Annotated in this window: 51 protein-coding genes, 2 tRNA genes, 1 pseudogene and 1 riboswitch (1 of these 55 running past the window's edge); of the genes and pseudogenes, 23 read left to right on the top strand and 31 right to left on the bottom strand. The window is 72.9% G+C overall.

From position 1 onward, the window contains the following. Positions 1-1,382 carry the 3' portion of a sigma-70 family RNA polymerase sigma factor gene (locus ABT127_RS16670; protein ID WP_351449847.1) on the top strand. 526 nt of this gene lie to the left of the window's left edge, so the window shows 1,382 of its 1,908 coding nt (coding positions 527-1,908); its start codon lies off the left edge, out of view; it ends in the stop codon at positions 1,380-1,382. Between the two features lie 21 nt (positions 1,383-1,403). Here the strand turns inward: ABT127_RS16670 and ABT127_RS16665 are convergent, their stop codons facing one another. Beyond that, positions 1,404-4,694: an ATP-binding protein gene (locus ABT127_RS16665; RefSeq protein ID WP_351449844.1), complete on the bottom strand. Its 3,291-nt coding sequence runs from the start codon at positions 4,692-4,694 to the stop codon at positions 1,404-1,406. Between the two features lie 120 nt (positions 4,695-4,814). Next, positions 4,815-6,911, bottom strand: a complete 2,097-nt coding sequence (locus ABT127_RS16660) for an asparagine synthase-related protein (RefSeq protein WP_351449842.1) — start codon at positions 6,909-6,911, stop codon at positions 4,815-4,817. Between the two features lie 652 nt (positions 6,912-7,563). Between ABT127_RS16660 and ABT127_RS16655 the strand changes: the two genes are divergently transcribed. From ABT127_RS16655 to ABT127_RS16640, 4 genes are all read left to right on the top strand, one after another. Next, on the top strand, positions 7,564-9,006 hold the full coding sequence (locus ABT127_RS16655; protein WP_351449839.1) for an NsdA family TPR-like regulatory protein: 1,443 nt from the start codon (positions 7,564-7,566) through the stop codon (positions 9,004-9,006). Positions 9,007-9,086: 80 nt separating this feature from the next. Then, positions 9,087-10,295 carry an L-2-hydroxyglutarate dehydrogenase gene (lhgD, locus tag ABT127_RS16650; RefSeq protein ID WP_502971716.1) on the top strand — a complete coding sequence of 403 codons (1,209 nt, stop codon included), beginning with the start codon at positions 9,087-9,089 and terminating at the stop codon, positions 10,293-10,295. Between the two features lie 58 nt (positions 10,296-10,353). Beyond that, positions 10,354-11,148 (top strand): tRNA (guanosine(46)-N7)-methyltransferase TrmB, encoded by a 795-nt coding sequence (gene trmB, locus ABT127_RS16645; protein ID WP_351449909.1) that lies wholly within the window; start codon positions 10,354-10,356, stop codon positions 11,146-11,148. A 75-nt stretch (positions 11,149-11,223) separates the two neighbouring features. Beyond that, complete coding sequence (locus ABT127_RS16640) at positions 11,224-12,537, top strand: PrsW family intramembrane metalloprotease (RefSeq protein ID WP_351449837.1); 1,314 nt, start codon at positions 11,224-11,226, stop codon at positions 12,535-12,537. Positions 12,538-12,565: 28 nt separating this feature from the next. On the opposite strand, the gene ABT127_RS16635 is transcribed toward ABT127_RS16640, so the two are convergent. From ABT127_RS16635 to ABT127_RS16610, 6 genes are all read right to left on the bottom strand, one after another. Continuing rightward, positions 12,566-13,519 carry an aldo/keto reductase gene (locus ABT127_RS16635; protein ID WP_351449834.1) on the bottom strand — a complete coding sequence of 318 codons (954 nt, stop codon included), beginning with the start codon at positions 13,517-13,519 and terminating at the stop codon, positions 12,566-12,568. Between the two features lie 144 nt (positions 13,520-13,663). Continuing rightward, the gene (locus ABT127_RS16630; RefSeq protein WP_502971715.1) at positions 13,664-14,704 is read right to left on the bottom strand and encodes a M23 family metallopeptidase; all 1,041 of its coding nucleotides are present in this window, start codon (positions 14,702-14,704) and stop codon (positions 13,664-13,666) included. 11 nt (positions 14,705-14,715) lie between these two features. Beyond that, positions 14,716-14,852, bottom strand: a riboswitch (cyclic di-AMP (ydaO/yuaA leader). A 215-nt stretch (positions 14,853-15,067) separates the two neighbouring features. Further along, the gene (locus tag ABT127_RS16625; protein WP_351449831.1) at positions 15,068-16,177 is read right to left on the bottom strand and encodes a PP2C family protein-serine/threonine phosphatase; all 1,110 of its coding nucleotides are present in this window, start codon (positions 16,175-16,177) and stop codon (positions 15,068-15,070) included. Positions 16,178-16,334: 157 nt separating this feature from the next. After that, positions 16,335-16,408: transfer RNA gene (locus tag ABT127_RS16620), tRNA-Met, on the bottom strand. Between the two features lie 47 nt (positions 16,409-16,455). Continuing rightward, positions 16,456-17,670, bottom strand: coding sequence for an alginate lyase family protein (locus tag ABT127_RS16615; protein WP_351449827.1), 1,215 nt, complete (start codon positions 17,668-17,670; stop codon positions 16,456-16,458). A gap of 146 nt (positions 17,671-17,816) precedes the next feature. After that, positions 17,817-18,536: a TSUP family transporter gene (locus ABT127_RS16610; RefSeq protein ID WP_351449824.1), complete on the bottom strand. Its 720-nt coding sequence runs from the start codon at positions 18,534-18,536 to the stop codon at positions 17,817-17,819. Between the two features lie 160 nt (positions 18,537-18,696). On the opposite strand from ABT127_RS16610, the gene ABT127_RS16605 reads away from it, so the two are divergent. Beyond that, positions 18,697-18,984 carry a hypothetical protein gene (locus tag ABT127_RS16605; protein ID WP_351449821.1) on the top strand — a complete coding sequence of 96 codons (288 nt, stop codon included), beginning with the start codon at positions 18,697-18,699 and terminating at the stop codon, positions 18,982-18,984. Positions 18,985-19,092: 108 nt separating this feature from the next. Here ABT127_RS16605 and ABT127_RS16600 read toward each other — a convergent pair whose 3' ends face one another. From ABT127_RS16600 to ABT127_RS16590, 3 genes are all read right to left on the bottom strand, one after another. Then, positions 19,093-19,503, bottom strand: coding sequence for a rodlin (locus ABT127_RS16600; RefSeq protein WP_351449818.1), 411 nt, complete (start codon positions 19,501-19,503; stop codon positions 19,093-19,095). Between the two features lie 116 nt (positions 19,504-19,619). After that, positions 19,620-20,663, bottom strand: coding sequence for an LCP family protein (locus tag ABT127_RS16595; protein WP_502971714.1), 1,044 nt, complete (start codon positions 20,661-20,663; stop codon positions 19,620-19,622). 206 nt (positions 20,664-20,869) lie between these two features. Next, entirely contained in the window at positions 20,870-21,280 is a 411-nt protein-coding gene (locus ABT127_RS16590) for a rodlin (protein WP_111667597.1), read from the bottom strand. A gap of 246 nt (positions 21,281-21,526) precedes the next feature. On the opposite strand from ABT127_RS16590, the gene ABT127_RS16585 reads away from it, so the two are divergent. The 3 genes from ABT127_RS16585 to ABT127_RS16575 all read left to right on the top strand — a co-directional run bounded on the left by ABT127_RS16585 (position 21,527) and on the right by ABT127_RS16575 (position 23,186). Then, on the top strand, positions 21,527-21,937 hold the full coding sequence (locus ABT127_RS16585) for a rodlin (RefSeq protein WP_351449811.1): 411 nt from the start codon (positions 21,527-21,529) through the stop codon (positions 21,935-21,937). A 225-nt stretch (positions 21,938-22,162) separates the two neighbouring features. Next, positions 22,163-22,390, top strand: a complete 228-nt coding sequence (gene chpD, locus ABT127_RS16580) for a chaplin ChpD (RefSeq protein WP_351449903.1) — start codon at positions 22,163-22,165, stop codon at positions 22,388-22,390. Positions 22,391-22,535: 145 nt separating this feature from the next. Then, entirely contained in the window at positions 22,536-23,186 is a 651-nt protein-coding gene (locus ABT127_RS16575) for a chaplin (RefSeq protein ID WP_351449808.1), read from the top strand. Positions 23,187-23,420: 234 nt separating this feature from the next. Here the strand turns inward: ABT127_RS16575 and ABT127_RS16570 are convergent, their stop codons facing one another. Together ABT127_RS16570 and ABT127_RS16565 are read right to left on the bottom strand one after the other, a co-directional pair. Then, entirely contained in the window at positions 23,421-24,701 is a 1,281-nt protein-coding gene (locus tag ABT127_RS16570) for an FAD-dependent oxidoreductase (protein WP_351449806.1), read from the bottom strand. Continuing rightward, on the bottom strand, positions 24,701-25,978 hold the full coding sequence (locus ABT127_RS16565; RefSeq protein WP_351449803.1) for a carboxylate--amine ligase: 1,278 nt from the start codon (positions 25,976-25,978) through the stop codon (positions 24,701-24,703). Before ABT127_RS16565 ends, ABT127_RS16570 begins: the two co-directional genes overlap by 1 nt. A gap of 139 nt (positions 25,979-26,117) precedes the next feature. On the opposite strand from ABT127_RS16565, the gene ABT127_RS16560 reads away from it, so the two are divergent. Next, positions 26,118-27,521, top strand: a complete 1,404-nt coding sequence (locus ABT127_RS16560; RefSeq protein ID WP_351449801.1) for a glycoside hydrolase family 26 protein — start codon at positions 26,118-26,120, stop codon at positions 27,519-27,521. Positions 27,522-27,558: 37 nt separating this feature from the next. Here the strand turns inward: ABT127_RS16560 and ABT127_RS16555 are convergent, their stop codons facing one another. The 9 genes from ABT127_RS16555 to ABT127_RS16515 are packed head-to-tail and all read right to left on the bottom strand — an operon-like array spanning position 27,559 to position 38,110. Further along, complete coding sequence (locus ABT127_RS16555; protein WP_351449798.1) at positions 27,559-28,689, bottom strand: GNAT family N-acetyltransferase; 1,131 nt, start codon at positions 28,687-28,689, stop codon at positions 27,559-27,561. Next, positions 28,689-29,375, bottom strand: a complete 687-nt coding sequence (locus ABT127_RS16550) for a YveK family protein (RefSeq protein WP_351449795.1) — start codon at positions 29,373-29,375, stop codon at positions 28,689-28,691. The genes ABT127_RS16555 and ABT127_RS16550 overlap by 1 nt, the downstream gene beginning before the upstream one ends. Then, entirely contained in the window at positions 29,375-30,514 is a 1,140-nt protein-coding gene (locus ABT127_RS16545) for a glycosyltransferase (RefSeq protein ID WP_351449793.1), read from the bottom strand. Before ABT127_RS16545 ends, ABT127_RS16550 begins: the two co-directional genes overlap by 1 nt. Further along, positions 30,511-31,293: a polysaccharide deacetylase family protein gene (locus tag ABT127_RS16540; protein WP_351449790.1), complete on the bottom strand. Its 783-nt coding sequence runs from the start codon at positions 31,291-31,293 to the stop codon at positions 30,511-30,513. The genes ABT127_RS16545 and ABT127_RS16540 overlap by 4 nt, the downstream gene beginning before the upstream one ends. Continuing rightward, positions 31,283-32,965: a murein biosynthesis integral membrane protein MurJ gene (murJ, locus tag ABT127_RS16535; protein WP_351449788.1), complete on the bottom strand. Its 1,683-nt coding sequence runs from the start codon at positions 32,963-32,965 to the stop codon at positions 31,283-31,285. The genes ABT127_RS16540 and murJ overlap by 11 nt, the downstream gene beginning before the upstream one ends. Beyond that, complete coding sequence (locus ABT127_RS16530; protein ID WP_502971713.1) at positions 32,962-34,341, bottom strand: O-antigen ligase family protein; 1,380 nt, start codon at positions 34,339-34,341, stop codon at positions 32,962-32,964. The genes murJ and ABT127_RS16530 overlap by 4 nt, the downstream gene beginning before the upstream one ends. Positions 34,342-34,344: 3 nt before the next feature. Next, a complete protein-coding gene (locus ABT127_RS16525; RefSeq protein ID WP_502971712.1) occupies positions 34,345-35,817 on the bottom strand; it encodes a sugar transferase in 1,473 nt (490 codons plus the stop codon). After that, positions 35,814-36,956, bottom strand: a complete 1,143-nt coding sequence (locus ABT127_RS16520; protein ID WP_351449782.1) for a glycosyltransferase family 4 protein — start codon at positions 36,954-36,956, stop codon at positions 35,814-35,816. The genes ABT127_RS16525 and ABT127_RS16520 overlap by 4 nt, the downstream gene beginning before the upstream one ends. Before the next feature lie 47 nt (positions 36,957-37,003). Next, positions 37,004-38,110: a DUF3344 domain-containing protein gene (locus ABT127_RS16515; protein WP_351449779.1), complete on the bottom strand. Its 1,107-nt coding sequence runs from the start codon at positions 38,108-38,110 to the stop codon at positions 37,004-37,006. Positions 38,111-38,434: 324 nt separating this feature from the next. Between ABT127_RS16515 and ABT127_RS16510 the strand changes: the two genes are divergently transcribed. The 5 genes from ABT127_RS16510 (at position 38,435) to ABT127_RS16490 (ending at position 41,192) form a co-directional block, all read left to right on the top strand. Next, a complete protein-coding gene (locus tag ABT127_RS16510) occupies positions 38,435-38,674 on the top strand; it encodes a chaplin (RefSeq protein ID WP_351449776.1) in 240 nt (79 codons plus the stop codon). A gap of 226 nt (positions 38,675-38,900) precedes the next feature. Further along, positions 38,901-39,611: a hypothetical protein gene (locus ABT127_RS16505; RefSeq protein WP_351449773.1), complete on the top strand. Its 711-nt coding sequence runs from the start codon at positions 38,901-38,903 to the stop codon at positions 39,609-39,611. Between the two features lie 261 nt (positions 39,612-39,872). Continuing rightward, positions 39,873-40,154 (top strand): hypothetical protein, encoded by a 282-nt coding sequence (locus ABT127_RS16500; protein ID WP_351449770.1) that lies wholly within the window; start codon positions 39,873-39,875, stop codon positions 40,152-40,154. Positions 40,155-40,269: 115 nt separating this feature from the next. After that, positions 40,270-40,515 (top strand): chaplin, encoded by a 246-nt coding sequence (locus ABT127_RS16495; RefSeq protein ID WP_351449767.1) that lies wholly within the window; start codon positions 40,270-40,272, stop codon positions 40,513-40,515. A 173-nt stretch (positions 40,516-40,688) separates the two neighbouring features. Then, entirely contained in the window at positions 40,689-41,192 is a 504-nt protein-coding gene (locus tag ABT127_RS16490; RefSeq protein ID WP_351449765.1) for a DUF5949 family protein, read from the top strand. A 92-nt stretch (positions 41,193-41,284) separates the two neighbouring features. Here ABT127_RS16490 and ABT127_RS16485 read toward each other — a convergent pair whose 3' ends face one another. Continuing rightward, on the bottom strand, positions 41,285-41,497 hold the full coding sequence (locus ABT127_RS16485) for a hypothetical protein (protein WP_351449763.1): 213 nt from the start codon (positions 41,495-41,497) through the stop codon (positions 41,285-41,287). A 130-nt stretch (positions 41,498-41,627) separates the two neighbouring features. On the opposite strand from ABT127_RS16485, the gene ABT127_RS16480 reads away from it, so the two are divergent. Beyond that, positions 41,628-42,278 (top strand): vitamin K epoxide reductase family protein, encoded by a 651-nt coding sequence (locus ABT127_RS16480; protein ID WP_502971711.1) that lies wholly within the window; start codon positions 41,628-41,630, stop codon positions 42,276-42,278. Between the two features lie 13 nt (positions 42,279-42,291). Here ABT127_RS16480 and ABT127_RS16475 read toward each other — a convergent pair whose 3' ends face one another. Continuing rightward, on the bottom strand, positions 42,292-42,693 hold the full coding sequence (locus tag ABT127_RS16475; protein ID WP_351449758.1) for a DNA-binding transcriptional response regulator: 402 nt from the start codon (positions 42,691-42,693) through the stop codon (positions 42,292-42,294). Positions 42,694-42,871: 178 nt separating this feature from the next. Between ABT127_RS16475 and ABT127_RS16470 the strand changes: the two genes are divergently transcribed. Genes ABT127_RS16470 through ABT127_RS16460 form a run of 3 tightly spaced genes read left to right on the top strand, consistent with a single transcriptional unit; the run spans position 42,872 to position 44,715 of the window. After that, entirely contained in the window at positions 42,872-43,375 is a 504-nt protein-coding gene (locus tag ABT127_RS16470) for a hypothetical protein (protein WP_351449755.1), read from the top strand. 50 nt (positions 43,376-43,425) lie between these two features. Further along, on the top strand, positions 43,426-43,839 hold the full coding sequence (locus ABT127_RS16465) for a tyrosinase family oxidase copper chaperone (protein WP_351449752.1): 414 nt from the start codon (positions 43,426-43,428) through the stop codon (positions 43,837-43,839). A 6-nt stretch (positions 43,840-43,845) separates the two neighbouring features. Further along, positions 43,846-44,715 carry a tyrosinase family protein gene (locus tag ABT127_RS16460; RefSeq protein WP_351449749.1) on the top strand — a complete coding sequence of 290 codons (870 nt, stop codon included), beginning with the start codon at positions 43,846-43,848 and terminating at the stop codon, positions 44,713-44,715. Positions 44,716-44,789: 74 nt separating this feature from the next. On the opposite strand, the gene ABT127_RS16455 is transcribed toward ABT127_RS16460, so the two are convergent. Together ABT127_RS16455 and ABT127_RS16450 are read right to left on the bottom strand one after the other, a co-directional pair. After that, complete coding sequence (locus ABT127_RS16455; protein ID WP_351449746.1) at positions 44,790-45,056, bottom strand: chaplin; 267 nt, start codon at positions 45,054-45,056, stop codon at positions 44,790-44,792. 136 nt (positions 45,057-45,192) lie between these two features. Further along, a complete protein-coding gene (locus tag ABT127_RS16450) occupies positions 45,193-45,594 on the bottom strand; it encodes a hypothetical protein (RefSeq protein WP_351449744.1) in 402 nt (133 codons plus the stop codon). Between the two features lie 163 nt (positions 45,595-45,757). On the opposite strand from ABT127_RS16450, the gene ABT127_RS16445 reads away from it, so the two are divergent. Further along, positions 45,758-46,954, top strand: coding sequence for an FAD-dependent monooxygenase (locus ABT127_RS16445; RefSeq protein WP_351449741.1), 1,197 nt, complete (start codon positions 45,758-45,760; stop codon positions 46,952-46,954). A gap of 376 nt (positions 46,955-47,330) precedes the next feature. Next, positions 47,331-47,582: a chaplin gene (locus ABT127_RS16440; RefSeq protein WP_111667573.1), complete on the top strand. Its 252-nt coding sequence runs from the start codon at positions 47,331-47,333 to the stop codon at positions 47,580-47,582. An 81-nt stretch (positions 47,583-47,663) separates the two neighbouring features. On the opposite strand, the gene ABT127_RS16435 is transcribed toward ABT127_RS16440, so the two are convergent. Then, entirely contained in the window at positions 47,664-48,944 is a 1,281-nt protein-coding gene (locus tag ABT127_RS16435) for a DUF418 domain-containing protein (RefSeq protein WP_351449737.1), read from the bottom strand. 176 nt (positions 48,945-49,120) lie between these two features. Between ABT127_RS16435 and ABT127_RS16430 the strand changes: the two genes are divergently transcribed. Continuing rightward, positions 49,121-49,789 (top strand): response regulator, encoded by a 669-nt coding sequence (locus ABT127_RS16430; RefSeq protein WP_351449735.1) that lies wholly within the window; start codon positions 49,121-49,123, stop codon positions 49,787-49,789. Next, positions 49,786-50,877, top strand: coding sequence for a sensor histidine kinase (locus tag ABT127_RS16425; RefSeq protein WP_351449732.1), 1,092 nt, complete (start codon positions 49,786-49,788; stop codon positions 50,875-50,877). The genes ABT127_RS16430 and ABT127_RS16425 overlap by 4 nt, the downstream gene beginning before the upstream one ends. 180 nt (positions 50,878-51,057) lie before the next feature. Here ABT127_RS16425 and ABT127_RS16420 read toward each other — a convergent pair. The 4 genes and pseudogenes from ABT127_RS16420 to ABT127_RS16405 all read right to left on the bottom strand — a co-directional run. Continuing rightward, a tRNA-Lys gene (locus ABT127_RS16420) sits at positions 51,058-51,130 on the bottom strand. A gap of 83 nt (positions 51,131-51,213) precedes the next feature. After that, positions 51,214-52,716, bottom strand: a complete 1,503-nt coding sequence (locus ABT127_RS16415; protein ID WP_351449729.1) for an amino acid permease — start codon at positions 52,714-52,716, stop codon at positions 51,214-51,216. A gap of 62 nt (positions 52,717-52,778) precedes the next feature. Then, positions 52,779-55,838, bottom strand: coding sequence for an FG-GAP-like repeat-containing protein (locus ABT127_RS16410; protein WP_351449727.1), 3,060 nt, complete (start codon positions 55,836-55,838; stop codon positions 52,779-52,781). Between the two features lie 203 nt (positions 55,839-56,041). Continuing rightward, positions 56,042-56,315 (bottom strand): annotated as a pseudogene (locus ABT127_RS16405) (DEAD/DEAH box helicase); the annotation flags it as partial.

Here is a 56,315-nt window from a genome sequence, read left to right as displayed (position 1 = left end):
CCCTGGACGACGACACGCTCGAACTCGGCGCGGACGTGAAGGCCATGCAGGAGGCCGAGCAGTCGATGGCCATGCAGGCCTTCCGCTCGCTGCCCGAGCGCTGGCAGGCGGTGCTGTGGCACACCGAGGTCGAGGACGAGTCGCCCAGCGACGTCGCCACCCTGTTCGGCCTCGACGCCAACGGCACGCGGGTGCTCGCCAAGCGCGCCCGCGAGGGCCTGAAGGAGGCCTATCTCCAGGCCCACGTCTCGGCCACCCTCACCGAGTCCGAGGAGTGCTCCCGGTACGCGGACCGGCTCGGTGCCTACGCGCGCGGCAGCCTGCGCACGCGGGCCGAGCGGGGCCTGCGCAAGCACCTGGAGGAGTGCGCCAAGTGCCGGCTCGCCGCCGGCCAGATCAAGGAAGTCGCCGGGGGCATCCCGGGGGTCGTGCCGGTCGCGGTCATCGGCTGGTTCGGCGCCGCCGGGTACGCCAAGGCGGCCGCCTTCATCGGTGGTGGCGCCGCGAGTGCGGCGGGCGCCGGTGCGGCCGCCGCCGCGAGCGGCGGTACGTCCGGGGGCGGCGCGGCCGGGGCCGCCGCGTCGGAGGGTCTCGGCGCGCCCGCGAAGGCCGGGATCGCCGCCGGAGTGGTGGCGGCCGCGACCGCCGCCGCGCTGGCCATCGCGCTCACCGGCGGCGAGCCGAAGCAGGAGCCGGAGGCCCGCAAGGAGAAGCCGCCGGTCTCGCAGCCGATCACCCCGGCACCGCAGAAGCCGAAGCCCGAGCCGTCCCCGCCCGAGCCGAAGCCCACGCCCACCCCGACACCGACGCCGACCCCGCCCCCCAAGCGCACGCCGTCGGCGAAGCCGACACCGGCCACACCCACACCGAAGCCGACCCCGAAGCCCACCCCGCCCAAGCCCAAGCCCCGGCCACGGCCCACGCCGACCCCGACTCCCCCGCCCGCTCCCGCCGTCTACCAGCTGAGCACGCTCGACTACGGCGTCACGGGCGACGGCAGCAAGCCGGAGATCCGGCTCGCCGAGAGCAGCTGGGTCTGGCAGCGCTACGGCATGACGATCGCCGGCAAGCGGTACGCGCACGGCGTCTCGGTCCACTCCCGGTCCTCGGTCACCATCGATCTGAACCGCACCTGCACCGCGTACGACGCCTCGGCCGGAGTCGACGACATGACGCTGGGTCTGGGCGCCGTCCGGTTCTCCGTCTACGTCGACGGGGCGCTCGCCTGGCAGTCGAAGGTGGTCCACGGCCACGATCCGGCGGTACCGGTGCACGTGAACCTGAGCGGGCACAAGACCATCCGGCTCGTCTCGGAGCCGGAGGGGCCGGGCGGCGCGGTCGCGGTCGCCGACTGGGCGGAGTCGCGGTTCAGCTGCACCTGACCGGGCCCGCGGAACGGGCTCTCAGGGGCCCGGGGGGCCTGTCCGTTCTTCCCGTTCTTCCCGTTCTTCCCGTGCTTTCCCTTCTTCCCGTTCTTCCCGTCCCGCCAGTTCGGCCAGGAGCTCGGCCGGCGTGAGCGCCGTGCCCGTCGCCCGCTCGGCCTCGTACCGGGTGGCGCCGAGCTCGGCCCGCGCGCGGGTGTTCACGGCCGCGCACTCGTCGCGCTCCGGCAGCGGCCGGGGCCGGCCGTCGCGCAGCGCGTCCGACGCCGCGAACAGCCGGACCGCACGGGCCACGTCGTCGAGGCGGGCGTGCAGTTCGGCCCCGACGTCGACCAGGCCCGCGACGACGGTCTCCGCGCAGCGTGCCGCCACCGCGTCGCGCAGGGTGTCGGTGAGGAGCGCGAGGCCGGGCACGGGGCCCGACTCGGCCGCCGTGATGCGGGCGTCGATCAGACCGAGCGACGCGTTGAACTGCGGGGGCGGTGTGCCGCCCTCGGCGACCGCGCGGGACCTGTCGCACAGTTCGCGCGCGCGGTCCACCTTCCCTTCGGCCAGGGCCAGATGGGCGTGCAGCAGCCCGATGAAGGCCGCGGTGTCGGCGATCCCGTACCGGTCCGCCTCCTCGCTCGCCGTGTCGAGAGCCCTGCGGGCCGCTTCCCGGTCGCCCTCGCGGTAGGCGATCTCGGCGATCCGGGCCAGCAGGAACGGCGTCTCCGCGTACGCCCCGACCTCGTGGGCGAGCCGGATCCCCTCCTCCAGCTCGGCCTGCGCCTCCGGGTAGGCGCCGCGGCTCATGGCGACCTCGGCCGCGGCGCTGCACACCTGGGCGCGCATCCAGCGGTCGCCCACCCGGCGGCTGATCTCGCGCAGCTCGACGATGTCCTCGTCGACGCCCTCCATGCGGCCCGCCATGTCCACCACCGTGTGGGTACGGAACATCAGCGTGACGCCGATCTCCCAGTCCCCGCCGAAGCGGCGGCAGTTCGCGACGGCGCGGTCCAGTGCCTCGCGCACGTCGCTCACGGCGTCGAGGACGAAGAGCGTGAACGGCCAGATGATGCCGGGGAAGGTGGCGCCCTGCGGGCTCGGCGGTTCGAAGGCGGTCCGCACCCGCACCATGTACGCCCGGTCGGCCTCGCTGCGGATGACCTCCTGCGGGGTGGACTCGGTGACGAGGAAGAGGGCCAGCAGGCGCAGCTTCATCCGCGGCCAGTAGAGCGGATCCTCCGGGTCCTCCGGGGTCCCGGCCTCGCTGTCGTCGGGCAGCATGCCGCGGATGGTCTGGACCCAGTCGCCGCCCTCGGAGCGGTAGTTGCGCAGCCACCAGAACCAGCCGATGTGCAGGGCCAGGGCGATCGCGGCCTCCTCGTCGACGAGGCCGGGCACGCTCGTGACCCGGGTCAGCGCCGCCCTGATGTTGTCCAGCTCCGTCTCCAGGCGCTGGATCCACGGAAGCTGCTCACCCGAGCGGATCTTGGGGTCGGCCTCCTCGACCAGGGCGCGTATGTACGCCAGATGCCGGCGCTCGGCGGCCAGCCGCAGCTCGGGGGAGTCCGCGGCGCGCTCGTTGGCGTACTCGTGGATGGTCTCCAGCATGCGGTAGCGCATGCCGGACAGCCCGTGGCCGCCCGGGGTCGCGATCAGCAGGGACTTGTCCACGAGGGAGCCGACGGCGTCGGCGCCGCCGGGCGCGGAGCAGACGGCCTCGGCGCCCTCCAGGGTCCAGCCGCCCGCGAAGACCGACAGCTCGCACAGGGCGGCGCGCTCGCTGTCGTCGAGCAGGTCCCAGGACCAGTCGACGACGGCGCGCAGGGTCTGCTGGCGGGGCAGAACGGTACGGCTGCCGCTGGTCAGCAGGCGGAACCGGTCGTCGAGGCGGTCGGCGATCTGCCGCGGGGTGAGCAGCCGCAGACGGGCCGCCGCCAGCTCGATGGCGAGCGGGAGGCCGTCGAGACGGCGGCAGATCTCGGCGACGGCCTCGGCGTCCTGCGCGGGGTCGAAACCGGGGCGGACCGCGGCGGCCCGCTCGGCGAACAGGCGGTGGGCGGGGGTGGGAGGCAGCGGCTCGACCGGGCGCACGGACTCCCCCGGCACGCCCAGGGGTTCACGGCTGGTGGCGAGGATCGTCAGCCCGGAGCAGTGCGTCAGGAGGGTCTCGGCGAGCTCCGCCGCCGCGTCGATCACATGCTCGCAGTTGTCGAGGATCAGGAGCAGGCTGCGGTGGGCGCAGTGCTCCAGGAGAAGCCGGGTCGGATCGTCGTGCAGGCCCGACAGCCCCGACAGATCGGTCGTCATCAGCACCGTCTCCCGCAGGCCCAGCGCGCTGACGACAGCGCCGGGGACCGCCTTCGGGTCGTCCAGCGGCGCCAGCTCGACCAGCCAGGCCTGGGGCTCGGGGGCGGCCGCCTCCTCGGCCAGGCGGGTCTTGCCGGAGCCGCCCGGGCCCGTGAGCGTGACCAGGCGTGCTCCTCGCACGTCGGAACGGATCGCGTCGAGTTCGGGTTCCCGGCCGACGAAGGAATTCAGCCGGGGCCGGAGGTTGCCGGTGCGGGCCGGGGGGCGGGGCGCCGAGGGCCCGGGTGCGGCGGGCGGTGTCGGTTCGGTCAGCAATTCGGCGTGCAGGCGGGTCAGTTCGGGGCCCGGGTCCGTGCCCAGGCCGTCCGCCAGGGTGCGCCGGGCCGTCTCGTACGCGGCCAGCGCGTCCGCCCGCCGGCCCGCCGCGCGCAGGGCCCGGATGAGCAGCGCGTGCAGCGGCTCGTCGTAGGGCTGCGCCGCGGTCAGTTCCCGCAGCTCCGGTACGAGGTCGGGGGCGCGGCCCAGATCCAGGTCGGCCTGGATGCGCGCGCGGACGGTCTCCAGGCGCTGGGCCTCGGGGCGGGTGGCCGCGGTGTGGCCGGGCAGGTCGGCGAGGGCCGGGCCGTGCCACAGGGCGAGGGCTTCGCGCAGGGTGCGGGCGGCGGTCGCGGGGTCGTGGGCGGCGAGGGCCGCGGTGCCCTCGCGGGCCAGGCGTTCGAAGACGTACAGGTCGATGTCGTCGCGGGTCGCGGTGAGGCGGTAGCCGCCCGGTTCCGAGGTGACGGCGTCCTTGCCGAGGGCGCGGCGCAGGCGGCCCACCAGGGCCTGGAGGGCGGCCGGGGCGTCGGCGGGCGGGGCGTCCTCCCAGACGTCGTCGATGAGGGTGGCCGTGGGGGCGGGGCGGGGGGTGTGCAGGGCCAGGGAGGTGAGGAGGGCGCGCAGACGTGGGCCGCCCACGGGGACGGGGGTGCCGTCGTCGTCGTAGGCCTTCGTGGTTCCCAGGATTGTGTACTGCACCGGGACATTGTCTCCGGGGCGGGGGGACGGACGCTCGGGGTTTGTGGTGCTCGGCGTGGCCCGTGGCCGTCGGCCGGTCGGGCCCCTGGCGGCAGATGGCCCGAGGCGGCGGGCGGGGAGTCAGCGGGGTCCGGCTCCCAGGGCGCGCTCCGGGACGACGCTTCCGGTCGGGACGGCACGCGCGCGGGCCGGGGTGCCGGTCCAGCAGGTACCGCGGCGGGACATGAGGCGGCGGAGCCAGAGTTCCAGGCCGACCAGGTCGGCGAGGCCGTCCAGCGGGAGGGGTTCGCCGTCGGCCGCCGCGCGCAGCGCCTTGCGGACCGTGCGGGCCTCGATCAGGCCGGTCTGGGCCAGCAGCGGGGTGTCGAACAGGGCGATGAGGTGGTCGGCGGAGACGCGCAGGCCGGTGCGGGCGGCGGCCGCCGCCGTGGCGTGCGAGGGGGCTCCCCAGCCGGCCGGCAGCTCATGGACGCCCGCGCCCTCCAGCACCGTGCGCAGGATCACCGCGCGGGCGCCGGGCTGGACGCGCAGCGCCTCGGGGAGGGCCTGGCAGGCGCGGACCACCTCGTTGTCGAGGAAGGGCGCGTGCAGGCGCTGGGAGCGGACCTCCGCGGCCTGCTCCAGGATGCGCAGGTCCGCCGCGTGCCGGGCGAGGGCGGCGCGGGCCCGGAACGCGCCGGGGCGCTGCCCCGGGCTCAGACCGGGGCGGCCCCTGCCCTCTTGAAGGCGAACCGATACTTCTGCGAGTGCCTCGCCGGTCAGCCAGCGGGCGGCGGGCCCCGGTCTGGCCCACGCGAGCGCGGCGAGCGAGGCGCCGACGGCACCGCCCGGCTCGTCGAAGCTGCGCTGCAGAAGACGGTCGGCCAGGTGGTCGAGGCCCGCCTTGTACGGCGTGCGGGCGAGCTTTCTGGCCGCTCCGTAGACACGTGCGGGAACGCGCAGCGAGCCGCCCTCGGCCTTGGTGAGCGCGGCCACGGGGCGCACCATGTGGCGGCGCCTGCGGTCCATCAGGAGGTCGGCGAGCCGGGCGGGGTGGGCGTCCAGGACCTGGCGTGCCCCGTAGCCGGTGAAGTGGTCGGCGCTGCCGGAGGCGAGGCGCGCGCGGTGGCGGGAGGCGGAGACGAGTACGGCGCTGGGCTCGTCGGTGAGCGGGCCGTCCAGGTCCGCGTAGGGCAGGGTCTCCTCGCCGCCGGTCACCACCACGTGGTGCAGGCGCGGGTTGGACGCGATCGCCCCCGCGCGTTCGAGTTCCGCCTCGCGGTGGATCGTCGTGGTCGACAGGTCGTTGAAGGTGACCGCGAGGAGGCGTTCGCCCGCGCCCGTGCCGTGGCCGAGGACGGTGCCGGGCATCCCGGGCAGGCCCGCGGCGAGCAGGGCGAGGGTGCCGGAGGCCGGGCCGCCGGAGAGGTCGGCGCCGATGCCGGGCACCGGCATGCCGCGGGCGGCGCGGCGCTCGGCGGGCCCCATGCCGGGCACGGGCCCGGGGTCCCGGTCGGTGCCGGGGATGTGCCGGGGCGCGGCCAGGCGGGCCCGGACGGCGTCCACCAGGGCCTCCCTGACGGCGTCCACGGCGCGGTCCGGGTCGGCGGGCGCCGCGGCCACCGCGAGGGACGCCACGGGCTCGTACCCCGCGACCTCGCGTGCGCCCGCGCGCAGGATCAGCGCGTGCCCCGGCGGGATGCGGCGCACGCCCTGGTACGGCGTCGAGTCGTGCAGCGCCTCCGGGACGTCGGGCGCCGCGAGCAGCGCGGCCAGGTGCCCCACGTCCAGGTGGGCCTCGATGAGGTCGGCGAGCGGGAGCGCGGCGGTGGCGTAGGCGGTGCCGCCCGCCCAGGGCGTGTAGAAGACGGGCCGGGCGCCCGCGAGGTCGCCGGCGACCATGACGCGGCGGCCCACCTGGACGACCGCGGTGTAGCTGCCGGGCCAGGCCGTCAGATGGCGCAGGGCGCCGCCCCGCGCGGCGAAGAGGCCCACCTTCAGTTGCTCGTCGGTGGCGCCGCAGACGCCGAGCACCGCGATCCGCGTGCGCTCGTCGGCCTGCACGATGCGCACCTCGTCGGGGCGCCAGTCACCGACCGCCCACAGCGGATCCGGGTCGCCCCACAGGAGTTGGGAGCCCACCGGGTGGACCGTCTCGCCGTCCGTGCCCGTGGCCCCCGCGGAGTCGAAGGCAACGGCTCCAGGGGCGGTGCTGCTCCACCCCACCAACCACCGCATCGCCGCCTCCACAAGCTGTGGACAACCAAGAGGTCCCCATGCTGCCACGAAGGAGGCGCCCAGGAGGGGCCAAGTGAAGGGGTAAGTAAGGGGCGGGCGACGAGCGGGAGATGGCGTACGCTCCCCCCAATGCGCCCTGTTTGAGCCGTGGTTGAACCGTGGCACTACCCGGCCCGCACCGGACGGCAGGGGCGACTTTCGGCCAAATCGGCCCGGGATGGCCGGAGGTGGACACCCCGCTTCGGCCACAGCGCGCAACCCACAGTGCAACGCACAGTCCGGGAGGCGCACACCGCCTCCCGGACCGGTCCGCCGCCCGCGGGGATGTAGGCGGCGGTGTCCCCCAGCCCACTGGATCCAGTACAGCGGGCCGACCCACGCAGGTTCCATGGAAGCCGTGCACGGGTGTCCGAGTAAGAGCGCACGCACAGGCGCACGGCACCACGCACGGAGCACACGGTCACACGGCGTGGCCTGCGCCGCTCGCGAGCACGGACAACAATCCCGCCATCCGGAACAGCGGCCCTTAACGCTTGGGATTCGGCGAACTACGCTGGGTGTACGAATGCCGCGCGGTTATGCCACGCCGAAGTGGTCAGTATCAGTCTGGGTGACGCCTGACGCGGCAGCCGTCTGTGTCGAGGGGTGGCGCATGTCCAGGGAGCAACGCGGGCCGAACGAGAAATTAGGCGCCGTTCTCGCCCTCGCGGGGATCAGCAACGCCGGACTCGCGCGGCGCGTGAACGACCTCGGGAGCCAGCGCGGGCTGACGCTTCGCTACGACAAGACGTCGGTGGCGCGCTGGGTGTCGAAGGGCATGGTGCCGCAGGGCGCCGCTCCGCACCTGATCGCCGCCGCCATCGGGCAGAAGCTGGGCCGTCCCGTGCCCCTGCACGAGATCGGCCTCGCCGACGCCGACCCCGCGCCCGAAGTGGGCCTGGCCTTCCCGCGCGACGTGCGCGCGGCGGTGAAGTCCGCGACCGAGCTGTACCGGCTCGACCTCGCCGGGCGGCGGGCGGGCAGCGGCGGGATCTGGCAGTCGCTGGCCGGATCCTTCGCGGTGAGCGCTTACGCGACGCCCGCTTCCCGGTGGCTGATAACACCGGCCGACTCGTCGGTCGCGCGCGAGCCGCACGTGGCCGCGGGGGCCGAGAGCACCGAAGAGGGCTCGAAGGTGCAGAAGGTCGGCCACAGCGACGTACAGAAATTGCGGGAGGCCGCGGAGGACGCGCGTCGCTGGGACTCCAAGTACGGCGGCGGGGACTGGCGTTCGTCGATGGTCCCCGAGTGTCTGCGGGTCGAGGCGGCGCCGCTGCTGCTCGGCTCGTACTCGGACGAGGTGGGGCGCTCGCTGTTCGGGGCCGCGGCCGAGCTGACCCGGCTCGCCGGCTGGATGGCGTTCGACACCGGGCAGCAGGAGGCGGCCCAGCGGTACTACATCCAGGCGCTGCGGCTCGCGCGGGCCGCCGCCGACGTGCCGCTCGGCGGCTATGTGCTCGCCTCCATGTCGCTCCAGGCCACCTACCGGGGCTTCGGGGACGAGGGCGTGGACCTGGCGCAGGCCGCCCTGGAGCGCAACCGCGGTCTGTCCACCGCGCGGACCATGAGCTTCTTCCGGCTCGTCGAGGCACGCGCGCACGCGCGCGCCGGGGACGCACAGGCGGCGGGCGCCTCGCTGCGGGCCGCCGAGGGGTGGCTGGAGCGGGCCCGGGAGGGCGACAGCGATCCGTCGTGGCTGGGCTTCTACTCGTACGACCGGTTCGCCGCGGACGCCGCCGAGTGCTACCGCGACCTGAAGGCTCCCCGGCAGGTACGCAGATTCACGGAGCAGGCGCTCTCGCGTCCGACGGAGGAGTTCGTCCGCTCGCACGGGCTGCGGCTCGTGGTGTCGGCCGTCGCGGAGCTGGAGTCCGGGAATCTCGACGCGGCCTGCGAGCAGGGCACCCGCGCGCTGGAGGTGGCCGGACGGATCTCCTCGGCCCGCACCACCGAGTACGTACGGGACCTGCTGCACCGCCTGGAGCCCTACGGCGACGAGCCGAGGGTTGCCGAACTGCGCGAGCGGGCACGTCCTTTGCTGGTCGCGCCGGCGTAGCGGTGGCCGGAGTGGGACCGGGCGGCGGGCCGCGTTGTCAGTGGCGTCGGGCAAGATGCTCGCAGTGGAGGTGAGGCCTGGTGGGGACGGTCGCGTATGACGGTGACGTGGTGGTGGTCGGCGGCGGGATCGTCGGGCTGTCCACCGCTTACGCCGTGTCCCGGATCGCGCCCGGGACCCGGGTCGTCGTGCTGGAGAAGGAGCCGGGCCCGGCCCGCCACCAGACGGGGCGCAACAGCGGGGTGATCCACAGCGGGATCTACTACCGCCCCGGGTCGCTCAAGGCCGAGTACGCGGTGCGCGGCGCCGCCGAGATGGTCAAGTTCTGCGCGGAGTACGGGATCGCGCACGAGGTCACCGGAAAGCTGATCGTCGCCACCGGCAGCGCCGAGCTCCCCCGCCTGCACGCCCTGGTCCAGCGCGGCAGGGAGAACGGGATCCCGGTCCGCGAGCTGGGCCCCGCCCAGATACAGGAGTACGAGCCCGAGGTGCGCGGCCTCGCCGCCATCCACGTCGGCACCACCGGCATCGCCGACTACCGCGCGGTCGCCGAGCGGCTCGCCGAGGCGTCCGGCGCCGAGATCCGCTACGGCGCGGAGGTGCGGCGGATCGACCGGCGCCCCGAGCGCGGCGTCGCGGTGCTCACCGGCACCGGCGACATCGTGCGCGGCCGCGTCCTGGTGAACTGCGCGGGACTCCAGTGCGACCGGGTGGCCCGCCTCGCCGGGGACGACCCGCGGATGCGCATCGTGCCGTTCCGCGGCGAGTACTTCGAGCTGGCCCGGCCCGAGCTGGTGCGCGGCCTCGTCTATCCCGTGCCGGATCCGGCGTTCCCGTTCCTCGGCGTGCACCTGACCCGCGGCATCGACGGCGGCGTCCACGTCGGGCCGAACGCGGTGCCCGCGCTGGCCCGTGAGGGCTACGGATGGGGCGTCGTCCGCCCCGGGGAGCTCGCGGAGACGCTGGCCTGGCCCGGGTCGTGGCACATCGCCCGGCGGCACTGGAAGTACGGGGCCGGTGAGCTGCGGCGCTCCGCGTCCCGGTCCGCGTTCGCCGCCGCCGTGCGCCGTCTCGTCCCGGCGGTCCGGGCGGAGGACCTCACGCCCGCCCCGGCCGGGGTGCGCGCGCAGGCGGTCCTGCGCGACGGCACCCTCGTCGACGACTTCCTGATCCGGGAGGGCGCCCGCACGGTCCACGTGCTGAACGCGCCGTCGCCGGCCGCCACCGCCTCGCTCCCCATCGGCAGAGAGGTGGCCCGGCGGGCCCTGGACGCGCTCGCCGCGCTGTGACCGGCCGGACGCGTAAAATCTTCCCACTGTGTCTGAGTCTGTTGAGCACCCCACGTCCGTGCCGCCCGAGCCGACGGAGCCGGCCGAGCCGTCGGCGCCGCCCGCGCGCCCGAACGAGCCCCGGTTCCCCGACGGCCCGAAGCCCGATCCGGCCGACTCGCACCACGAGCGGCGCATCCGCAGCTTCCAGCCGCGCCGCGGCCGGGTCACCACCGCGCAGGGCGACGCGCTGCAGCGGCTGTGGCCCCAGTGGGGCCTGGACGTCGACGGACAGCGGGTGCTGGACCTCCCCGCGCTCTTCGCCCGGGACGGTGCTCCCGCGGTCGACCGGATCGTCCTGGAGATCGGCTTCGGCATGGGCGAGGCCACGGCGCAGATGGCGGCGGAGGACCCGGCCACCGGCATCCTCGCCGTCGACGTGCACACCCCGGGCCAGGGCAATCTGCTCAACCTGGCCGAGAGGAACGGCCTCACGAACGTCCGGGTGGCCAACGGCGACGCGATCATCCTGCTGCGCTCGATGCTCCCCGCCGCGAGCCTGGACGGCGTGCGCGTCTACTTCCCCGACCCCTGGCCGAAGAAGCGGCACGTCAAACGGCGCCTGGTCCAGCCCGAGTTCCTCTCCCTCGTCGCGGGCCCGATGAAGCCCGGGGCGCTGCTGCACTGCGCGACGGACTGGGAGGACTACGCCGAGCAGATGCTCGAGGTGCTGAGCGCCCACCCCGACTTCGAGAACACGGTGCCGGACGGCGGCTACGCCCCGCGTCCCGCCTTCCGCCCGCTGACCCGGTTCGAGGGCAAGGGCCTCGACAAGAGCCACGTGGTGCACGACCTGCTGTTCCGGCGGGCGTAGGCGGAAGCGGACGGAAGGGCACCCCTGTCCGAGGACCCCGTCGCGCGGACGGACATCCCTCGTTAGGGTCAACCTGTGGATCCGTATCCCGGCTGCCCGCCCCACCAGGACCACGCCCTCGGCACGGCCCCGGGCGGCGCGGTCCGGCACCCGCGCTGGTGGGAGCGGAGAGGCGTCCGGGCCACGGCCCTCGCCACGCTGCTCGCGGTGTCCGGAGTGGTCATCGCGGCGCTCGTCCGGGAGCAGACCGGCACCCAGGGGTTCCTGGTCGGGCTCGGCCTCGCCGTCGTCCCCGTCCCGCTCCTGACCGCCGCGTTCCGCTGGCTGGACCGGGTGCGGCCGGGCCCCTGGCGGAACATGATCTTCGCGTTCGCCTGGGGCGCCTGCGCCGCGGCCCTGATAGCCATCGTCGCCAACAGCTTCGCGACGCGCTGGATAGAGACCGCCACCGCCGACCCGACCGGCGCCGACACCCTCGGCGCCACCGTCATCGCCCCGATCGTCGAGGAATCCGCGAAGGCCGCGGCCGTGCTGCTGGTCTTCCTCTTCCGCAGACGGGACTTCGACTCCGTCGTCGACGGCATCGTGATCGCCGGGATCACCGCGACCGGCTTCGCGTTCACCGAGAACATCCTGTACCTCGGGAACGCCTTCGGCACCGACCAGTTGGCGGGGACCGGACCGGGCCTCAGCTCGGTCACCGCCGCCACCTTCTTCGTGCGGATCGTGATGTCTCCGTTCGCACACCCGCTCTTCACGGTGCTCACCGGCATCGGCTTCGGCATCGCGGCGGTCACCGCGCGCGACCGGGGCCGGGTCCGCCGCTTCCTGCTGCCGCTGGCGGGCCTGCTCTGCGCGATGGGCATGCACGCCTTCTGGAACGGCTCGTCGTCGCTCGGCGAGTACGGCTTCTTCGCCGTCTACGCGGCCTTCATGGTGCCGGTGTTCGGCCTGATCACCTGGCTCGCGGTGTACGTGCGCCAGCGCGAACTGCGCACCGTGCGCGAGGAGCTGCCCGCGTACGTGGCGGCGGGCTGGTTCACCCCGCCCGAGCCGTTCGCGCTCGGCTCGCTGAAGGCGCGGCGCCTGGCGCGGGAGTTCGCCGCGCACCACGGCGGCCGGCCGGCCGCCGAGTCCGTCGCCGCGTACGAGTCGTACGCGACGTCGCTGGCCCTGCTGCGGCGCCGGGGCCGCAGGGGCCGGGCCGGCGCCGACTTCGTCGTACGGGAGCGGGAGCTGCTCGACGCCCTGTGGGAGCTGCGCGCCGCCGCACGCCCCGCCCTCGCGTACGGCTCACGGGCGGCGGCCCCGGTCCCGGTCTGGCGGCCACCGGTGTACGCGGTACCGCCGATGACCGGCGGCCCCGCGTACAACCCGTATCAGTACTAGGGCGTGTGTCGCCCTAGGGCGTGGGGCCTCAGGCGGACGCCTCGGTCAGCCGGGCCAGCTCGGCCTCGGTCAGCTCCAGCTCGGCGACGGCCATCAGGGCCGGCAGCTGCGCGGCGGTGCGCGCGGAGGCGATCGGCGCGGTGACGGTGGGCCGGGAGGCGAGCCAGGCGAGGGCGACGGTGGCCACCTCGGCGCCGTGCGCCTGCGCGACCTCGTCGAGCGCGGTGAGGACGCGCTGCCCGCGCTCGGTCTCCAGGTACCCGCCGGCCTTGTCGGCGCGGACGCTGTCGACGCTCACACCCGGCCGGTACTTGCCGGTCAGGAAGCCGGAGGCCAGCGACCAGTACGGGGCTGCGCCCAGGCCCGCGCGCGAGGCGATGTCCTGTCGCTCGCCCTCGTAGGTGTCGCGCGAGACGAGGTTGTAGTGCGGCTGGATGGCCACGTAGCGGGCGAGTCCCTCGCGGTCGGAGAAGTCCAGGGACTCCCGCAGCCGCTCCGGCGAGATGTTGGAGACGGCGATGTGCCGTACCTTGCCGGCCTTCACCAGCTCGTCGAGCGCGCCGATGATCTCCTCGACCGGGATGGTCTCGTCGTCGTCGAAGTGCGTGTAGTAGAGGTCGATGTAGTCGGTGTCGAGGCGGCGCAGCGAGGCGTCGGCGGCGGCCTTGATGTTGTCGCCGCGCAGGCCGGGGAAGTCGGGGTGGCGGCCTACCTTGGTGGCGATGACGACGTCGTCGCGCCGGCCGCGGGCCTTGGCCCACCGGCCGATGAGGGTCTCGGACTCACCGCCCTTGTTGCCCGGCGCCCAGGCCGAGTAGGAGTCGGCGGTGTCGATGAAGTTGCCGCCGCCCGCGACGTAGGCGTCGAGCACCTCGAAGCTGCTGGCCTCGTCGGCGGTGAAGCCGAACACATTGCCGCCGAGGCAGAGCGGGAAGACGTCGAGGCCGGAGGAGCCGAGGGGGCGCAGAACAGAAGAAGTCATGCCCTGTTTCAACGCCCTTCCGGAGCACGGCATTCCATGATCCGGGCGGTACGCGCTTCAAGGACAGGCAAAACCGGCGGCCCTGGCGTCGGGGGGTTGCCGCCAGGACCGCCGGAGTTCAGAGAACGCGGACGAACCGGCTGCTCAGGGGGTCAGGCCGCGCTCGCGCAGCCATGCGGCCGGGTCGATGCCGGTGGCGTCCCCGCCGGGGTGGACCTCCAGGTGGAGGTGGGGTCCGGTGACATTGCCCGTGGCGCCCACGCGGCCGATGACATCGCCGGTGGAGACCTTCTGGCCGGCGCTGACGTTGATCGACGACTGGTGGCAGAACCACAGCTCGGTGCCGTCGTCGAGGGTGATGATCGTGCGGTAGCCGTACGCGCCCGCCCAGCCGGCCTCCGTGACGGTGCCGGAGTGGACGGCGTAGATCGGGGTACCCGTGGAAGCGGCGAAGTCCAGGCCCGTGTGGTAGCCGGAGGACCACATGGCGCCGGGCTGCCCGAAGGTGCCGGTGATCGTGTAGGAGGCGACGGGGAGCTTGTAGCTCTTGGCCAGCTTGGCGAGGCGCTCGGCCTCGGCCTTCTTCTTGGCCTCCTCCTCCGCCTTCTTCTTCTCGGCGGCGGCCTTCTTGTCGGCCTCCGCCTTCTTGGCGACGGCCTCGTCGGCGGCCTGCTCGGCGGCGGCCTGCTCGGCGGCCTGCTTGGCGGCGGCGTCGGCGGCGTCCTGCTGGGTCTCGGCCTGGGCCAGGATCCGGGTGCGCAGCGCCTCGCCCGCGTCGGACGTCCCGCTGCCGACCGTGGTGAGCGGGGCGGCGGTGGCGTCGGAGCCGTCAGCGCCTTCGGAGCCGTCGGATATGAGCGCGCCGACACCGGGCAGCGACGTGGCCTCGGGCAGCGAGTCCTTGACGGCGGACAGGTCGGGCATGGAGATGTGGACGGCGGGCTTGCCGCCCTGCGCGGTGGCGATGCCGCCCGCGCCGACGGCGGCGATCACGCCGACGCCGAGAACGGTGGAGCTGCGCGCGAGACCTCCGCGCTGCCGGGCCACGCGGTGCCTGCCGCGGACGGGGCGGACGGACTCCTCGGTGGGGTTCCACTCCTCCCAGCTCTCGGGCTGGGGGCCGAACGCGTCGGTCGACGGATCCTTCACTGAGGAGAACTCGGGGGCAGGCCGGTTCGACGCCACGGGGGCGCTCTCCTTTCCTTCCTTCTCGCCTACCGGGTTAGCTGACGGGTTCGGAGCAGGAAGGTCTCCTACGAGCACCCAAAGATGCCCGATTCACCCCAAGTTGGTGGTTCCCCGGCTCCCTTGCGGGATTAAGCGCGTGCGCGCGGAGCCGTCGCTGGTGACGGCTGGGACGACCGCGCTGCGTTATCGAACGTTAATAGACAGCAGACAGTAATTCCAAGCTGTTCCTACTGATCGTTCACGTCCTGGGCCGGGATTTATCGGGTCAGGACCGGCCGGAAAGGGGCGACTTGACCGGCGGTGTGAACCGGCCACTGTTCTGACGGTTCGTCAATTGTTATCGGCAGCGTCTGCGGAGAGTCACGGCCGCCGCACCGCGAGCAGAGCCATGTCGTCCGTAGCGCCGCCACCGGTGTGCGCGCGCACCTCCGCGGCGAGGGAGAGGAGCAGCTCCTCCGGCCCGGGGAAGATCCGCCCGGACAGCCGGGCCGCCGGATCGTAGAAGACGCCCGCGGCGTCGCGCGCCTCGGAGAGCCCGTCGGTGTAGAGCAGCAGCGTGGCCCCGCCGGGGAACTCGGCCTCGGCGACCCGGTCCGGCCAGGAGCCGAGCTCGCCCATCCCGAGCGGCAGCGCGCCCACGCCGTCGACGACGGGGATCGTCCGGACCGTGCCGTCGCCGAGCAGCAGGATCGGCTCGGGGTGGCCGCGGTTGACGATGCGGACGCGCTGCTCGCCGTGCGGGATCTCGGCGAGCACGGCGGTGGTGAAGCCCTCGAAGTCGTCGATGCCGTCGCGCCGGGTGCCCTCGCGGGCCAGCGCCCGCTCCAGGCGCAGGGCGACCGCCTCCAGGCTGCCCTCCTGCTCGGCGGCCTCCCGGAACGCCCCGATGACGACGGCGACGGCGGAGACCGCGCCCATGCCCTTGCCGCGCACGTCCCCGACGACGATGCGCACGCCGTGCGGAGTGTCCTGGACGGCGTACAGATCACCGCCGATGAAGGCGCCGGCCTGCGCGGCCTCGTAGCGTGCGGCGATGGCGAGGCCGCCGATCCGGTCGGCCGGTTCGGGCAGAACGGCGAACTGGGCGGCCTGGGCGATCCGCCGGGCGGAGTCCAGCTGTTCGTTGCTGCGCCGCACGATCTGGTTGATGAAGCAGGCGAGCACGCAGACGGTGGCCACGGTGGCCATCTCGGTGACGATGTCGGTGCCGACCCGCTGGGTGTACCTGAAGTGGACGACGAGGATCGCGAGGACCGACCCGAGCCCGGCCAGGACCGTGCTGCGCAGCGAGAAGAACGGGGCGGTGACCAGGGGCGCCGCGCTGAACAGCGGGGCCCCGGAGAAGCCGGAGGGGGTGACGTACTCGTAGCAGGCGCCGCCCAGGATCAGCAGGACCGGCAGCGCCCGCAGGAACCACCGCGTACCGCTGCTGTCCGCGACCGATCTGTGCCGTCCTCCGCGCTTCCCCACCGCTCGTCTCCTGACACGTCCGCGCCCGGTTTCCGGCGTCTCGTCAAGGGTTCCCGGGGAGCGCGGCGGCGGCGACCTGGTGTGGTCCGTACGGGTGGCGGACGCGCGGAAACGACCGAGGCCGGAATCTCGATGAGATTCCGGCCTCGGCCTTCAGTAGCGGGGACAGGATTTGAACCTGCGACCTCTGGGTTATGAGCCCAGCGAGCTACCGAGCTGCTCCACCCCGCGTCGGTGAACCCGACTCTACGTCATGAGGGCGGCAGAACGCGAATCCGTCAGGCGGCGGTCGCGTGGGTCAGGGTTTCCCAGGCCACGAAGAGGTCGTCGGTGCCCTCGGGCCGCTCCTTGCGGGTCAGCTTCTCGGTCTGCGGGAGGTCCATCTTGAGACGGCCGCGCAGGTGGCTGAGGCCGACCTCGGTGTCGGGCCCCATGTCCCGCTGCACCTTGCCGCCGCACAGCCAGGACGGGGCGGCGGCGCCGAGCTGGTACTTGGAGTGGAACTCCAGCGCGGCCCGCAGCCGGTCCTTCACCTCGCCGTACAGGTCGACGCCCTGGTGCCAGGCGGTCTCGGCGATGTGCGAGGTGGCGGCCAGCGAGTAGCTGGCGTGCTTGAAGTTGCGGCAGGTCTCCTGGGCGAGGCCGTCCTTGAAGGTGGTCTGCCCGAACCAGTACGTCTGGAGCTTGGCCGGGGTGTCGATGCCGCTGCCCTCGGGCTCGACCGGCAGCGGACCGTCGGAGGAGAGGTAGAAGTAGGCGGGCACGCGCGCGCGGAAGTGGTGCACGGCCTTGTCGAAGGCGCTGTGGTCGTTGAGGTAGACGGCCATGTTCATGGTGGCGTCGGCCATGACCAGGTCCCAGTTGCCGTTGAAGTCGGCGGACCCGGGCTGCACCACGGGCAGGTACACCTCGCGCAGCATCCGCTGGAACTTCAGCTCCTGCCCGTCGGGCCAGCCGTCGTACGTGTACTGCGTCAGCTCGGCGGCCTTGGCCCAGGAGCTGCCGGCCCAGGCGGTCTGGAGTCCGGCGTTGCCCTCCGTGTGCCGCTTCACCTTGTCCGACCAGGCGTCCATGATCTCCACGGCCTTCTCGGCGTGGGCCTTGTCCCGGGTGATGTTCCACAGCAGGGCCTGGGTGTACGCGGCGATGGCGTCCTCGCGCTCCTCGACGCAGCCCTGCCCCGGGCGGGTGTCGGGCGGGCACTCCACGGTCTCGTACGCCTTGGGCGTGTAGTCGAGCGCGGCGTACTTGCTGCGGCTCATCTCCCGGTACGCCGACAGCCACGGCTCTTCTTTGCGGGCCACGTGGTCGCGGGCGGCCGTCAGCTGGTCCTTGCCGACGAGGACACCGGGGTGGGTGAAGGCCCCGCCGGCGGCCCGGGGCGCGGAGACGGCCTGCGCGCCGCTGTCGGCGGGCGCCGAGCCGCAGCCCGCCGCCACGATCGTGACGAGGGGGAGCAGGCCCCCCAGAAGAAGGCGTCTCGCCGCTGCCATGCCCTACCTCCGGCCTCAGGTTCGGTCACTGGCAGCCTGACCCCTGCGCCACGAGCCCGCAGTATCTGTTGAGCCGATGGAGATCGCGCGCGTTGCGCATCTCCATCGGCGGCTCCGCCGGGGGGCGCGACCGGCCCGCACCCGCCCTACAACCCCCACACCCCCTTCCCCAGGGCGACCACCCCGCCCGCCAGGGCCAGCCCCAGAACAAGCCCCCGCATCCCGCGCTCCGGCACCCGCCCGGCCAACGCCCGTCCCACCAGCGCACCCGCGAACAACGCCCCGCCCGCCACGCCCCACTCCCGCGCGTCCAGCCCCGGCAGTCCCCCCGAAGCGACCGACACGACATTGACCACCACCCCGTAGAACTGCGCGTTCGGCACGAACTCCCGCATGGCCCAGCCCGAGTTCACGGCGTACAGGGAGAACGGCGGGCCGCCCACCCCGGCCGCCGCGTTCATGAACCCGCCCGCGCCCCCGGCGACCACCGCGCCCCCGGGCCCGCCGAGCCCCGGCAGCCGCGCACCGCGCGCGACCAGCGCCACCGCCCCGCACACGAGCGAGCCGAACACCGTCATCAGGACCGGTTCGGACAGCCGCGCCGCCGTCCACGTCCCGACCGGCACCATGCACACGGCCGCCGCCACGAACGGCACCATGTCCCGCGGCCGCACCCGCCGCCACCCGCCCACGAGCCCGGCGCAACTCACCACTCCCCCGGCGCAGATGGCGAGCAGCACCCCGTCGGCGGGCCCGAGCAGCAGCACCAGGGCGGGCGCGGCGACCAGCGCGAACCCCATCCCGGTCAGCCACTGCACACATCCCGCGACCGCCACGATCAGCGCAAGCCCCACCTCACCCGCCATGCCGCGGAGCGTACGTGGCCCCTACACCCGTACGGCACCCCTGCGCCGCGCCGGAGCCGGGCGGCCACCGGAACCGAACAGGCCGGCCGCCGCTTAGACCTGACGGGTGGGCACCCCCCGGCCCCCGTATCTGCCCGGACGGGCGCACCGTTGTAGGGGCATGACCTCAACTCGACGCGCCATGACCGCTGTCCTGCTCGCCGTCGGTGCCACCGCGATCGCGGTGCCGTCGGCCGGTGCCGCTCCCCTTCCGCTCGGCGGTGACGGCGAAGCCATCTCGCCGACCGCGACGCTCGACTCGGTGTCGACGATGGCGATCCCGGAGGAGCAGCGCGCGGCGGTGCCCAGCACCACGGCCCAGCTCGGCGGGCTCAACCGGCTGAACGAACTGCACCAGCTCACCGACCTCGTGGCGCCGGTGACGAACGCGATCCCCTCGGTCCAGTAGGACCTCCGGCACGACGATGGCGGCGGATCACCTTCGATCCGCCGCCATCGTCGTGCCCGGGGCCGGGAGAGGGGCAGCCGCACACCGGCGACTGCCCCCTCAGGTCCTTCAGTGGTTCGCGGCACCGTTGCCGGACAGGACCGGGATGTCGTCCAGGATGTGCGACAGCGGCTCGTCGCCCTTCGCCTGGGTCGAGTTCTCGGTGCACTGCTGGTTCTGCGGGGCCGACAGGACCGGGATGTCCTGGACGGCGATCGGCACGACGCCGACGAGCGAACCGACGTTGGCCTTGGCCGGCAGACCGATGCAGGGCTTGTTCAGCGAGCCCTGGACGAGGCCGAGCTGCGGGCTCATGTCGCCGTGGGTCGCGGAGTTGCCGTACGCCTGCTCCGCGCCGTTGCCGCTGATGGACGTCGTGCCGCCGTCGTCACCGATGGCCAGCGCCTGCGGGGCGGCCACGGCCGACAGACCGGCGACGGACACCGCGAGCGTCGCGGTTGCCCACAGCTTCTGCTTCATGTGATTTCCCTTCACTGAACGAGCTCCGATTGCGGAGCCACACTTGATCAACTGATGAGGATTCGGACGGTTGCGGAGCGCGACCCGTTCGGCCCAGCGCCCGGGGTGTTCGCGGGTCACGCGCAGGCGTACTTGTCCCCGCGCACGATGGGCTGCTCCTGGAGGCGCGGCGGGTCCAGCGGCTCGGTCCGGGAGTTCGGGGACGTCGCCTGGCGGTCCTCGCGGAGCGTCGTGAAGAGCCGGTCGGCACGCTCCTTGTCCCAGCGCAGCGTGGAGCCCACGTTCTCGATCAGCGGGTTGAACCCGGCGATGGGCACCGTCCCGAACTCCATGTCCTTGAGCGGCATGCTCCGCAGTTCGCGGGCGAGGGCGATGAGATCGGACGCGCTGAAGCCCTGGTCGACCGAGGCCGAGCCGAGCAGCGTCCTGGCCAGACCGGCCGCCCCGGCAGGGTCGGCGAGGGTCTTCTTCAGCCCGGCGCTCCGCAGCGCGTTGACCAGGAACCGCTGCTGGCGCTGGACGCGTCCCAGGTCGGCGCTGGTGTCCACGTGGCGCGAGCGCACGTACTGCAGGGACGGCCCCCCGGCGAGACGGTGGCTCCCGGGCGCGAGGTTCAGCTTCGTGGCCGAGTCCGAGAGCCGGCGCTTGGTGCACACGGTCACGCCGTCGACCGCGTCGACGCCGTCGATGAACCGCCGGAAGTCGATCTGCAGGAAGTGATCGATGCGCAGCCCGGTCATGGATTCGACCGTCGCCACGGCGAGCGGCGCGCCGCCTTCCGCGTACGCGGCGTTGATCTTCGCCGGGTGGGCCTCGCGCTTCGTGCCGTCGGGCTCCTCGTACGCGGGAATCTCCGTGTACGAGTCCCGCGGCAGGCTGACCACACTGACCCGGTCGTGTTTCTGCGACAGATGGACCAGCATCATCGAGTCACTGCAATTGCAGGCGACTCCGCCGGCGTGGAATTTCTCCTTCTCCGCACGCGTGATGGTGTCGCGGCTGTCCGTTCCCATCAGGAGAATATTGGTGCCGCTGCCACCGGCGGGACGATTCTTCAGGCCGCTGAAGGCATCCACCCGCGCGGGCAGAGCACCCGCCACCTGTCCGGCCGCGACACCGGAAAAGGCCAGAAATCCGAGCGCGAGAGCGCCGATCGCCATCCTTTTACGGCCGCCCTGCAGAAACCTTTTCCTCATCGTGACTCTCCACTGCGAAGGGATCGATGCGCGAGGATCGTAGGCACATCTTCTTTTTCCCTCCGGGCAGCCCGCGCACGCCGGGGCGAAAACAACTCGTTCGCCGCACGGGCCGGAAAAGGCGTTGGGCCGCCGAAAAATCGGCGGCCCAACGGGACATGCGCGGTACGTCAGTTGTTGCCGGCACCGTTGCCGGAGAGAACCGGGATGTCGTCCAGGACGTGCGACAGCGGCTCGTCGCCCTTCGCCTGGGTCGAGTTCTCCGTGCACTGCTGGTTCTGCGGGGCCGACAGGACGGGGATGTCCTGCAGCGACACCGGCACGACACCGACGAGCGACCCGGCGTTGACCTTGGCCGGCAGGCCGATGCAGGGCTTGTTCAGCGAGCCCTGGATGAGCGCCATCTGCGGGCTCATGCTGCCGTAGGTGGCGGAGTTGCCGTACGCCTGCTCGGCACCGTTGCCGCTGAGGGACGTGGTGCCACCGTCGTTGCCGATCGCCATCGCGGGCGCAGCCACGGCAGCCGAGACACCGACGACCGAAGCGGCGACCGCCGCGGCAGCCATAGCCTTCTTCATCATGAGAGGTTCCCCTTCATTTGCGTTTTGGGAGCACCGTGAACAACTCCGGATCCGCGGATCGGTTGTCCACGTTCACCCGGACGGGGGCCTTCGCCCGGTACCGAAGAAATGACTATCCGACCCGCCGCCGGAACTGGTCGCCCCAGGCACCCTGCGGGCAAACGAGTGAACCTGAAGAACCATTCACACGGCTCGGAGTTGTTCCCTTCGCAGCAAACCGGTGCCTGTCAGAAAAGGAACACATCAATGCTCAAGAAGGCTATGGCTGCCGCAGCAGTCGCCGTTTCCGTCGTCGGCGTCTCCGCGGCCGCGGCCGCCCCCGCGCTCGCCCTCGGTGACGACGGCGGCACCACCTCGCTCAGCGGCAACGGCGCGAAGCAGGCCTTCGGCAACTCCATGACCGAGGGTGACATGAGCCCGCAGCTCGGCCTCGTCCAGGGGTCGCTGAACAAGCCGTGTGTCGGCCTGCCCGTCAAGGGCAACGTCGGCTCGCTCGTCGGTCTCGTGCCGATCGCCGTCCAGGACATCCCGGTCCTGTCGGCCCCGCAGAACCAGCAGTGCACCGAGAACTCGACCCAGGCGAAGGGCGACGAGCCGCTGTCGCACATCCTGAGCGACATCCCGGTCCTGTCCGGCAACGGCGTCGCGAACGGCTGACCGGCCGCCGCACGGAGAGCTCGGGCCGCCCGCTTCCTCGGATCGCGGGCGGCCCGAGTTTTTTTGTGCCCGAATGGCCGCACCCTTTCATCAATTAAGCGGGCACACAGTTTCCTAGCCCGCGGTTGCCTCGTTTTCCTTGTCGAGGGGCCGGGCGAGAAAGTGATCCCCTTTCGAACTGGCTCGTCATTCATATTTCTCAGAAATAAGGAGAGACACATGTCCCTGAAGAAGAGCGCCACCGTCGTCGCCGGCGTCATCATGGCCCTCGGCATGGCCGCCCCCGCGTTCGCGGACGCCGGCGCCGAGGGTGCGGCCGTGGGCTCCCCGGGCGTCCTGTCCGGCAACGTCGTCCAGGTCCCGGTCCACGTGCCGGTCAACGTCTGCGGCAACAGCGTCAACGTCATCGCGCTGCTGAACCCGGCCTTCGGCAACAGCTGCGCCAACGTCTGAAATACCCCGGCACTCAGCCACCGGCCGACCCTGGACGCCCTCGGGATCCAGGGTCGGCCGTGCTGTGACGGCAGGACCTCACGCAGCACCCCACGCAGGACCTCACGCAGGACCTCAGCAGGACTTCAGCAGGAAGGGAAACGCATTGAGGCAGGCACTGAAGATCGGTGTCATGGCCGCCGCGGCAGCGACGGGCATGCTCTCCATGCCCGGCTCCAGCGCCGCGGCCCTGACCGGTGACGAGGGGGACGCGGGCGCGTCCGCGTCCGCGGCCGACATCCATCCGCAGGACGCCCACGGCCGGAGCGGGACGTCCCCGTCCGGGACCACCGCGAACTCCCCCGGGCTGTTGTCGGGGAACACGGTCCAGGCCCCCGTGGACGTCGGCCTGAACCTCTGCGGGAACACCGCCGACGTGGTCGGCGCGCTCAACCCGTCGACGGGCAACGCGTGCGCGGGCTCCGGTGACGCGTCGGCCGCCCCCGCGCCCGCCGAGGAGCACCTTCCGCCGGCCGAGCCCGTCGCGCCCAGCACGCCCGCGACGCCCGGCACCCCCGCGCAGCCGCCGACCGACCGGTCCGTTCCGCAGGCGCCGCAGGCCCCCGCGGAGCACCTGGAACTCGGGCGGGAGGTGCTGTCACCGGTGGCGGCGCCCCAGATCCGGGTGCCGCAGGCGCGGGAGCGGCTCGCCGACACGGGAGCCGACCCGAACCTGCTGGCCGCCGCGGCCGCCAGCGCCGGGCTGCTCGTCGGGGGCGGCATCCTGTACCGCAGGGCCGGCGCCGCGAGGCGCTGAATGCCGCGAGGGCCGCGTGCCAGGTCGGGAAGAACTACGCAAGAGCTCTTCCCGACCCACAGAGGAAGCCGCGTTCACAGGCTGCCTCCCCACGGCGTGACGCCGACGGCTGGGAGGAAGGCAGCGACGCGGCGGTTCTCATGACGGCGACCAGTGGACCATCGCCGCTTCCCTCGTGCAGAACCGGTTCACCCTTTCGCACACAACGTCACCCCAACGAGCCACCGGCCCCGCTCAGCCGCCGTCGGCCACCCCCGCGGCGACCGCCTGAGGCGCGTGCCTCCGGCCCCCGGGAACGACCGCGCCGCCCCGCCCCGGCTGCCGCCCGAGATGCCGCTCCACTCCGTCGACCAGCGCCGGCGCCGTGTAGGACGCCCCGTGGACAAAGCGCATCGACGGGCCGAAGTCGGCCGCCGTGACCAGACCCGCGAGAAAGAGCCCGGGATAGGCGGACGCGAAGCCCCGGCCCACCCGCGGCGGGCCCTCGGGACTCGGCGCGAGCAGGTTCCGCAGCCGCGGGGCGAGCACCGTCATCCGCGCGCAGCTCGCCTCGAAGCCCGTGGCCGCGATGACGTGATCGGTCGTGAACTCCTCCCCGTCCGTCCCCGGTCCCGCCGTGCGCACCCGCAGCCGACCCGCCGCGAGCCGGGCCTCCACGATCGACCGCCCGAGCCGGATGTCGAGGTCCGCCGCCGCCACCCGGTCCCTGATCCACCAGGCGCCCGCGGGACCGAGCGCGGTCGCGGAGATGTCGGCCCGGGTGCGCTCGGGCAGCCGGCGGAAGGCACCCGGCCGCTCCGCGTAGAACCAGTTGCGCCAGCCGCAGCCGAGGCCGCTGTGCGGTGCCCGCAGGCTCTTCCACCAGGGCCGCTCCCAGGGCGGCGGGACGGTGTTCCAGGCCAGTCGGGGGGCGCGGGCGACGAGCCGTACCCGGGTCGACTGCTCGGCGAGCAGCGCCGCGGTCTCCAGGGCCGCCTGGCCGCCGCCGACCACGGTGACGTCCGCTCCGGCGAACCGGTCGAGGTCGCTGTGGCGGCTGCTGTGCGTGACGTGATCCTCCGTCAGTCCGCGCAGCGCCTGCGGGAGGTTCAGGTACGGCAGCACTCCGGTGGCCAGGGCGACCGCCCCGGCGCGCAGCAGCTGACCGTCCTCGGTCTCCAGCGTGAAGCCCTCGGGCGCCGCGTCGACGCGGCGGATCATCCGCTCGTCCAGGTGCGGCACCGCCTGTCGGGCGAACCACAGCCCGTACTCCGCGAACGTCTCCACGGGGATGGGGTGCCCGTGCCGCGCTGTCGTCCCGATGCCCGCGCAGTACTGGTCCAGGCGGAAGGCGGCGCCGGGCGCGGAGAGGTTGGAGGCCCACGGCTCCGACTTGAGGAACATGCCGCGGGGCATGGCGTACCGCCACGACTCCATCGGTCTGCCGAAGACCGCGGTGCGCAGTCCTCTGGCCTCGGCGTGCGCGGCGATGGACAAGCCGTACGGGCCCGCCCCCACGATCAGCAGGTCGTACATCAGCAGCTCGCCTTTCGTTCGTCCGGAGTGGTGCGGGTGGCGACAGGAGGTTCGGTGCGGTGGCCGGGGAGGGCCGCGGGCGGCGGGCCCGACCTGCGCAGCAGACGGCGCACCGCGTGGCGGGACCACTCGGCGGCCATGTGCCGTGCGGGGGCCGGGTCGTCCGGTGCGTGCCAGGCCAGTTCGCGCAGCGGGGAGTTGCGCTGGGCGGGCAGGGCGGCGGACACCAGGGCGCCGAGGGCGGACAGCGGCGCGTAGTTCTCCACGACGAAGGTGCGGCCCGGCAGGGGGCGTCCCGCGGGCAGCCGCTGGTGCGTCAGGTCGAGGTACTGGGCCCGCACCACGTCCAGGCCGTCCCCGTCCGCGAACAGCCGGAACTGCGCGCCCGGACGCGGGTTGAAGTCCAGCAGGCAGTACCGGCCCGACTCCGGGTCGATCCTGAAGTCGATGTCGAAGATGCCCCGGTAGCGCAACTCCCCGACCAGGCGCTCGACCATGGACTGGAGTTCGGGGACCGGAGTCCAGCGGCCCACGGCGGTCAGGCCCGCGCCGCGCGGCCACGCCTGGTGCTTGCTCCCCGCTCCGCCGCCGTGCAGCCGGCCGTTCCCGTCGGCGTAGCCGTGGCAGAACCAGTCACCGCCGCCGGCAGCCAGGTGCTTCTGGAGCAGCAGGGCGCTGCCGGTCCCCCGTCCCCTGCGGTACAGGCTCCTGGCCTCGTGCGGGGTGCTGATCAGGCAGGTGCTGCGCAGTCCGGCGTCCGGGGGCAGCAGCCACGGGCGGCTCCACTTGGCCACGACGGGCGCGCCGAGGTCGCCGACCGCGGCGGCCGCCTCCTCCTCGTCGCGCGGCTCCACGGTGGCCGGGTGGGCGATGCCGGCGCTGCGGCACAGGCCGGGCAGCAGCGCCTTGTCCGCGACGCGTTCGGCCAGGTGCCCCGGCTGGTCCGGCAGCAGGAACGTCCCGGACAGCGCCTCGCCCAGCCGGCTCACGGCGATGGCACCGGCGTCGTCCATCGGGATCAGCACGGCCGGCCGGCCGATCCGGTCCGCGGTCCGCCGCAGGGCCTCGGCGATCTCGCCCAGCGGGGCCCCGGGCGGCGGTGGCGGATGCATCTGGCTGACGAAGCGTGAGCGGGCGACCGGGCTGCGGTCCGCCTCGGCCGCCACGTGCACCTCGACGCCGCAGCGCCCCAGGGACCGCACCGCCCCCAGGGTGCCGTGGTGGAAGGGGTTGGGGTCGATTCTCAGCAGCACCACCGGGACACAGGGGTCGAGCATGTGTCGATTCCTTCCAGGAGTTCAAGGAACTAGCCCGCGAGGGTGACGAAGAACGGCCATCGGCCGGTCCCCGATTGGCGCATTGGGCATATATATGACTGATTGTCAGAAATGGAGCATCGCGCACGAGGAGCAAGGCATGGCCGCAGAACGCCGTTGGACGAAGAACAGACGACTGCCGCTGATCACCGCGGGAGTGCTGGTCTCGCTGGTGGTCGCCTCAGGATCCGTCACCACGGAGGTCGCGGACGCCACCCCGCGCCCCGACCCGACACCGACCACCGGAACGGACCCCGTCCCGTGGTGGCCGGACGGCGCCGCCGACCCGAGCCCCGCGGCCGCGGACCCGGTCGCGGCGGCCGAAGAGCCCGCGCCGGAGCCGAGCGCGTCCGCCAGCCAGGACCCGGTTCCGTCGGACACCCCGACCGCCGCTCCGACCGGCGCACCGTCCGGCTCACCGACCGGCGCGCCGACCGAGTCCGCGTCGCCGAGCGAGGGGCCCGGCAAGGGCACACCCAAGTACCCCGCGTTCGGCGCCTACCTGGACTACGGGCCCCGGGGCGTGACCCGGATGGCACAGCTGTCGCGGTGGCTCGGCGGAGCCGATCTGCGGGTCGGTCACACCTATCTGCCCGGGGACAGGTGGAGCAACATCGAGGGCGACCAGTCGTTCCTGGACAGCTGGGCCAAGTGGCGCAAGGAGCGCGACGACCGGCTCCTCGTCCTCAACGTGCCGATGCTGGAGCGCAACGAGGAGGGCGTTCCGGACGCCGAGGTGCGCAAGCTGCTCCAGCAGGGCGCGCAGGGCGACTTCGACCGGCACTACCGGGCCCTGGCCGAGAACCTGGTCGACCTGGACGTGCCGGACACCGTGGTGGTGCTCGGCTGGGAGATGAACGGCACCACGTACACCCACCGGTGCGGTCCCGACCCCGAGTCCTGGAAGAAGTACTGGAAACGGATCGTCACGGTGATGCGGTCGGTGCCGGGACAGAAGTTCCGCTTCGACTTCACCCCGAGCCGCGGCCGGGACGCCGTCCCGTGGACCGACTGCTACCCCGGTGACGACGTCGTCGACATCGTCGGCATGGACTCCTACGACCAGCCGGAGGGCAAGTCCTTCGACGAGCAGGTGTCCGAGCCGTACGGGCTCCAGGCCCAGGTCGACTTCGCGGCGGAGCACGGCAAGCCGATCTCGTACCCGGAGTGGGGGCTGTTCCGCAACGGCGACAACGCCGAGTACATGAAGCGCATGCTCGCCTGGATGGACGAGCACAAGCCGCTCTACAACACCCTGACGGACTACTGCCCGCACGGGGTGTGGCAGTGCGACGCGAACCCGAAGGCGTCGGAGGTCTACCGGGCGGCGCTGACCGGCCGCGACAAGCCGACCGACCAGCCGACCGAACCCACGGTCCCGACCGAGCCCACCAACCCGACCACGCCTCCGCAGTGTTCGCCGGTGAACCTCGGCGAGTGGGTCGAGCACTGGCTCGGCGGCAAGCTGTGCCTGCGGTTCGACTGGTGGGAGCGCCGCTCCTGAACCGGCGCGCCCGGTGAGCGCGGTGGCGGCCGGTCCTCTACGTCGAGGGCCGGTCGTCACCGCGCTCCTTCCACGCCCGCCGCGCGGCTCTGGCCAGCGAGCGGGCGCGCACGTCGGCGAGGAGCGCCGCCAGCTGCGGGGCGGAACCGGCGCGGGCGAGCAGCAGCCGCTGGTTGACCAGCCGCTCCGGCCGCCAGTGCAGCTTGTAGGGCTCGGTGCCGCGCAGCAGGCTCAGCACCCCGGCGGGGGAGCCGTCCTGGAGGTGCTGGGCGCAACTGCGCAGCAGCATCGTGGCGACGTCGATCTTGCGCTCCCGCAGCTCCGGGTGCGCGCCGTAGAGGTAGCCGCCCGCGAGCCGCGGCGAGACGAAGGTCAGGTCGGCGGCGACGACGGTGCCGTCCAGGGTGAACTCCGTGACGACGGCGTCGCCGGTCTCGGCCATGAGCGTGGCGGACCGGCTCAGATGCTCGGCGAACCGCGGCTTGACGTGCTCCGTCGTCACCTTCCGCTCCTGCCACTGCAACTGGTGCAGTTCGAGCAGGCGGCGCACCGACGCGTCGACCTCGCCCGGGGGCACCACCCGGCGCTCGATCCCGGTGGCGTCCAGCTTGCGCATCTTGGCGCGGGCCCGCTGCGCGCGGGGCCGGGGCAGCCGCTGCACCAGGTCGTCCATGGGCAGCGCGGGCAGTTCCAGGCACGCCGAGTCGTCGAGCCGGCGCCGCGGTCCGCGCCACCGGTCGTACAGGGCCTCGACCGTGCTGCCGGGCCGCACCTCGCGGAAGTCGACGACCGCCGTCCCGGCCAGCCGCCACAGTCCGGCGCCGAGCGCGTCGAGCACGGCGTCGGACCCGCCGGGCGGGTCCGCGTCGACCAGCACGTCGCTGAAGTCGGAGATGTCCGTGCCGAGCGGGGTGAGCGTCGGGAACGGCCGCAGCCGCCGCATGAGGGGCGCGGCCGCCACGAGCCGCCCGTCCTGCCGTACGAGGACGACGCGCAGCCGGCCCGCGCTGCCGTAGGAGAGCCACCACGAGTGGAGCCAGGCGTGGCTCTGGAACGGGGTCGCGGTCGCGCAGGACCGGTGCAGCCGGTTCCACTCCTCGCGCAGCGCCCCGAACCCGGCGGCGTCCGCGCACACCGAGACGACGGGCGCCGCCGCGCCGCTCGGCATCAGGCGCCCCGCACCGCGGAGGCGGCCACGGGCTCGGGCCGGGGCTCGGCGGGAGCCGGCACGGTGGCCGTCGTGGCGGCCTGGCCCACGCTCCGGCGCGGCCTGGCGAGCAGCGCGAGCCCGCCGAGCAGGCCGCCCGCGCTGGCGCCGACGAGGGTGGTCAGCGCGGCGGACGGCGTCGACGGGTCGGTCGGCTTCACGGCCCGGGTGAAGCGCAGCAGCTCCACATGGGTGTCGTCCTTGGTGTGGCTGGCGTTGGCGGTGAGCGCGCGGGCGACCGCGTTGGCCATCTCCATCGCCTGCGCGGGCCGGGCCGAGGACGCCGAGATCGCGACCATGGGCGCGTCCGGCGAGGTCTCCGCCCGCACGTTCGCCTGGAGCGTGCTGATGGGCACGCCCGCCGCGACCTGGGCGTCGCTGAGCACCGCGACCTGGGTGGCGACCCGGCTGTACGCCTGGGCGAAGCCGAGCGCGGACATCGAGTCGGACTCCCCGGTCGGCACGGCGATCACATAGCTGGTCGCCGTGTACTGCGGGGTGGCGACCGCGCCGTACACCCCGCCGGCCAGCGCGCCGGCCACGAGCCCCACGGGCAGCGGCCACCAGCGGGGCAGCCTCCGGGTCCGGGCGGCGGCGCGGGCGAGCGGGGCGCGCGGGGCGCTCCTGTCCTGGGCGGCTTCGGTCATCACGTACTCACTCCTGATGTCGGGGCGCCCGCGGCCGTCACGTACACGTCGTGGTGCAGTGCGGCGCTACGGGCGATGCTGTAGTGGAGAGCGGCCTGCGACGGCTGCCTGGCGCCGCCCGGCTCCTCGCGGACTCTTCGGATCTCACGGACGAACGAGGCGGTGTCACCCGGGACACGGACGGCGCGGGCCTCCGTGCCCGGCGGCAGGTCGTCGACCGCGGGGCAGGTCACGTAGAGCACCGGCAGCCCGCCGGCCTGCGCCTCCACCACGGCCAGGCCGAACGCCTCGTCGACGGAGGGGGACGCGAGCAGGTCCATCGCGGACAGCAGCGCGGGCAGGTCGAGCGTGCCGTCGGCGCGCTCCGCGGTGTGCGGGCGCTCCCCGGCGAGGACCAGGCGGCCGAGGACCCCGGCGCGCTCCGCCGCCGCCCGCAGGGCTTCCTCCTGCGGGCCGGTGCCGACCAGCAACAGGTGGACGTCGTCGGGAAGTTCGCGCAGCGCCTCGACGAGGACGCCGAACCGCTTGCCCTCGACCAGCCGTCCCACCCCGCCGACGACGAACGCGTCGGGCGGCAGCCCCAGGGCGCTGCGGGCCGCGGCCCGCGCCCCGGGGTCGTGGGCGAACCGCGGCACGTCCACGCCGTTGGGGACGACCGCCACCCGGTCCCGGGCCACGCCCCACGCGCCGAGCCGGTCGGCCACCGCGGGGGACACGGCGATCGTCGTGCGCCCGAGCCGCTCGCCCGTCCGGTACAGGGCGCGCACCGAGCGGGTCAGCGGGCGCCCCTCGATCTGGGAGTCGCCGAGCGAGTGCTCGGTGGCGACGATCGCCCGGACCCCGGCGAGCCGGGCCGCGATCCGGCCGTACAGACAGGCCCGGTAGAGGTGGGTGTGGACGAGGTCGTAACGCCCTTCGCGGATCAGCCGCACCAGGCGGGGCAGGGCGCGGCCGTCCCGGTTGCCCGCCATGCCGAGGTGGGTGACGCGCACCCCGTCGCGGCGCAGCCCCTCGGCGACCTGGCCCGGATTGGTCAGGGTCACGACGTCGTGGGTGCCCGGCACATGGCGCAGCAGCAGCCGCAGTTGCTGCTCCGCGCCGCCCGCGCCCAGGCCGGTGATGACGTGCAGCACCTTCACCGCGCGCACTCCCCGACCTGCCAGGGGCGTCGCAGCACCCGGTGGGCCCGGCGCTTGAGTTCGAGCCGCCACGGGGTGTCCCGCTGCCCCACGTAGACGCGCGGCATGGCGTGCACGCTGGTCAGCGGGCCCGGGGAGATGGCGCAGCCGTAGCGGTAGCCGGCCCGGCGGACCGCCTCCACCGTCGCGGAGTCCACATACCCGTACGGGTAGCAGAAGCCGAGCACCTCGCCGCCGGTGATCTCCTCGATCTGCGCCTTGCTGCGCTGGACCTCGGCCCGGCGCTGGTCCTCGTCCGCGTGGGTGAGGTCGACGTGCATCAGGCCGTGCGAGCCGATCTCCATGCCCGCCGCGGCCGCCTTCCTGATGCCCTGCGGGGTCAGCAGCGGCTTGCGCGGGCCCTCGGTGTCCCAGGCGTTCTCGCCGCCGAGGCGGCCCGCGAGGACGAAGACGGTGGCGGTGCACTCGTAGTGCCGCAGCAGCGGCAGCGCGTTCTCGACGAAGTCGCCGTAGCCGTCGTCGAAGGTGAGGCCGACCAGACCGCGCCCGGCGCCCCGGCCGCGGGCCCGCAGGAGTTCGGCGACGCTGACGCCGCGCAGCCCGCGCGAGCGCAGCCAGCGCAGTTGCTGCTGGAGCCGGTCGGGGGTGACGGTGACGTTGTACGGGTCGTCGGAGCAGTCGTCCACCGAGTGGTACATCGCCACCCAGGGAGAGCGGCCCGGCAGCAGTTCTCTCGATCTGAGTCCCGGGGTGTCCTTGAGCGCTGTTTCAACGGTCATGACGGAGCTTTCTGGTCGCGAAGCGGACGGCGGGTACGAACGCCTGGACGTTCAGGGCCCACAGGAGGAGGCCGAAGACGGTCCCGATGGCCAGGCACCCGACGGCGAGGGACCCCAGCGGCTGCCCGACCCGGGCCGCGCACACCAGCCCGGCGGCCGTGGCGGCCACGGCCGCGAGCAGCGTCTTGCCGAGTTCGAGGAGGACCACGGGCAGCCGGACGGGAACGCTGCGCCGGTCCATCGCCGTCAGCAGCAGCACGGCGGTGAAGGTGATGCCGAGGGCGTTGGCGGCGGCGATCCCGGCCACGCCCCAGGTGCCGACGGTCAGGGTGCCCACTCCGGCGGTGAGGGTCATTCCGAGCGCCATCGAGGCGACCGGATACCAGGTGGGCCGGCCCGCGGAGAAGTAGGAGCGGACGAGCGCGCCGACGAGGCAGTGGCCGAGGAGCCCCAGCGAGTAGACGCGCATGATGGACGCGGTGGCGGCGGTGTCCGCGCCGGTGAACGCGCCGCGCTGGAAGAGCAGTTGGATGATCTGCGGGGCGCAGGCGAAGACCACGGCCGCACCGGCGAGCACGATGCAGGCGGCGAGCGCGACATCGCGCTCGACCCGGTCGCGGGCCCGCTCGGTGTCGCCGCGCGCCAGCGCCTTCGCCACCACGGGGAAGGTGACCGTGCACAGCATCAGGGACAGCACCATCGGCAACTGCGCGACCTTCTGCGCGTAGTTGAGGTGCGAGATGGCCCCCGACGGCAGCGACGAGGCGAGGAAGCGCTCGATGAAGACCTGCGACTGACGGCACAGCGCGAAGAGCAGCACGGTCGAGATCAGCGCCATGTTCAGCGACTGCTTCTGCGCCGGTCCGCCGTCGCCGGACGCCCCCTGGAGGACCTGCGTCCCGGGCTCGGCGCGGGTCAGCCTGCGGCGCAGCACCGGCGCCTGCACCAGCACCATCAGGCAGCCGCCCACCGCCACCCCGGCCGCCGCGGCGCGCACGCCCCAGCGGTCGGCGAGCAGCAGCAGGGTGGCGATGATGCCGGTGTTGTACGCGACGTAGATGGCGGCCGGGGCGAGATAGCTGCTGTGGGCGCGCAGCGCAGCGCTGCAGTACCCGGTGAGCCCGAAGGTCAGCACGCAGGTCGCGGTCAGCCGGGTGCAGTCGACGGCGAGTTGCGGGTCGGGCAGGCCCGGGGCGAGCAGCTCCACCAGCTGGGGGGCGCCGGCGATCAGGGCGAGGCCCGAGGCGACGAAGGCCAGGGTCAGCCGGGGCAGCGAGGCGGCCACCAGGGCCCGTACCGGGTCCTGCCCGTGTCCCGGGCGGCTGCCGCGCAGGGCGATCGCCGCGCTGAAGGCGGGGACGAGCATGAAGGCCAGGCCGTCCTCGATGAGGAGGGTCGCGGCGACCTCGGGCACGGTCCACGCCACGAGGAAGGCGTCCGTCTCGCTGCCCGCCCCGAAGAGGTGGGCCAGCGTCTGGTCGCGGACGAGGCCGAGGAGCGATCCGGCGGCGGAGAGCACCGCCGTCAGGAGCGCGGCCCTGGCCAGGAAGGTGCTCGACGTGCCGTGGGCGTCGCGGCCGCCCGGGTCGGCCGGTGCCGGCGCCGTCTGCTGGGCCGGGAGGGCGCGCGGGCGGACGGTCTCGTCGCCGTCGGCGGGGAGGGTCGGTTTCATCGCCCGGCCGCCGAATCCCGGAAGGCACGGCCGGCGGCGGGCGCCAGCGCCCACCAGGCGGCCAGGCCGAACACGACGGAGGTGAGCACCGTGGAGGGCCCGCCGATGTCCGCGTACACGAAGTCGATCAGCTGCCAGACGAGCAGCCCGCAGGCGATGAGCGCGCAGTCGAGACCGCCGGTCCCGCGGTGCGCCGCGGCGAGCCGCCGCACCCCGCACAGCAGCATCGCGGCCCACGCCCCCACGATCGCGCAGAGGCTGAGCAGCCCCTGCTCGCTGAGGACCAGCAGATACATGTTGTGCGGCGAGAGCAGCGGCTGGCGGCGGAAGGACGCGCCCGCGCCGGCCACGTCGCTGCCCGCGGACAGCGCGATGGAGGCGTGGCTGTCGCGGTAGGCGGGGAAGTTCTTCAGCCCCACGCCGGTGGCCGGGTGCTCCTCCCACATGTCGATCGCCGCGGCCCACATGGTGTACCGGTCCGTCACGGACTGGTCCGGCGCCGCGGTGACCTGCGTGATGCTGCTCAGCCGCTCCTCCAGCATCGAGGTGCCCACGCCGAGGCCGCCGACCAGGACGACCGCCGCCGCGACCCCGATCGCCAGCAGGCGCAGGGCCCGGCGCAGTCCGGCGCAGACGATCTGGAGCACGCAGACCACGGCCGTCGCGATCCAGGCGCCGCGGCTGAAGGAGAGCGCCAGCGGCACCACGAGCCCCGCCGCGCAGGCCAGCGCGGCGAGCCGCACCCGGACCGTCCCGCCGCCGAGCGCGAGGGCGACCGCGCAGACGAGCCCGTACGCGACGACGGTGGACATGCCCATCACGTCCGTGGCGCCGAAGGTGCCGACGGCCCGGATGTCCTCGCCCGCGTAACTGGCGCCCGTCCCGGTCAGGTACTGGTAGACGCCGAGCGCGCCCTGCCACAGGCCCAGCGCCACCAGGCCCCAGGCGACGAGCCGGAAGTCGTCCCGGTCACGGACGAGCAGCAGCACGGCGGCCGGGACAAGCACCAGGATCTGGTAGTAACGCGCCATTCCCACCAGGGCGTTGGACACCGAGTCGGCGCCGAGCGCGGCCACCGCGACGGCGACGACGGGCAGCCCGAGCACGACGAGGGCGGTCCGGGTCAGCGGGCGCTGCCGGTGCCGCACGGCGCGGACCGCGCAGAAGATCACGACGAGCCCGGAGACGGCGTCGGCGAGACCGCCGGTGCCTCCGCTGCCCTCCTGTTCCGCGCCCGCGCCCAGGGGCAGCGCGAGCATCGCGATCAGCAGCAGGACGGGCAGCACCGGCCCGTGGCGGCGCAGCGCCCCGAGGAACGGGGAGGCGGGTGCTCCGGCACCGGCGCGCGGGCCGGTGACGGCAGGGAGGACGGTCACAGGTCAGCTTCCCGTCGGGCGGAAGAACTCGGACGCCGTGCGCAGGAGGATGCTGATGTCCCGCCACAGCGACCAGTTGTCGATGTACGCGTTGTCGAACCGGCAGCGGTCCTCGATGGAGGTGTCCCCGCGCAGCCCGTTGATCTGGGCGAGCCCGGTGATGCCGGTCGGCATCCGGTGCCGCTCGCTGTAGCCGGGGTGCGTCTCGCTGAACTGCACGACGAAGTACGGGCGTTCGGGCCGCGGGCCGACCAGGCTCATGTCGCCGCGGAAGACGTTCCACAGCTGGAGCAGCTCGTCCATCGAGGTGCGCCGCAGGAACCGGCAGAACCACGGCATGCGGTGCTCGTTGGCGACGCTCCACCGGGTCGCCGACTCCATCGGGTCGGCGGGGCGGTGGGTGCGGAACTTCAGCAGGGTGAACGGGCGGCCGTCCTTGCCGATGCGCTCCTGCCGGAACACCACGCCGGGCCCCTCGCTGAGCCGCAGCCAGACGGCGCAGGTCAGCAGCACCGGGCTGGCCAGGACCAGGAGCAGCGAGGAGATCGCCAGGTCCAGGGCGCGCTTGCCGGGGTGGCGCGGGAACGGCGGTGCCACGAGCGGCCGGACGGGGAAGCCCGCCAGCTGCCGGCCCGGGGCCCGGTGCTGTGCGACGTACGGCGACGGCTCGGGGTCCAGCTCCCAGATCTCGCAGTGCAGTTCACTCAGGCTGCGCAGCCAGGGCAGGTGTTCCGGGGCCCCGGCGCTGCCGAGGACGATCGCGCGCCGGACGCCGTTCTGGAGCACCGCGCGCCGCATGTCGCCGACGGTCGTCAGCACCGGCAGCGGGGGCGCGGGATCGTCCGCCCGCTGCTCGGCCGCGCCGTCGCCGCTGACCACGCCCACGAGGTTGACGCCGCTGCGCGGGCTGCGCTGGAGCGCGGCCGCGACCCGCGCGGCGGTCTGCTCCGGCCCCACCAGGAGCGTCGTGCAGGGGCGCCGGGCGAGGGTCGCCCGCCGCCGCCAGTAGACGAGGGAACGCCCCAGGAAGGTGAGGACGCCCTGCGCGGCGAAGCCGGTGAGCACCGCGTGCGGGGAGATCCGCTCCAGCGGCGGCAGCGTCGCCGCCAGGGCCATCAGCACGCACCACGCGACCGCGAGCCGCCCGGTGACGGTGGGCAGGTCGTCGAGCATGAACCGCTCGTCGAAGCGGCGGTAGAGACCGGCGTTGCGGTACAGCGCGAGGACGAGCACGACGAACCCGGCCACCAGCAGCGGATGGCGCTGTACGGGCGTCAGGACGAGGGTGCCGAGCAGTGCGGCGGTGGCGTCGGTCGCGCACAGGAAGGCCCGCGAGGAGTGCCCCTGGGCGGGGCCGCCGATGAAGGTGATGCGGCTGCCGTCGGCGGTGCGCTGCGCGATGACGGTGGCGAGCGGACCGGTGTCGTCCACGGCGCGCCGCTGGCCTGCGGAGGCCACGGTTCGTTCCTGGGTCACGTCGCGATCGGCTCTCTGCACTCGATGGTCTCCAGACCCAGAAGTTCGCGATAGACGTCCGTGACGGCTCCGGCCGTCCGCCGTACGTCGTGGTGCGCGTGCACATGGCCCTGGGCCTCCCGGCCCAGCGCGTTCAGCGCGTCGGCGTCGCGCAGCAGCCCGGCCATTGCGCGGGCGAAGGCCGCGGGATCGTCGGGCGGGGCCAGGCACCGGCGGGCCAGTGGGGGCGGCAGGCTCTCGCGGGCTCCGGCCACGTCGGTGACGAGCACCGGCTTCCCGCAGGCCATGGCCTCCAGGGGGGCCAGCGCTATGCCCTCCCACCGCGAGGGCAGGACGACCAGGTCCGCGGCCCGGTACCAGGGGGCGGCGTCCGCGACGGCCCCCGCGAAGTGCACCGACGGCGGTGCCGAGGCCCGCAGCCGGTCCAGGTCGGGGCCGTCACCGACCAGCACGAGCCGCGCCCCGGGCACCGCGGCGAGCACGTCCGGCCACGCCTCGACGAGGACGTCCTGCCCCTTCTGCCGGCACAGCCGCCCCACGCACACGACGAGCGGGCCCGCACCGGCCCCGGCGTCCGCGGCGGGACCCTCGGCGCGGAACCGCTCCAGGTCGACGCCGTTCGGGACGAGCCGCCAGGGCGCCTCGATCCCGTGCCGGGTTCCGGTCTCCTGCTCGGCCCGGCTGACGCAGACCAGCCGGGACGCCCACCGCGCCCCGCGCCGCTCCCAGGCCAGGGCCAGCCGGGCGCCGAGCCCGCCGACCGCCTCGAACGACCAGGCGTGCGGCTGGAAGACGGTGGGGATCCGGCCGCGTACGACGAGCCGGCTGACCAGCCCCGCCTTGGCGCTGTGCGCGTGGATGAGCTGCGGCCGGGTGCGCCGCACCACCCGGGCCAGCCGGCGGCACTCGCCCGGCACGGACCTGCCCGGGGCGCGCGAGGCCTCCCACTCCAGGACCTCGCAGCCGAGGGCCGCGAGCATGCGGGGAAGCTCGCCCGAGGCGGGGCAGGCCACCGACACCTGCATCCCCGCGGCGCGTTGCGTGCGCACCAGGTCGGCCACCACACGCGCCACTCCGCCGTCGACCGGTTGGGTCACGTGCAGAACGTGCGGCGGCAAGGGTGCGGAGGTCACATGCATCGCCTCTTTTGGCAGAACTGAGAGAAAGCGGCTGGATCGGGTCCGGCCTAGGAGCGGGCGTCGACGGCGCCGAAGAGCACCCCGGCCCAGGCCGGGTCGCCGGTCGACGCCAGCCGGAAGTCCAGTGCGTCGCCGCCGCGGGCCAGGGCCCGGTCGAGCGGGAGCACGTCGGAGTCGTAGCCGAGGGTGTTGTCGTGGGCCGGGACGCGCTCGGGCTGGGTCCCCGGCTGGCTGATGGTCGAGTTGAGGACGTCGTCCGCCGGGTTGGCCCGGTCGGACAGGCTCACCGGACGCCCCCGGCCCGCCGAGACGGTCAGGGAGTCACCGGTCCTGCCGCGGTCGCCGTTGTAGGCGACCAGGCCCGCGTAGCCGCGCGCCCCCTCGGCGAACGCGGTCTTGACGTGGAGCTTCTGGGCGGAGTGCGCGCGGGTGAAGGTGTCGAACCCGTCCCGCAGGAACAGATGGCGCAGCGGCTCGGACGGCTTCTCGTACGCCGCGACGAGCGTCCACCCGCCCCAGGCTCCGGCACCGGTCCGCCCCATGGCGACGTTCAGCTGTGCCACGGTGTAGAGCCCGGACCCGCTGGAGCGCACCAGATCGGTGACGTCCGCCGACGCCTGGTAGGCGTCCGCGCCGTTCGCGACCCGGTGGCCGACCACGGTGTCGGCGAGCACCTGCTTGTACTCGCCGCCGGGCTCCGCGATCAGGACCCGCCCGTTGTCGCGCGGGGGCTTCTGCTCCCCGACCCGGAGGTTGCCGCCCCAGTACAGGCGCGCGTAGGTGACACGCGCCCCCTCGGGTACGCGGACCTCCGCACGGGACGAGTTGTACGTGTTGGGATCACGGTCGACGTCCGTGTAGAACATGTCGAAGTCGCCGTTGGCCGCCGTGGCCCCCGCCCGTGCGTCGGCGCAGCCCACGCTCTTGGCCGACGCCGCGCCCCGGCACGTGATGGCGGCGTTCGCCGCGCGCACGAAACCGCCGTGGAGCACCGCGTCGTAGCGGCTGGTGAACGGGATGCCGGGCTTCTCCGCCGCGGGCTTCGGTGGTTCGGAGGGGGTCGCCGACGCCGTCTGGCACAGCGGGGGCAACGCCGCCAGCGACAGCAGTCCCACCGTCAGGCGACGCAGGAAACAACCTTTCGAATTACGCATGGCCGGCGTCCCTTTCAGGAATGAGGCAGACGCTCTACAACACCCGGGAAATAAGAAAGTCACACTTATCCAACCGCGGCACGAAGGCCAGACCCCTTGCACAGGGGGTGGCTCACAATAGCGGTCGGAAAGTGAGTTTCACTTCATACACGATGTGTGTTGGAGTTGTGAAATTCCCGGTCCCCCGGTGTCGACACTCCGCGATCCACTTCAACGAACCAATCGGTATTCACTCTTTCGGAGCCGAAACTCATTGGCGCGTCGTCCGTTGCACAGGAGCCGGGCGCCTGTCCCGGCCGTATGGAACGACCCAAGGAGCAGTTCATGTCGCGTACCGCGAAGGCCGTCGTCTTCTCCGCCATGGCCGCCGCCGCCGTGGCCGGCACCGCCGGCATCGCCGCCGCCGACAGCGGCGCGCAGGGTGCCGCCACCAACTCCCCCGGCGTGGTGTCGGGCAACGTCGTGCAGGTGCCCGTGCACGTCCCGGTCAACGTCTGCGGCAACACCGTGAACGTCATCGGTCTGCTGAACCCGGCCTTCGGCAACAGCTGCGTCAACAGCTGACCCGCGGAGCCTGACTCTTCCTCAGCCGCCCCTCCTCCAGGGGCGGCTGCTTCGTTCCCTGCCCCATTCGGACGCAGCGGCGGGCAGCCGCCCGCAGGGGCCCCACCAGGCAGAACGGCACAGACGCAGAGCTATCCCGTCACGGAGAGCGGTCACTCGGTTGCGGGTTGTCGTGAGGCATCTCACGGTGATCTCAAGCACCAACACGCCCTCGAAGGGGAAAGAAATGCCTGCTCTGCCCGTACGGCGCATCGCGACTTCCGCTCTCTGCGCGTCCCTCCTGATCGGTGCGGCGGCCCCCGTGGTCGCCGCGGACTCGTCCGACGAGCGCGCCAGCCGCACGGTTGTGTCATCCACCGCCGCTCCCGACGCCGCCACCCTGCTCAACCAGGTCAAGACCCTTCAGAACACCGGTGGCGTCCTGACCCCGGTCACCGGCCTGCTCGACGCCGTCCTCAAGACGAAGGACGGCAAGCTGCCCGCGGACGAGGCCCAGAAGCACGCCGACGCGGTCAAGTCCGCCATCGACACCGCGAAGGAGAAGGCCCCGGCCGCTCCGGTGCCGGCGACGCCCGACAAGGCGATTCCTGACGATGCGAAAGCCCCGCTCGACGTCAAGGCCGACGCCCTGACCGCACTGCAGTCCGCGGTCGACGCGCTGGTGAAGTCCGCGACGGCCGGTGACGTCAAGGCCATCGCCACGCAGGCGCCCGCGGTCGTGACCGGCCTGGTCAACGTCCTCGCCGCCACGCTCCTGAGCGGCGCGCTCCCGGCCCCCGACCTGCCGGGCCTGCCCGCGCTGCCGCAGGTCCCGGCCGCGAACACCCCGTCGCTCCCGACGACCCCGTCGCTCCCCGCGGCCCCGGCTGTTCCCCAGGCCCCGGCCGTCCCTCAGGCGCCGGCCCTCCCGCAGGCGCCGACCCTCCCCACCGCGTAACCGCACCGCACACCGCACACCGCCCGCCCGGGGCAGGTCCCACGACCTGCCCCGGGCGGGTTTTCGACGTGCGCACGTTAATTCATATTTACGCCGAGGAACCGTTCTTTCGAGTGGGGATCAATGAACCGGCGCACCCCGGAGTTTCCGTCGGCGAAGACGGTCGTTGAACAAGCAGAAGCCGAACACCGCACATTAAGAATGCCCCGCGGTGAATATTCCATGCCGATGACGGAATAGTCATCGCCGAAAGGATAAACAATGAAGTCTCTGAAGGCCGCTGCCGTTGTCGCCGGTTCCCTCGTCATCGCCGGTGCCGCCGCGCCCGCCTTTGCCGCGGACCTCGCCCCGACGAGCCTGAACGGCGCCCTGGACACCATCACCAGCCAGCCGACGCTGGACGTCCAGCCGGTGAGCAGCAACCTGCTCGACCCGAAGAACGGCGGCCCGGTGGACACCGTGACGGGCGCCGCCGGCCAGCTGAACCCGGGCGGCGCCGCGGCCCCCGGCGACCTGCTCGGCGGTCTCCCGCTCGGCAAGTAATCATTCCGCTCCGTTGATCCGAACGGGCGAAGGGTTTACGAGGGTGTGTCTTTGCGGCAATTCGCGCGGAGCACGCCCCTACGATCCCGGAAAACCCCGAAGGAAGGTTCGCGAAATGAACACTGCCAAGAAGGCCGCCCTTGTCCTTGCCACCGCCGGTCTCGCGGCGGGTGCCGCTTCCGGTGCCGCCTTCGCCGACGGCGGTGCGAGCGCCGAGGGTGCCGCGGTGGGTTCGCCGGGCGTCGCCTCGGGCAACGTCGGCCAGATTCCGGTCCACGTTCCGGTCAACGTCTCCGGCAACACGGTCAACGGCATCGCCGGCCTCAACCCGGCCTTCGGCAACACCGCCGTCAACGACTGACACGACGTCGCGTCTTCTCTCGCACGTCGAGCCACGTATCGAAGGCTGGTTCGGAACTCGGATGTTCCCGGACCAGCCTTCGGCGTTCTCCGACATCAATTCGAGTGCACCGCGTTCCACCAATGGAGTGACAGCGCCGAGAACGACGGCCGCGGTCTCGCTAGGCTTCCTCGGTGACTTCAACGTCGAGTATTGACACCACGTTTCGGGCAGCGGATCTGGGGACACTCGCTGTCATCGCCTGGAGTGGGGAACACGTCGGTGAGGAAGACGACATGCCTTTCCTCCTCGCCTACTCCATGGGTGATTCCCCGGCGGGCCCCGAGGGCTCGGAGGCGGCTGTGCGCGCGCTTCTGCTCAACAACGGGCTGACCGTGGGCACCACGGTCCACGACGGTTCCCGGCATCCCAGCTTCCCGGTCTCGCTGCTCGTCGAGGCGGGCCAGGCCGTCGTCACGATGCCGATGCTGAACGCCCAGTGCCAGGTGCCCCCCGAGTGGCTGGAGGCCGCCGACGCGCGGGGCAGCGCGTACTTCATCTTCACCACCCGCCCCTGGCCCGCCGCTCCCCCCGGACAGCCGGTCGCCGAGGGCGAACTGGAGAAGTTCGCGGGCGCCGAGGAGACCCTGACGGCGGCCGCCCACTGCATCCTGCCCATCCGCAAGATCCGCGGATAGCACCGCACACATGCGTCCGCGGTGCCGCGGTGGCCGGCCGTGTCGACGGCCCGCCCCGCCGCACCGCGGCGCACTGCTTCCCGGTGGCTCGGTCAGCCGAGGCCCAGGCCCAGGCCGAGACCGAGGTCGAGACCGTGGTGGTGCCAGTGGTGGTGGCATTCCCACTCGTCACCGCACGGGTGGGCGGCGGCCACCGAGCGGGCCGGCGCCTGCGGCGTGGCGGCCTGGGCGGCACCCGCGAGGGGCACGAGGGCGGCGGCAGCGATCAGGGCGGCCACGGAGGTCCGCCGGACGATCTGCTTCATGGGGGAAGTCCAATCTGTGTTCCTTCGGGACACCAACGACGCTAATGCCGCCGTTCGCGCTTGTCGCGCCGAGCGTGACTTTTCGTAACTCTGTGTAATAAGCCCTGCTCGTAGCCATCAGGAGGGTCGCGTGAGCACCACCCACCAGAAGGCGTCCGCCGTTCCGCGGGCGCGGAGCGGCCCGGACAACACGACCCCCGCGCCGCCGGGCCCCCGGGACACCGCTCTCGGCGTCCTGCTGGTCCTCACCGGGGCCGCCGGGCTGCTCGCCTCGTGGGTCATCACCCTCGACAAGTTCAAGCTGCTCGAGGACCCGAACTTCACGCCGGGATGCAGCCTGAACCCGGTGGTCTCGTGCGGGAACATCATGAAGAGCGCCCAGGCGGCCGTGTTCGGGTTCCCCAACCCGATGCTCGGGCTCGCCGCCTACGCGGCGGTGGTCTGCACCGGGGCCGGTCTGCTGGCCCGCGCGCGCTTCCCGCGCTGGTACTGGCTGGGCCTCCACGCCGGCTGCGCCTTCGGCGTCGGCTTCGTGACCTGGCTGCAGTTCCAGTCGCTCTACCGCATCAACTCGCTGTGCCTGTGGTGCTGTCTGGCCTGGGTGGCAACGATCGTGCTGTTCTGGCGCGTGACCGCGCGCAACGTGTCCACCGGCGCCCTGCCCGCGCCGCCCGCCCTGCGCGGCCTCCTCGCCGACTTCGCCTGGGTGGCGCCCGTGCTGCACCTCGGCACCGTCGGAATGCTGATCCTGACCCGGTGGTGGGACTTCTGGACCAGCTGATCCGGCGACGCAGTCAGGAACATGACGGGTGATCGGTTCCGCATCGACCATGAACCGTGAGCAGATAACGGGCCTTGAACCGCAGCGCCTGCGGGTCAAGCGGCGCCGTCAGCACGTCCGCGACCTCCAACTGGGCCGCCTCGGGCACGAATCCGGGCAGATACCGGCGCTCGGACACCGTGATGACCGGGATGCAGCGCATCGGGCCGATCCGCCGCATGTACCGGACGACCTCGAGCCGGTCCGCGCCGGGCAGCCCCAGCGTCAGGACGACCAGGCCCACGCCGCCCCGTATCAGCGCCTTCAGCGCCGCGTCGTTGGAGGAGGCACCGGCGGTCGGGACGTCCAGCGGCACCAGGGCCGCCTCCAACGCCTTGATGCCCCACGCGCATTCATCGATCAGCAGAATTTTCACCTTGGAAGACCTCGATCTTCTCCGCCGCGCCGACAGATCGATTGTCCAGCAGATCGGCGGTCCGGGAGGTGCACTATCTGCGGATTGGTCCCGCCGGGGGAATTCTGCACTGATACGCAAGAAGCTTCGTTACCCCTGATGCGTCATCAATCCCGAATGGAAAGAGACAGCATCCGAAATGAGCATCAAGGTACGAGGAACGATCGCTGTGCTGGCCGGCTGCCTCGCCGCCGCGGCCGGGGCCACGCCCGCCGTCGCGTCGGCGAACGTGCCCATCGAGGTTCCCCTCGGTGGCGTGGAGAGCGCGCTGCACACGGACCTGCCGGAGCTGAGCACCGAGGCTCCCGTCCCGGTCCCCGGGGCTCCCGAGGGACCCCGGTACTCGCAGGACCACGTCCTTCCGCAGAACGCCCTGCCGCGGCTGCCGATGAGCACCGAACTGCCCGCCACCGAGGTCGGCACGGCGGTGCCCCAGCTGCTGCCCACCGAGCGGACCGACCGGGTCGGGCTGAGCACCGAGGGCACGCCCGTGCGAACCCTGACGCCGGGCGCCTCCGTGAACCCGCCGCTGAGCGGCCCCCGGCCCGACCGCCTCGGACTGCCCGAGGTGTCGGCCCCGCAGGCCGCGCTCGGCACCCCCGACGTACAGGCCCGGCCGGGGGCGGACCTGGCGCTGGGCTGATCCCCGAGGGGCCGGTCCCCCGGCCCCCAGACCTCCAGGAGGACATGGCCGTGACATCCCGACTTCCCCTGCCCACGGACCGGCCGCCGGGCGCGAGAGCGCTGCTGACCCGGCGCAGCGCGGGCCTGGTCCTTCTGGGCGCCCTCTCCACCGCCGCCGCCGTCCTGCGGATGCGTCCCCGGCCGCAGCGCTCCGGCCCCCTGACCGGGGCGGCCGAGGGCGCCGGGGCCTTCGACGAGATGTACCGGGGGCGGCGGATCACGGGGAGCCGGGCCGCCGGGGCGGGCGGCGACTGGCAGGTCATGGTGGACGGCCGTCCCCTGCACCTCATGCGGCGGGCCGACGGCTCGTACCTGAGCATGGTCGACCACTACGACTCGTACGCCACCCCCCTCGCCGCGGCGAGGGGGGCCGTGGCCGAGCTCGGCGGCCAGGCGCTCCGCGACCACACCGGGGAGGTGTGAGGGCCGATGGTCCACACCCGGCAGAACCAGAACACGCTCACCAAGGCGCAGAAGCGGCGCTTCGTGGACGCCGTGCTGGCGGTCAAGAAGAGCGGCCGCTACGACGAGTTCGTGCGGACGCACATCGAGTACTACCAGGGGGACGGTGACGGCGGTCTGCGCGTCGCGCACATGACCCCGTCGTTCTTCCCCTGGCACCGCAAGTTCCTGCTGGAGTTCGAACGGGCCCTGCAGAAGGTCGACGCGGGGGTCACGGTCCCGTACTGGGACTGGACGGCGGACCGTACGCCGGCCGCCTCGCTGTGGGCCGAGGACTTCCTGGGCGGCAACGGCCGCGGCGGCGACCGGCGGGTGACGACGGGTCCGTTCGCGCGGGCGCACGGCCACTGGACCGTCACCGTGGCCGTGACCGACGGCGACTTCCTGATGCGGGACTTCGGGCGGCCGCAGGCCCCCGTCGAGCTGCCGAGCAGGGCCGAGCTGGCGTCGGCGATGCGGGAGTCCGCGTACGACGCGCATCCGTGGAACTCCACGGCGTCCAGCGGGTTCCGCAACGCGCTGGAGGGCTGGCCCAGTCGGCTCGGGGACCGCACCTGGTACAACCACAACCGGGTGCACCGCTGGGTGAGCGGCCACATGCTGGGCGCCGCTTCGGTGAACGACCCGGTGTTCTGGCTGCACCACGCCTTCGTCGACCTGTGCTGGTCGCGGTGGCGCGAGCAGCACCCCGACGCGACGCCCTATCTGCCCACCGAGCGCCCCGGCCTCGGCGACGGGCAGCGCAACCGGGTCCTGATCGCGGGCGACAGCATGACGCCCTGGAACACGCCGATCCGCGACATGCTCGAACACAAGAGCCTGTACCGGTACGTGTGACCGTCGCGGGACGCACGAGGGCCCCCGGCACCGTGTGCCGGGGGCCCTCGTCAGTGCGCGTACGCTGCTGAGCGTCAGCCGCCGTAGCCGCCGTCGCCACCGTCGCTGTTCACGCAGGTGTTGCCGAACGCCGGGTTCAGCAGACCGATGACGTCCACGGTGTTGCCGCAGGCGTTGACCGGAACGTGGACGGGGACCTGGAGCAGGTTGCCCGACAGGACGCCCGGCGAGTTGGTGGCAGCGCCCTGGGCGCCCGCGTCGGCCATGGCCAGGCCGGCGCCGCTCATCACCACGGCACCCGTGCCGAGGGCGACAGCGGCTGCCTTCGCGATGCGAGACATCACGTTCTCCTTTTGCTTGGCAGTGCGGCCGCGTGGTCGCAGCCGTCGGCCTGTCCAACGGCCGCGCCCCCTCGGCAGTAACGGCTTTTGCGCGGATACCTCCTGAAAAGGGCAGGCACCCGGCGGCCGTCGTCCCTCAAACGGCGGATGCCACGGTCTTCCCGTCGTACAGGCCGCCCCGGCACATCTGCGCTCCGCCGCCCGCGTCGCCGCCGTCCTCCCAGCGCAGGACACCACCGCCCGCCTGGCACTCGGCGGGGGCCAGATAGTCCAGGTCGAAGCGCGGGCGCCGGACGTAGGCGAACCCGGTGTCCGTGCCGCCCGCGGAAGGACCGGCTCCCGTCACCCGCCTGACGCACCGGTAGGCGTCGCCGCCGCCGAAGACGCGGAAGGCGGGAACACCGCCCCGCGCCCGGCACTGAGCCGCCGTCAGCAGCGCCGGGCCGTCCGGGGTGTCCGCCGTCGCGGGGGACGCCGTCACGGGGAGCCAGGCGAGGGCCGCCGCCGCGAGCGGGACCGCCCACCGAGTGAGAACCATCCTTGCGCACGCCTTTCCGTCGCCCCTTCCCACAGTGCTCGCCGCCGGACCCGCGCGCAGGCGGGGAGGACCGAACGGGCGCCCGGCACCCGATCAGGAACCAGACGGGCGTCCCGTCGTTTCCCGGGTGTCCGTGTCACCCCCCGCAGCGGAGGAGTACGTAATGAAGGTGGTCTGCGCCGGCGGCGGGCCCGCGTCGCTGTATCTGTCCATCCTCCTGAAACTCCAGGACCGGCGACGCCACGTCACCGTCCTCGAGCGCAACCCCGCGGGGGCGACGTACGGCTGGGGCGTCACCTACTGGCCGGACATGCTCGGCACCCTGACGTCGCACGACCCGGAGTCCGCGCGCGCCATCGAGGAGCACTCGGTGCGGTGGACCGACGGCGTGGCGCACGTCGGCGGCCGCACCACGGTCCACCACGGCGACACGGGCTTCGCGATCGGCCGCCGCAGGCTCCTGGAGATCCTGGGCGACCGGGCGACCGCGCTGGGCGTCGAGCTGTCCCACGACCGGACGGTCGCGCCCGGCGACCCCGACCTGGACGGCGACCTGATCGTGGCCGGGGACGGCGCCCGCAGCGCGCTGCGCGACGAGCACGCGGAGCACTTCGGCACGCGGATCGTGCCGGGGCACAACCGGTTCGTCTGGCTCGGCACGACCCAGGTGTTCCGGTCCTTCACCTTCGCCTTCGTGGAGAGCGACCACGGCTGGATCTGGTCCTACGCGTACGGCTTCGACGGCGAGCACAGCACCTTCATCGTCGAGTGCTCGCCCGCCACCTGGAGCGGCCTCGGTCTCGACGCGCTGGAGCGGGACGTCGCCCTGAAGCTGCTCGGGGACCTCTTCGCCGAGCCGCTGCGCGGGCACCCCCTGATCGGCCGCACCGACGTGGACGGACCCGCGCAGTGGCAGCGGTTCGGCACGGTCACCAACCGGACCTGGTCGCGCGGCAATCTGGTTCTGCTGGGCGACGCCGCCCACACCACGCACTACTCGATCGGCGCCGGGACCACCCTGGCGATGCAGGACGCGATGGCGCTGGCCGATTCCCTGCGCGGGGACGCCCCGCTCGCCGACGCCCTCGGCCGCTACGAGCGGGCCCGGCGGCACGCGCTGCTGCCGCTGCAGAGCGCGGCCCGGCACAGCGCGGCCTGGTACGAGAACCTGCCGCGCTACGTGCAGCTGCCTCCGGACCAGATGTTCGCCCTGCTCGGGCAGCGCCACTCCCCGCTGCTGCCGCACGTCCCGCCCCGGCTCTACTACCGGCTGGACCGGGCGGTCAGCGGCGCCGGACCGCTGCGGTCGCTGAAGCGCCGGCTCGGCCCGCACCTGGCCCGGTTCCTCCAGAAGGACTGACGCCGATTCCGGTCATTTTCATTGCACCGGGATAACGGTCCGTTCTTCCCGCCGCCGCACTTCGTTGAGCAGACCATGGAGATGCAGAGAAACGATCCGACAAACATGTCGAATCCTCCGTCGAACACTCCGTCGGACACTCCGATCTACGAAACCGTGGTGCGGCTGTGGCAGGCCCACGGAAGGGCGGTGCCGGGGCCCTCGCCGGCCCGGCCGGCCCGGCCCTCGCGCGGCTGGGTGCGGGTGGACCCGGCACCGCACCGGGGGCACTGACCGTCGGCGGGACACGCCCGCCGACGGCTCAATTCGCCGTTCCGCGGGCTCCGCGGCGGTGTGATTGACGCGTCATATTCCCCTCACCTTTTAGGGAGAAACGATGCGTCTTCGCGCATTCGCAGCCGCCACGGTCCTGGCCGGGACCGCGGTTCTGGGTTCCGCTGCCGTCGCCTCCGCGCAGGACGGTCCCGACGGGGCCACCGCCGCCGGGTTCGCCGCGAACAGCCCCGGCGTGCTGTCCGGGAACGTCGTCCAGGTTCCGATCGACGTTCCGGTCAACGTCTGCGGCAACTCGGCCAACGTGATCGGCCTGCTCAACCCGGCGTTCGGCAACGCCTGCGTGAACGGCTAGGTTCCGCCGCTTCATCCTGAGAACGCTCGCGTGTTCGCTGCCGGCAACGGTGCCGGCAGCGAACACGTGTGTCAGGGGAGGTCACCGCACGCGGCGCGCGGGGAGCGTGGCCACGTGCAGCAGGTACTCCAGGGGGCCGCGCCGGAAACGGGCGCTCCACAGGACGGCGAGCAGCAGCGCGCCCGCGATGAACGCCAGCAGCATCGGGAGCGCCGCCAACGTGTCGCTGTCGGCCGCGGGCACGTACAGCACGTCGGTCAGCAGCCAGAGCGCGACGACGTGCAGGGCGTAGACGGTCAGCGCCATCGAGCCGACCGCGGCGACGGGCGCCGCGGCCCGGGTGAGGCGCGGCATCCGGTCGGCGACGGCCAGGCAGACGGCCAGGACCACGAGCGCGACACCGGTGCTGCCGAAGAGGGAGAACGTGCTCTGGCTGTGCGGCGCTGCCACGAGGAGCCAGCTGAGCGGGGTGCTCGCCGCACCGTAGGGATCGCCCACCGTGTCGGACCACCAGGCCGAGGAGGCCGAACCGCCGTCCGTGGCCGAGGCGATGAGGCCCGTGGCGCCGGGGACCAGCCGCAGGGCGAGCCAGGACCCGCCGTAGCCGAGGACCGCGAGGCCCGCGCCCGTCAGGGCGAGCCGGGACCGGATCCGCGGGCGGCTCAGATCGAGGCGGGCGACCGCCATGCCCGCGAGCAGGAACGGCGCCCAGGTCAGGACCGGGTACTCGCCGGTGAACAGCAGCTCCACGAAGCCGTCGGTGCCGGTGATCCGGGCCAGCGGGTCCCAGGAGACGAGCGCGTCTCCCCACGATCCCTCGTCGAGGGCCACCCGTACCGCGTAGAGGATCTGCGGCATGAGCAGTGCTCCGGCCGCGGCGAGCAGCGCGAGTGTCCTCGCCCGTAACCGGTACAGCGGCAGGAGCAGCAGGAAGAGCAGGCCGTAGAAGCTCAGGATCACGTCGATGTCGGTGTCCAGCGCCGTCAGGGCGTAGCCGAGGGCGATCAGCAGCACGGAGCGGAGCACGGTCCGGGCCGCCGCCCGCCGGCCGGCCCGCCCCCTGCGCGGGCGGGGCCGGCCCATGATGATGACCAGCGAGAACCCGGCGAGTACGCCGAACAGCGTGGCCGAGCGCCCGCGCGCCGCCTCCATCAGGAAGCCCACGGGCCCGCCCACCGAGGGCTCCGGCCCGACGTGGACGGCGTACATGCCGAACACGGCGAGACCACGGGCCAGATCGACGCCGATCAGGCGCCCTTGCGAGGTCGGGGGAGAGGCGGCGGCGGAGGAGAGAGGAGAGGGGACCGCCGCCGCCTCGCGCAACGCCGCACGCGGCGGGACCGGAGAGCCTTCGTCTGTCATGCCTCCCAGGGTTCGCGCGCCGACCCGCCGCGCCCCACCCGCCGACCGGCCGGAGCCGCCCCCGCCGACCGGCCGGATCCGTGCCGTCCACCGGTCCCCGTACCCACGGACACCGCAGACGGCCGCCCGCGCATCTGGTACGCATCGGGGGACGGCCCACGGCGAGTGGAGCGCGCATGATCCGGGTTCTGTTGGTCGACGACGAGGCACTCGTCCGTACGGGTTTCACGCACATCCTCGACGCGACCGAGGGCGTCGAGGTGGTGGCGGCGGTCTCCGGAGGCCAAGCCCTTCCGTCGGCGCGGGATCTGGAGCCGGACGTCGTGCTGCTGGACATCCGGATGCCCGACGTGGACGGGCTGACCGTGCTGGACGAGCTGCTCCGGCTGGAGAGTCCCCCGGTGGTGGCCATGCTCACCACGTTCGACGCGGACGAGTACGTCGATGCCGCGCTGCGCTCGGGCGCCGCCGGGTTCCTGCTCAAGGACACGGATCCGGAGCAACTGCCGTATCTGATCCGCACGCTGGCCGACGGCGGGACCGTGCTGTCCTCGCGGGTGACGCGCACCGTGGTGAACGGCTTCCTGGACCAGGGCGGCCGCGAGCCGGCCGCCGCCGAGCTCGTCGGGCGGCTGACCGGACGCGAGCGGGACGTCCTGGTCCTCATGGCCGAGGGGCTCCCGAACGCGGACATCGGCACCCGGCTGCACCTGAGCGTCGGCACGGTCAAAGGGCACGTCAGCGCCCTGCTGGAGAAGCTGGGGGTCGGCACCCGGGTGCAGGCGGCGCTGCTCGCCGAGCGCGCGGGGGTGCTCTGGCCCGACCGGGGCCGGGACGACCGGTGAAACCCTCCGACATCGCGCTGGTGGCCGTCGCCCTGGGGGACGTGTGGGTCAATGTCGACGGTGAGGACCGGAGCGCCGTCGCCGCCGCGCTGCTCGCGGTGGCCGCGCTCACCCTGCGCCGGCACCGGCCGCTCCTCGCCTTCACGCTGACCCTGCCCACCGCCCTGCTCACCGACGCGGTCTTCGCCACCCTGGCCGCGCTCTACACGCTCTCCTCGCTCGCCCGGCACCGCAGCCTGCTGGTGTGCTGCGCCCTCGCGTTCGCGGTCAGCGACTTCATGCCCTGGCCGTGGTCGACCCTGGAGACCGGCGAACTCGGCCGGACCCACGCCCTCGTCACCCTCACGTACACCCTCGCCACGGCCGCCGCCCCGGTCTTCCTCGGACAGCTCGTGCAGGCCCACCGGGAGCTGTCGCTGCGCCTCGCCGAGATCACCGAGGCCCGCGAGCACCAGCAACTGCTCACCGCCCAGGCGGTGCTGGCCAAGGAGCGCGCCCAGCTGGCCCGCGAGATGCACGACGTCGTCTCGCACCAGGTCAGCCTGATCGCGGTGCAGGCCGGAGCGCTCCAGGTGGGCAGCCGGGACGCCGACGCCCGGGCCGCCGGTGCCACGATCCGGCGGCTCAGCGTCCAGACCCTGGACGAGCTGCGGCACATGATCGGCGTGCTGCGCGCCTCCGGCAGCCGCCCGACCGAACTCACCCCGCAGCCCTCCCTCGCCGACCTCCACCAGCTGATCGGGGCCAGCGGGATCGAGACGGAGCTGGTCACCAACCTCCCCGGCGAACTCCCGCCGAGACTCCAGCGCGCCGTCTACCGCACGGTCCAGGAAGCCCTCACCAACGTACGCAAACACGCACCCGGCGCGACCGCCACCGTCCGCATCCAGCGCCAGGGCCCCCGGCTCCGCGTCACCGTCACGAACACCACGCCCACCCGCCCGGCCCTCCGGCTCCCCGGCGCCCACCACGGCCTCGTCGGGCTCGGTCAGCGCGCCGAACTCCTGGGCGGCAGCGTCACGTCGGGGCCGACGCCGGACGGGGGGTTCGCGTTGCGGCTGGAGCTGCCGACGGGGAGCGCGGACTGAGGTCCGGTTCCGGGCGGCCCGGTGCGGGGGTCAGTTCGTGGTGTCCTTGCCGGAGCCGGTCCCGGTGCCCCTCCCCCGCCCGCCCGCCCGCCCGCCGGAACAGAAACGCCCGGGCCGACCGAAGTCGACCCGGGCGTTCATGAGCAGGTCAGAGGGGGTGTCACCCTCCCCGCACACTCGTAGACCCTGTGGGACTCGAACCCACAACCAATGGATTAAAAGTCCACTGCTCTGCCAATTGAGCTAAGGGTCCACGCGCCGACGCGGGCCGACGCACCCCCGAGCATAGCCCGCCGGGCCCGGAACACCGATCGGGTATCGGTGTTCCGGAGCGGGTCAGGAGCGGCGGAGGAACCAGTGGCGGGCCGAGGCCAGCCACCACACGCCCGCGAAGCCGAGCACGACGAGCACGGCGATCGGCGCGTAATTGAAGGTCTCCCAGGTCACCGGGGAGACCTGCGGGAGCATGAAGAGGACGGTGATCACGGCCACCCAGGTCACCGCCACCACCCCCACGGCGCCGGACCAGCGGCCCAGGTGCCACGGGCCGCGTTCGAACGCGTCGCCCTTGCGCAGCCTCAGCAGCGTCGGGATGACGTACGCGATGTAGAGGCCGATGACGGCGATCGAGGTCACCGCCGTGTACGCCGTGACGTTGATCAGGTACGGCAGGCCGAGGACGAGCGCGCCCGCCGCCGCCAGCCAGACCGCCGCGACCGGTGTCCGGGTCCGCGGGCTGACCGTGTGCCAGACGCGGGAGAACGGGAGGGCGCCGTCGCGCGAGAAGGCGTAGATCATGCGGGAGTTGGCGGTGACGGACGCCATCCCGCAGAACAGCTGCGCCCCGATGACGACGAGCAGCAGCAGCTTGCCCACCGTCGCGCCCAGCGCGTCGAGCAGGATCTGCGCCGGGGGCGCGCCCGTCGGCGATTTGAGTGCGCCGTTGTACGACTGGATCGCGAAGGTGAAGCCGAGAAGCAGGACGAATCCGGCGATCCAGGACGTCCAGATCGACTGGACGATGCCCTTCGGGCCCGCCGTGGACGCGTCGTGCGTCTCCTCGGTCATGTGGGCGGAGGCGTCGTAGCCGGTGAAGGTGTACTGGGCCATGAGCAGCCCGATCAGCACGACGTACGCGCCACTGCCCCAGCCCGTGTTGTTCACGAACTCGCCGAAGACGAACGAGGCCGACTGGTGGTGGTCCGGCGCGAAGGCCAGGGCGCCCACGATCACCGCGACCCCGACCACGTGCCACCACACGCTGACGGAGTTCAGGAAGGCGACGATGCGGACGCCGAAGGTGTTGAGCAGGCCGTGCAGGACCAGGATCGCGGCGAACAGCAGGATGGTGCGGCCCGGCGTCACCTCGAAGCCGAACTGGAGGTTCAGGTAAGCGCCCAGGAAGGACGCCGCGCCGAAGTCGATGCCGGCGGTCACGGCGACCTGCCCGAGCACGTTGAACCAGCCGGTGAACCAGGCCCACGCGGCGGCGCTCTTCTCCGGCGCCAGCCGGTGCGCCCAGAAGTACAGGCCCGCCGACGTCGGGTACGCCGAGCAGATCTCGGCCATCGCGAGCCCGACGAAGAGGGTCATCAGGCCGACCCCGACCCAGCCCCAGGTGATCAGCACCGGGCCGCCGGTGTTCATCCCGAACAGGTACATCGTCAGGCAGCCGGAGAGCACCGAGATGATCGTGAAGGAGACCGCGTAGTTCGAGAACGCGGACATCCGGCGGGCCAGGACCTGCGTGTACCCGAGCTGAGCGAGACGTTCCTCGTCGGAGCCGGGCTGTGTCGGGGACGGTTTCACGTCAGCCTCGTCGCCTGATTCTCTTGTCATGCCCCCAGCGATTCCCTCGCCGGGGGCGCGACATGCTCCTGATCAAGGTCAGAAGTGAGAGGTCAGGACAGGCCGCCCGCGTAGTTCGTGTAGCCGTCCCAGACCTGTGAGCGGGACGAGAACGAGCCCTTGCCGTCGCCCAGATTCCGCCACACACGGCCCGACGTGTCGTACACCAGCAGGTCGTTCTTCCCGTCGTAGTTGAGATCGCCGACGCCGATGACCTTGCGGTACGAGGAGCCCCACTGGGTGAAGACCGTCTTGCGGTCCTTGAGGGTGCCGTCGCCCGCGCCCTCGTAGCGGTACAGCGTGCCGTCCGTGCGGCGCGCGAGGACGTCGCCGACGCCGTCGCCGTTCAGGTCGCCGGCGCCCAGGATCTGGTTGTACGTCTTCCAGGCCGAGCGGATCTTCTTGCCCGCGGCCAGCTTCCCGGCGGAGGTACCCGCGAAGACATACATGTCACCGGTGGACTTCTTGCGGGCGAGCAGGTCGGGACGGCCGTCGCGGGTCAGGTCGCCGGCCCACGTCAGGTAGTCGTACGCGGTCCAGCCCGTGCCGAGCGAGACGTGCGGGCTCTTCGTGGTGACCGCGCCGGAGCAGGCGCCGTCGTAGCGGTAGAGCGTGCCGGAGGAGGTGCGCACCAGGACGTCGTTGCAGCGGTCGCCGCTCAGGTCGCCGAAGGGGAAGAAGCGGTTGCCGGTCGGCCAGCCGGAGCTGGAGGACGACCACATGCCCTCGCCGCCGTGGAACTCGTCGGCGTGCAGGGTGCCCTTGGAACTGAAGGCGTACAGCTCGCCGAAACCGTTGCCGTCGTAGTCGCGGTACGTGGTCTTCGCGCCCCCGACCTCAGTGGTGCCCGACTGCACCGTGCGGTAGCCGTCACCGGCGTCCGCGGCGAGGGCCCAGGTGTAGCGGCCGCCGTCCACGACCGAGCCGTCGTCGCGCTTGCCGTCCCAGGTCAGGGCCAGGTGCGCGCCCTGGTCCCGGCCCGTGGTGACGGTGCGGGCGGTGTGCCCGTGCACGTCCTTGAAGGTCAGCTTCCAGTGGGCGGCGGGGCGGCTGAGCTGGAACGCGCCGTGCCAGATGTTCTGCTCGGCCTCGCCCGTCCAGCCCAGGTTGATGAAGTCGTCGGTGGTCGACTCGATCGCCGCGACCGGGGTGCGCGGCACGCCGGTCGGCCGGATGTGGATGCGCTGCGTGTCGTCCGCGTAGACGACGGTGCCCGTGTACCGGTCGACGTCCCAGGTGATGTGGCGCTGCGTCGGCAGGTTCCCGGCGGGCAGGCCGGCGAAGTCGCGGGTGCTGACCGACGTGCCCGCGCCGCCGTGGAAGTCGGTGAGGAGCAGCTTGCCGTCGCCGCCGCGGTCGTGGCGGACCAGGAAGCCGTCGCCGAGCAGTGCCTCGCCGCCCGAGGGGACGGAGATGTTCTTGTTCGCCGTCAGGTCCCACACGCCGGCCTTGCCGGTGGGGCCGCAGTTCCAGTAGAGCCAACGGCCCACGGCCTGAAGCTCCTTGGGCACACAGCCCGAGCCGAGCTTCACGTCGGCGGACGTCTTCTTCGTCTTGAGGTCGTAGGCGTTGACGCTGCCGGTCGTCGTCGCGGGCTTCCACTGCTTGGTGCCCCACAGGGCGGCCGCGGAGGTGGTGCGGGTGTGGATGATCTCGTCGTCCGAGTTCTCCTCGGCGTCGGCGATGTACTGCTTCTTCTTGGCGGCCGACTCCAGCAGGACGTAGCGGCCGGAGATGTCGTCGATCCGGGCGTCCGTGACCCCGGGCAGGCTGACCAGGCCGAAGCTGCCCCGGTCGATCGGGAGGTGGACCGAGCTGCCCGTGGAGTACCCGGTCTGGCCGTTGCCCGTGCCGTACAGCGCCACGCACTTCGAACCCGTCGCGCAGTTCGCGTAGTAGCTGCCGATGATGTGGCTCAGCGTGCGCTCACCCGGCTTGCCGGACGCGTCCAGGTTGTAGGTGTACAGGCCGAGTTCCGAGTTCCCCTCGTTCAGGGACGCCACCGACAGCCGGCCCGCGGCGACGGACAGACCGTTGATGTCGGCCGTCACCGGTGGCACCTCGCGGACCACGGAGGAGCCGCCGTCCGGGGCGTACCGGCGCACCGCCCAGTCCCCGGCGCCGCTGCCGCCGACAGCGAGGACGCTGCCGTCGGGGGCCGTGGCGAACCGCTCCCCGGTGTGTGCGAGCAGTTCGCTGGCGCCGCCGCCGATCGTGACGGCGTACAGCTTCTGGCCCTGCGAATAGGTGGGCTGCGCCTCGCGGTGGGAGACCAGGATGCGGTCGCCGGCGAGCGCCATCGACGCGTTCGGCGTGGAGGTGGAGCCCGTCGGACCCGGCACCGTGGTGCGGGTGACCGGGGCGTCGGCGCGGCCGCGCTCGGTGGTGAACGCGGTGAGTCCGGAGGGCTGGTAGCCGAGCACCGTGTCCTTCGACAGGGCGAAGGTGGTGGGCAGTTCGCTCCGGGCGAGCGAGGCGAAGACCTCGGTGACGGCGCCGGAGGAGTAGTCGACGGCGTAGAAGTGCGTGCCGTCGGCGGCGTGGAACCGCAGCACCGCGCCGTGCCGGTCCTGGGCGGCCAGACCGGTGATGGTCAGCCCCGCGGGCAGCGGGGTCGCCTGGTCGGTGCCGTCCACCGCGATCAGGTGCACCGCGGTCGTGACGCCCTTGACCGTGTCGTTCACCACGGTCATCAGGACGGACTCGTTGTACGTGTTGTACCAGCTCTGCCCGGTCGGCACGGTGAACGAGGTCTTGTCCCCGCTGCCGAGGTCGGTGACGGTCACCGCGCGGGAGGGCGAGGCGGCCCGGATCGCCCCGAGCCCGGTGTTGAGCGTGCCGTTGGCCACCGCCCGGGCGGCGTCGGAGGCGCCGTCGCTCCACTGAACGCCGCTGGTGCCTTCCTGCATGTGGAGGTACCCGGTCTCGCCCGCGGTGTACAGCACCTCGGACCGCGGCAGGAAGCGGGGCTGCGCGGCGATCACCGACTCGGCGGGCCCGTCGTCGGCGGCGGCCGGAGCCCCGGCGGGCAGCAGCAACGTACCGGCCATGGCGACCACGGCACCGGCCGCGAGCGCGCGCGTACGCGCCGGTCTCTTCTCTACGCCCTTCATGGGCCCTCCCCGAAACGAGCGCGCGGCACCGCGGCACGGCGCGTCTCCAGAACTTCGGAGGGTGTGGGGCCCCTCGGAACAGAAGTGATTGCCCGATGCACGGGCCCCCGGAGCCTAGCAGCGTGAGCACGACAAAGCGGGCCCACTCCGAGGAGTGGGCCCGCTTCGGTGCAGCGGAGCCGATCAGCGATCAGCGCTCACTTTCAGCCGTTGCGCTTCCAGCGCGGCTTGTCGTCGCGGCGGCCGAAGGACGAACCGGAGCCGGAACCGGCGCGGTCGTCACGGCGGCCGTAGGGACGGTGGCCGCTGGACGGGCGGTCGTCGCGGCGGTCGCGGTTGAACGGGCGGTCGCTGCCCCGGTGACCGCCGGAGGGGCGGTCGTCGCGGCGGAAGCCGCCACGGTCGTTGTCACGACGCTCGAAGGAACGGCCACCACGGTCGTCACGGCGGTCGTTGTCCCGACGGTCGTCGCGAACG

The organism is Streptomyces sp. NPDC001904 (assembly GCF_040297005.1).
Classification (GTDB): domain Bacteria; phylum Actinomycetota; class Actinomycetes; order Streptomycetales; family Streptomycetaceae; genus Streptomyces.
This window is presented reverse-complemented; position numbering and strand designations above follow the sequence as displayed.

Bases quoted from the DNA above. Each gene is read 5' to 3' on its own strand.
- ABT127_RS16555 (WP_351449798.1), bottom strand. From the start codon at position 28,689: ATGCCGAGCGGCGCGGCGGCGCCCGTCGTCTCGGTGTGCGCGGACGCC.
- ABT127_RS16470 (WP_351449755.1), top strand. From the start codon at position 42,872: ATGAGCATCAAGGTACGAGGAACGATCGCTGTGCTGGCCGGCTGCCTC.
- ABT127_RS16415 (WP_351449729.1), bottom strand. From the start codon at position 52,716: ATGACAAGAGAATCAGGCGACGAGGCTGACGTGAAACCGTCCCCGACA.
- ABT127_RS16500 (WP_351449770.1), top strand. From the start codon at position 39,873: ATGAAGTCTCTGAAGGCCGCTGCCGTTGTCGCCGGTTCCCTCGTCATC.
- ABT127_RS16410 (WP_351449727.1), bottom strand. From the start codon at position 55,838: ATGAAGGGCGTAGAGAAGAGACCGGCGCGTACGCGCGCGCTCGCGGCC.
- ABT127_RS16585 (WP_351449811.1), top strand. From the start codon at position 21,527: ATGCTCAAGAAGGCTATGGCTGCCGCAGCAGTCGCCGTTTCCGTCGTC.
- ABT127_RS16600 (WP_351449818.1), bottom strand. From the start codon at position 19,503: ATGAAGCAGAAGCTGTGGGCAACCGCGACGCTCGCGGTGTCCGTCGCC.
- ABT127_RS16455 (WP_351449746.1), bottom strand. From the start codon at position 45,056: ATGTCTCGCATCGCGAAGGCAGCCGCTGTCGCCCTCGGCACGGGTGCC.
- ABT127_RS16430 (WP_351449735.1), top strand. From the start codon at position 49,121: ATGATCCGGGTTCTGTTGGTCGACGACGAGGCACTCGTCCGTACGGGT.
- ABT127_RS16660 (WP_351449842.1), bottom strand. From the start codon at position 6,911: ATGCGGTGGTTGGTGGGGTGGAGCAGCACCGCCCCTGGAGCCGTTGCC.
- ABT127_RS16485 (WP_351449763.1), bottom strand. From the start codon at position 41,497: ATGAAGCAGATCGTCCGGCGGACCTCCGTGGCCGCCCTGATCGCTGCC.
- ABT127_RS16505 (WP_351449773.1), top strand. From the start codon at position 38,901: ATGCCTGCTCTGCCCGTACGGCGCATCGCGACTTCCGCTCTCTGCGCG.
- ABT127_RS16435 (WP_351449737.1), bottom strand. From the start codon at position 48,944: ATGACAGACGAAGGCTCTCCGGTCCCGCCGCGTGCGGCGTTGCGCGAG.
- ABT127_RS16595 (WP_502971714.1), bottom strand. From the start codon at position 20,663: ATGGCGATCGGCGCTCTCGCGCTCGGATTTCTGGCCTTTTCCGGTGTC.
- ABT127_RS16590 (WP_111667597.1), bottom strand. From the start codon at position 21,280: ATGATGAAGAAGGCTATGGCTGCCGCGGCGGTCGCCGCTTCGGTCGTC.
- ABT127_RS16550 (WP_351449795.1), bottom strand. From the start codon at position 29,375: ATGACCGAAGCCGCCCAGGACAGGAGCGCCCCGCGCGCCCCGCTCGCC.
- ABT127_RS16450 (WP_351449744.1), bottom strand. From the start codon at position 45,594: ATGGTTCTCACTCGGTGGGCGGTCCCGCTCGCGGCGGCGGCCCTCGCC.
- ABT127_RS16510 (WP_351449776.1), top strand. From the start codon at position 38,435: ATGTCGCGTACCGCGAAGGCCGTCGTCTTCTCCGCCATGGCCGCCGCC.
- ABT127_RS16615 (WP_351449827.1), bottom strand. From the start codon at position 17,670: ATGGCAGCGGCGAGACGCCTTCTTCTGGGGGGCCTGCTCCCCCTCGTC.
- ABT127_RS16560 (WP_351449801.1), top strand. From the start codon at position 26,118: ATGGCCGCAGAACGCCGTTGGACGAAGAACAGACGACTGCCGCTGATC.
- ABT127_RS16515 (WP_351449779.1), bottom strand. From the start codon at position 38,110: ATGCGTAATTCGAAAGGTTGTTTCCTGCGTCGCCTGACGGTGGGACTG.
- ABT127_RS16635 (WP_351449834.1), bottom strand. From the start codon at position 13,519: ATGACTTCTTCTGTTCTGCGCCCCCTCGGCTCCTCCGGCCTCGACGTC.
- murJ (WP_351449788.1), bottom strand. From the start codon at position 32,965: ATGAAACCGACCCTCCCCGCCGACGGCGACGAGACCGTCCGCCCGCGC.
- ABT127_RS16460 (WP_351449749.1), top strand. From the start codon at position 43,846: ATGGTCCACACCCGGCAGAACCAGAACACGCTCACCAAGGCGCAGAAG.
- ABT127_RS16440 (WP_111667573.1), top strand. From the start codon at position 47,331: ATGCGTCTTCGCGCATTCGCAGCCGCCACGGTCCTGGCCGGGACCGCG.
- ABT127_RS16605 (WP_351449821.1), top strand. From the start codon at position 18,697: ATGACCTCAACTCGACGCGCCATGACCGCTGTCCTGCTCGCCGTCGGT.
- ABT127_RS16520 (WP_351449782.1), bottom strand. From the start codon at position 36,956: ATGCATGTGACCTCCGCACCCTTGCCGCCGCACGTTCTGCACGTGACC.
- ABT127_RS16495 (WP_351449767.1), top strand. From the start codon at position 40,270: ATGAACACTGCCAAGAAGGCCGCCCTTGTCCTTGCCACCGCCGGTCTC.
- ABT127_RS16610 (WP_351449824.1), bottom strand. From the start codon at position 18,536: ATGGCGGGTGAGGTGGGGCTTGCGCTGATCGTGGCGGTCGCGGGATGT.
- ABT127_RS16655 (WP_351449839.1), top strand. From the start codon at position 7,564: ATGTCCAGGGAGCAACGCGGGCCGAACGAGAAATTAGGCGCCGTTCTC.
- ABT127_RS16565 (WP_351449803.1), bottom strand. From the start codon at position 25,978: ATGCTCGACCCCTGTGTCCCGGTGGTGCTGCTGAGAATCGACCCCAAC.
- ABT127_RS16540 (WP_351449790.1), bottom strand. From the start codon at position 31,293: ATGACCGTTGAAACAGCGCTCAAGGACACCCCGGGACTCAGATCGAGA.
- ABT127_RS16570 (WP_351449806.1), bottom strand. From the start codon at position 24,701: ATGTACGACCTGCTGATCGTGGGGGCGGGCCCGTACGGCTTGTCCATC.
- ABT127_RS16445 (WP_351449741.1), top strand. From the start codon at position 45,758: ATGAAGGTGGTCTGCGCCGGCGGCGGGCCCGCGTCGCTGTATCTGTCC.